General features: G+C 64.8%; 49 protein-coding genes and 6 pseudogenes (1 of these 55 running past the window's edge). 18 read left to right on the forward strand and 37 right to left on the reverse strand.

From position 1 onward, the window contains the following. Positions 1-88: pseudogene (locus tag A5784_RS38580) on the forward strand (AAA family ATPase); the annotation flags it as partial. A gap of 420 nt (positions 89-508) precedes the next feature. Here A5784_RS38580 and A5784_RS29615 read toward each other — a convergent pair. Then, positions 509-1942: an APC family permease gene (locus tag A5784_RS29615; protein ID WP_082945154.1), complete on the reverse strand. Its 1434-nt coding sequence runs from the start codon at positions 1940-1942 to the stop codon at positions 509-511. 462 nt (positions 1943-2404) lie between these two features. Between A5784_RS29615 and A5784_RS29620 the strand changes: the two genes are divergently transcribed. Beyond that, a complete protein-coding gene (locus A5784_RS29620; RefSeq protein ID WP_197514916.1) occupies positions 2405-3835 on the forward strand; it encodes an FAD-binding oxidoreductase in 1431 nt (476 codons plus the stop codon). A gap of 150 nt (positions 3836-3985) precedes the next feature. Here A5784_RS29620 and istB (A5784_RS29625) read toward each other — a convergent pair whose 3' ends face one another. Next, positions 3986-4789, reverse strand: coding sequence for an IS21-like element helper ATPase IstB (gene istB / locus A5784_RS29625; protein WP_064948438.1), 804 nt, complete (start codon positions 4787-4789; stop codon positions 3986-3988). Continuing rightward, entirely contained in the window at positions 4789-6030 is a 1242-nt protein-coding gene (istA, locus tag A5784_RS29630; RefSeq protein WP_064948439.1) for an IS21 family transposase, read from the reverse strand. The genes istB (A5784_RS29625) and istA overlap by 1 nt, the downstream gene beginning before the upstream one ends. A gap of 382 nt (positions 6031-6412) precedes the next feature. Here istA and A5784_RS37905 point away from each other — a divergent pair, with 382 nt between their 5' ends. From A5784_RS37905 to A5784_RS39415, 3 genes and pseudogenes are all read left to right on the forward strand, one after another. Then, the gene (locus A5784_RS37905) at positions 6413-6826 is read left to right on the forward strand and encodes a CoA-transferase (RefSeq protein WP_082945155.1); all 414 of its coding nucleotides are present in this window, start codon (positions 6413-6415) and stop codon (positions 6824-6826) included. Between the two features lie 47 nt (positions 6827-6873). Continuing rightward, a pseudogene (locus A5784_RS39990) lies at positions 6874-8101 on the forward strand (DDE-type integrase/transposase/recombinase). A gap of 526 nt (positions 8102-8627) precedes the next feature. Next, positions 8628-8849 carry a sugar phosphate isomerase family gene (locus A5784_RS39415; RefSeq protein ID WP_232006292.1) on the forward strand — a complete coding sequence of 74 codons (222 nt, stop codon included), beginning with the start codon at positions 8628-8630 and terminating at the stop codon, positions 8847-8849. Positions 8850-9349: 500 nt separating this feature from the next. Here A5784_RS39415 and A5784_RS29645 read toward each other — a convergent pair whose 3' ends face one another. Continuing rightward, complete coding sequence (locus tag A5784_RS29645) at positions 9350-10843, reverse strand: glutamine synthetase family protein (RefSeq protein ID WP_064948440.1); 1494 nt, start codon at positions 10841-10843, stop codon at positions 9350-9352. A 482-nt stretch (positions 10844-11325) separates the two neighbouring features. Here A5784_RS29645 and A5784_RS29650 point away from each other — a divergent pair, with 482 nt between their 5' ends. The 3 genes and pseudogenes from A5784_RS29650 to A5784_RS29660 form a co-directional block, all read left to right on the forward strand. Continuing rightward, positions 11326-11604 carry a hypothetical protein gene (locus A5784_RS29650; RefSeq protein ID WP_064948441.1) on the forward strand — a complete coding sequence of 93 codons (279 nt, stop codon included), beginning with the start codon at positions 11326-11328 and terminating at the stop codon, positions 11602-11604. Between the two features lie 157 nt (positions 11605-11761). Continuing rightward, the gene (locus A5784_RS29655; protein WP_064948442.1) at positions 11762-11953 is read left to right on the forward strand and encodes a hypothetical protein; all 192 of its coding nucleotides are present in this window, start codon (positions 11762-11764) and stop codon (positions 11951-11953) included. After that, positions 11953-12210 (forward strand): annotated as a pseudogene (locus A5784_RS29660) (ATP-binding protein); the annotation flags it as partial. The gene A5784_RS29655 and the pseudogene A5784_RS29660, both read left to right, overlap by 1 nt. Positions 12211-12668: 458 nt before the next feature. Here A5784_RS29660 and A5784_RS29665 read toward each other — a convergent pair. From A5784_RS29665 to A5784_RS29685, 5 genes are all read right to left on the reverse strand, one after another. After that, a complete protein-coding gene (locus A5784_RS29665) occupies positions 12669-13667 on the reverse strand; it encodes a glutamate synthase-related protein (RefSeq protein WP_156750850.1) in 999 nt (332 codons plus the stop codon). After that, positions 13660-14376: a GltB/FmdC/FwdC-like GXGXG domain-containing protein gene (locus tag A5784_RS29670; RefSeq protein WP_197514917.1), complete on the reverse strand. Its 717-nt coding sequence runs from the start codon at positions 14374-14376 to the stop codon at positions 13660-13662. The genes A5784_RS29665 and A5784_RS29670 overlap by 8 nt, the downstream gene beginning before the upstream one ends. After that, positions 14373-15257 carry a class II glutamine amidotransferase domain-containing protein gene (locus tag A5784_RS29675; RefSeq protein WP_232006293.1) on the reverse strand — a complete coding sequence of 295 codons (885 nt, stop codon included), beginning with the start codon at positions 15255-15257 and terminating at the stop codon, positions 14373-14375. Before A5784_RS29675 ends, A5784_RS29670 begins: the two co-directional genes overlap by 4 nt. Before the next feature lie 76 nt (positions 15258-15333). Continuing rightward, positions 15334-16569 (reverse strand): NAD(P)/FAD-dependent oxidoreductase, encoded by a 1236-nt coding sequence (locus tag A5784_RS29680; RefSeq protein WP_064948446.1) that lies wholly within the window; start codon positions 16567-16569, stop codon positions 15334-15336. A 3-nt stretch (positions 16570-16572) separates the two neighbouring features. Further along, on the reverse strand, positions 16573-16776 hold the full coding sequence (locus A5784_RS29685) for a ferredoxin (RefSeq protein WP_064948447.1): 204 nt from the start codon (positions 16774-16776) through the stop codon (positions 16573-16575). Positions 16777-16852: 76 nt separating this feature from the next. Between A5784_RS29685 and A5784_RS29690 the strand changes: the two genes are divergently transcribed. Continuing rightward, positions 16853-17515, forward strand: coding sequence for a GntR family transcriptional regulator (locus tag A5784_RS29690; RefSeq protein ID WP_064948448.1), 663 nt, complete (start codon positions 16853-16855; stop codon positions 17513-17515). A gap of 56 nt (positions 17516-17571) precedes the next feature. Here the strand turns inward: A5784_RS29690 and A5784_RS29695 are convergent, their stop codons facing one another. The 3 genes from A5784_RS29695 to A5784_RS29705 form a co-directional block, all read right to left on the reverse strand. Further along, positions 17572-17847, reverse strand: coding sequence for a hypothetical protein (locus A5784_RS29695; RefSeq protein WP_156750851.1), 276 nt, complete (start codon positions 17845-17847; stop codon positions 17572-17574). Positions 17848-18077: 230 nt separating this feature from the next. Then, on the reverse strand, positions 18078-18668 hold the full coding sequence (locus A5784_RS29700) for an aromatic-ring-hydroxylating dioxygenase subunit beta (protein ID WP_064948450.1): 591 nt from the start codon (positions 18666-18668) through the stop codon (positions 18078-18080). Continuing rightward, positions 18665-20008: an aromatic ring-hydroxylating oxygenase subunit alpha gene (locus tag A5784_RS29705; RefSeq protein ID WP_082945159.1), complete on the reverse strand. Its 1344-nt coding sequence runs from the start codon at positions 20006-20008 to the stop codon at positions 18665-18667. The genes A5784_RS29700 and A5784_RS29705 overlap by 4 nt, the downstream gene beginning before the upstream one ends. Before the next feature lie 279 nt (positions 20009-20287). On the opposite strand from A5784_RS29705, the gene A5784_RS29710 reads away from it, so the two are divergent. Beyond that, on the forward strand, positions 20288-20599 hold the full coding sequence (locus tag A5784_RS29710; RefSeq protein ID WP_502687549.1) for an oxidoreductase: 312 nt from the start codon (positions 20288-20290) through the stop codon (positions 20597-20599). 173 nt (positions 20600-20772) lie between these two features. Here A5784_RS29710 and A5784_RS29715 read toward each other — a convergent pair whose 3' ends face one another. The 18 genes and pseudogenes from A5784_RS29715 to A5784_RS29800 all read right to left on the reverse strand — a co-directional run. Next, entirely contained in the window at positions 20773-21630 is an 858-nt protein-coding gene (locus A5784_RS29715; protein WP_064948452.1) for a 3-hydroxyacyl-CoA dehydrogenase family protein, read from the reverse strand. After that, on the reverse strand, positions 21614-22384 hold the full coding sequence (locus tag A5784_RS29720; protein WP_064948453.1) for an enoyl-CoA hydratase/isomerase family protein: 771 nt from the start codon (positions 22382-22384) through the stop codon (positions 21614-21616). The genes A5784_RS29715 and A5784_RS29720 overlap by 17 nt, the downstream gene beginning before the upstream one ends. Continuing rightward, positions 22381-24318, reverse strand: coding sequence for a CocE/NonD family hydrolase (locus A5784_RS29725; protein WP_064948454.1), 1938 nt, complete (start codon positions 24316-24318; stop codon positions 22381-22383). Before A5784_RS29725 ends, A5784_RS29720 begins: the two co-directional genes overlap by 4 nt. Continuing rightward, positions 24319-25137 (reverse strand): ABC transporter ATP-binding protein, encoded by an 819-nt coding sequence (locus A5784_RS29730; protein WP_064948455.1) that lies wholly within the window; start codon positions 25135-25137, stop codon positions 24319-24321. Beyond that, the gene (locus A5784_RS29735; protein WP_064948456.1) at positions 25134-26180 is read right to left on the reverse strand and encodes an ABC transporter ATP-binding protein; all 1047 of its coding nucleotides are present in this window, start codon (positions 26178-26180) and stop codon (positions 25134-25136) included. The genes A5784_RS29730 and A5784_RS29735 overlap by 4 nt, the downstream gene beginning before the upstream one ends. Next, the gene (locus A5784_RS29740) at positions 26177-27097 is read right to left on the reverse strand and encodes an ABC transporter permease (protein ID WP_064948457.1); all 921 of its coding nucleotides are present in this window, start codon (positions 27095-27097) and stop codon (positions 26177-26179) included. The genes A5784_RS29735 and A5784_RS29740 overlap by 4 nt, the downstream gene beginning before the upstream one ends. Next, positions 27082-27984 carry an ABC transporter permease gene (locus tag A5784_RS29745; protein WP_064948458.1) on the reverse strand — a complete coding sequence of 301 codons (903 nt, stop codon included), beginning with the start codon at positions 27982-27984 and terminating at the stop codon, positions 27082-27084. Before A5784_RS29745 ends, A5784_RS29740 begins: the two co-directional genes overlap by 16 nt. A gap of 1 nt (position 27985) precedes the next feature. Next, positions 27986-29659 carry an ABC transporter substrate-binding protein gene (locus tag A5784_RS29750; protein WP_064948459.1) on the reverse strand — a complete coding sequence of 558 codons (1674 nt, stop codon included), beginning with the start codon at positions 29657-29659 and terminating at the stop codon, positions 27986-27988. Next, positions 29656-31086 carry an aldehyde dehydrogenase family protein gene (locus tag A5784_RS29755; RefSeq protein WP_064948594.1) on the reverse strand — a complete coding sequence of 477 codons (1431 nt, stop codon included), beginning with the start codon at positions 31084-31086 and terminating at the stop codon, positions 29656-29658. The genes A5784_RS29750 and A5784_RS29755 overlap by 4 nt, the downstream gene beginning before the upstream one ends. Before the next feature lie 5 nt (positions 31087-31091). Then, entirely contained in the window at positions 31092-32243 is a 1152-nt protein-coding gene (locus tag A5784_RS29760; RefSeq protein ID WP_064948595.1) for an aromatic ring-hydroxylating oxygenase subunit alpha, read from the reverse strand. 2 nt (positions 32244-32245) lie between these two features. Further along, on the reverse strand, positions 32246-33055 hold the full coding sequence (locus A5784_RS29765) for an SDR family oxidoreductase (RefSeq protein ID WP_064948460.1): 810 nt from the start codon (positions 33053-33055) through the stop codon (positions 32246-32248). Next, positions 33052-33906 carry an acyl-CoA dehydrogenase family protein gene (locus A5784_RS29770; protein WP_064948461.1) on the reverse strand — a complete coding sequence of 285 codons (855 nt, stop codon included), beginning with the start codon at positions 33904-33906 and terminating at the stop codon, positions 33052-33054. Before A5784_RS29770 ends, A5784_RS29765 begins: the two co-directional genes overlap by 4 nt. Further along, on the reverse strand, positions 33903-35141 hold the full coding sequence (locus tag A5784_RS29775) for a CaiB/BaiF CoA transferase family protein (RefSeq protein WP_064948596.1): 1239 nt from the start codon (positions 35139-35141) through the stop codon (positions 33903-33905). The genes A5784_RS29770 and A5784_RS29775 overlap by 4 nt, the downstream gene beginning before the upstream one ends. Then, on the reverse strand, positions 35138-36307 hold the full coding sequence (locus tag A5784_RS29780) for an acyl-CoA dehydrogenase family protein (RefSeq protein WP_232006294.1): 1170 nt from the start codon (positions 36305-36307) through the stop codon (positions 35138-35140). Before A5784_RS29780 ends, A5784_RS29775 begins: the two co-directional genes overlap by 4 nt. An 88-nt stretch (positions 36308-36395) precedes the next feature. Then, positions 36396-37337: a PDR/VanB family oxidoreductase gene (locus A5784_RS29785; RefSeq protein WP_064948462.1), complete on the reverse strand. Its 942-nt coding sequence runs from the start codon at positions 37335-37337 to the stop codon at positions 36396-36398. A gap of 121 nt (positions 37338-37458) precedes the next feature. Continuing rightward, positions 37459-38250, reverse strand: a complete 792-nt coding sequence (locus tag A5784_RS29790) for an IclR family transcriptional regulator (RefSeq protein ID WP_064948463.1) — start codon at positions 38248-38250, stop codon at positions 37459-37461. Between the two features lie 12 nt (positions 38251-38262). Next, complete coding sequence (locus tag A5784_RS29795) at positions 38263-38850, reverse strand: TetR/AcrR family transcriptional regulator (protein WP_156750852.1); 588 nt, start codon at positions 38848-38850, stop codon at positions 38263-38265. Positions 38851-38930: 80 nt separating this feature from the next. Then, a pseudogene (locus A5784_RS29800) lies at positions 38931-40466 on the reverse strand ((Fe-S)-binding protein); the annotation flags it as partial. Between A5784_RS29800 and A5784_RS29805 the strand changes: the two are divergent. Beyond that, on the forward strand, positions 40438-40704 hold the full coding sequence (locus A5784_RS29805) for an FCD domain-containing protein (protein WP_082945161.1): 267 nt from the start codon (positions 40438-40440) through the stop codon (positions 40702-40704). The pseudogene A5784_RS29800 and the gene A5784_RS29805 overlap by 29 nt on opposite strands. A gap of 59 nt (positions 40705-40763) precedes the next feature. On the opposite strand, the gene A5784_RS29810 is transcribed toward A5784_RS29805, so the two are convergent. Continuing rightward, on the reverse strand, positions 40764-41690 hold the full coding sequence (locus tag A5784_RS29810) for a LysR family transcriptional regulator (RefSeq protein ID WP_064948599.1): 927 nt from the start codon (positions 41688-41690) through the stop codon (positions 40764-40766). Positions 41691-41731: 41 nt separating this feature from the next. Here A5784_RS29810 and A5784_RS29815 point away from each other — a divergent pair, with 41 nt between their 5' ends. The 5 genes from A5784_RS29815 (at position 41732) to A5784_RS29835 (ending at position 48761) form a co-directional block, all read left to right on the forward strand. Beyond that, positions 41732-42889: a Glu/Leu/Phe/Val family dehydrogenase gene (locus tag A5784_RS29815; protein ID WP_064948465.1), complete on the forward strand. Its 1158-nt coding sequence runs from the start codon at positions 41732-41734 to the stop codon at positions 42887-42889. Next, positions 42886-44253 carry a 2-oxoadipate dioxygenase/decarboxylase gene (gene hglS, locus A5784_RS29820; RefSeq protein WP_064948466.1) on the forward strand — a complete coding sequence of 456 codons (1368 nt, stop codon included), beginning with the start codon at positions 42886-42888 and terminating at the stop codon, positions 44251-44253. Before A5784_RS29815 ends, hglS begins: the two co-directional genes overlap by 4 nt. Continuing rightward, positions 44243-45778 carry an L-piperidine-6-carboxylate dehydrogenase gene (gene amaB, locus A5784_RS29825; RefSeq protein WP_064948467.1) on the forward strand — a complete coding sequence of 512 codons (1536 nt, stop codon included), beginning with the start codon at positions 44243-44245 and terminating at the stop codon, positions 45776-45778. The genes hglS and amaB overlap by 11 nt, the downstream gene beginning before the upstream one ends. Further along, positions 45775-46938, forward strand: a complete 1164-nt coding sequence (locus A5784_RS29830) for an NAD(P)/FAD-dependent oxidoreductase (protein ID WP_064948468.1) — start codon at positions 45775-45777, stop codon at positions 46936-46938. Before amaB ends, A5784_RS29830 begins: the two co-directional genes overlap by 4 nt. Positions 46939-47351: 413 nt before the next feature. After that, entirely contained in the window at positions 47352-48761 is a 1410-nt protein-coding gene (locus A5784_RS29835) for a DHA2 family efflux MFS transporter permease subunit (RefSeq protein WP_064948469.1), read from the forward strand. 74 nt (positions 48762-48835) lie between these two features. On the opposite strand, the pseudogene istB (A5784_RS39995) reads toward A5784_RS29835, so the two are convergent. The 5 genes and pseudogenes from istB (A5784_RS39995) to A5784_RS29855 all read right to left on the reverse strand — a co-directional run bounded on the left by istB (A5784_RS39995) (position 48836) and on the right by A5784_RS29855 (position 52859). Beyond that, positions 48836-49632 (reverse strand): annotated as a pseudogene (gene istB / locus A5784_RS39995) (IS21-like element helper ATPase IstB). Positions 49633-49716: 84 nt separating this feature from the next. Beyond that, positions 49717-50055: pseudogene (locus A5784_RS40000) on the reverse strand (Mu transposase domain-containing protein); the annotation flags it as partial. After that, positions 49980-50324: a hypothetical protein gene (locus A5784_RS39420; RefSeq protein WP_232006296.1), complete on the reverse strand. Its 345-nt coding sequence runs from the start codon at positions 50322-50324 to the stop codon at positions 49980-49982. The pseudogene A5784_RS40000 and the gene A5784_RS39420, both read right to left, overlap by 76 nt. 712 nt (positions 50325-51036) lie before the next feature. Next, positions 51037-51705, reverse strand: a complete 669-nt coding sequence (locus A5784_RS29850; protein WP_064948600.1) for a response regulator — start codon at positions 51703-51705, stop codon at positions 51037-51039. Further along, entirely contained in the window at positions 51702-52859 is a 1158-nt protein-coding gene (locus tag A5784_RS29855; protein WP_064948470.1) for a sensor histidine kinase, read from the reverse strand. The genes A5784_RS29850 and A5784_RS29855 overlap by 4 nt, the downstream gene beginning before the upstream one ends. Positions 52860-52956: 97 nt before the next feature. Here A5784_RS29855 and A5784_RS29860 point away from each other — a divergent pair, with 97 nt between their 5' ends. Both A5784_RS29860 and A5784_RS29865 read left to right on the forward strand, forming a co-directional pair. Further along, positions 52957-53820 carry a sterol desaturase family protein gene (locus A5784_RS29860; protein ID WP_064948471.1) on the forward strand — a complete coding sequence of 288 codons (864 nt, stop codon included), beginning with the start codon at positions 52957-52959 and terminating at the stop codon, positions 53818-53820. 1113 nt (positions 53821-54933) lie between these two features. Continuing rightward, on the forward strand, positions 54934-56331 hold the full coding sequence (locus tag A5784_RS29865; protein WP_064948472.1) for an extracellular solute-binding protein: 1398 nt from the start codon (positions 54934-54936) through the stop codon (positions 56329-56331). 186 nt (positions 56332-56517) lie between these two features. Here the strand turns inward: A5784_RS29865 and A5784_RS29870 are convergent, their stop codons facing one another. Beyond that, positions 56518-57671, reverse strand: the 3' portion of a protein-coding gene (locus tag A5784_RS29870) for an FUSC family protein (protein ID WP_156750853.1). The gene runs 592 nt beyond the window's last position; 1154 of the gene's 1746 nt are visible here — the last part of the coding sequence; its start codon lies off the right edge, out of view; it ends in the stop codon at positions 56518-56520.

Genomic DNA, 57671 nt, shown 5'->3' on the forward strand with positions numbered 1-57671 from the left:
CAAAGGCGCCAGCTACCGCATCAAACACACCGCGATCGACACACTGCCCTCCGTGGAAGCCGATCGTCAGGCAGACTTAACCCGGTAACCCGCTCATTTTTCAACCGGAGCAGGCTGCTCAGGATTGAACCGGAGCCGACAGATACCTGCACGCAATCAAGACGCCATCAACAAGCATGCCCGACTGATTCTTGAATACCTATGCCTCGCAGAGCTATTCGCCGCCCCGTAACCATGAGAAGAGGAGGGTACGTTGGTGCTACGACGTTGGTGAGTGCTGAACCCGTTGCTGCGGCCCGAATTCTTACCGTCGTCAACGAGACGGCTGAAGGTCATGGAACTCAAGTCGCGAGCGGTCAGAGATGCATGCGAATCGGCAGCTGATGCCGACGTTGGGGAACGCTGCGCCTTAGTGTAGGGCGGCAGCCAGGCTGCTGATCAGGAGCGACGCGGCCGGAACCCCCGCCTCAGCGTCACCGCGTAACGAAATCGCCAAGGGTGCCCATCGTCAAACGTCCGCCTCAGTAGGCGTCTCATGTGGGGTTACTCGGTACCGTTCTTGACGACCACCGACGATCGCGCCTATCACGGCCGCGACGACGAGGACCAACGGCAACATGGCGATGAGACGCGATTCCGAACCGGTCAAGAGACCAAAGTTCACGACGATCAACACAGCGGCCGATCCTAGTGTGACCGTGGCGAGAATCGGAGCCACGGTCGAGGTCCAAAGTCCGACAAGACGTGGTCGCTTTCGCCAGAAGAAGGCCACTACCGAGACGGACACTGCCACTTCCAAGCACACGACGCCCAGGGCCGACAGACCCACGAATGTGGCTGCGAACTGGGTAAGCGGATCTGCGTGAAAGAGCGCGTAAATCAGCACGACGGCTACCGTCAACAGCACTTGTCCAAGGCCAGCGACGTACGGTGTCTTGAACCGCCCGTGAGTACGAGCTAACGATTCGGGTAAGAAGCCCGATCGAGCTAGTGCAAACTTGTACCGCGATGCCGAGCTGTGTGCCGCAACGAGGACGGCGAACATACTTGTGACGACCAGCAGGTCAAGGACGTGTACGGACCAATCCCCTAGCGAAGTGCGCGCCATCGTGAATACGAAGCCTCCCGGATCAGAGCGTGCCGCTGAGACCACGCCGTCTTCGCCGAAAGCCGCGACCGCCGACCAGCTCGATCCCGTATAGAGAACCGTCAGAATCAAGACGGCAATGTAGGTGGCGCGTCGAACCATCCGCTTGGCGTCGCGCGCTTCCTCGCCGAAGACCGCAGTCGCTTCCATTCCTAGGAATGCCGAGAACGCGAACGCGAGGCCCGTGCCCGGCGAGCCGGCGAAGACGTCCGACGGCCGGAAGGCATGCCAAGTGTAGGCATGGGGTCCCACATGCCATAACACTGCCAGGTTCAGCAAGACTAGGAATGCCGTCTCGACGCATAGCAGCAACATGAGCACTCGCACACTCGCTTCCACTCCGCGGAAGGCGAGCAGGCCCGCAGCTACGGTGCCGAGCACCGCGATGACCACCCAGTTCACGTCTAGGCCCGTTTCGGTCTTCACCGCTGCACTTGCGAAATACCCGAAGAATCCGGCAATCATGAGTGCCAACGCGTTATAGCTCACCAGAGCGACGTAGCCAGCGGCTACTCCAGCACGGCGCCCGAGGCCCTCCATGACGTAGGCGTAGAACGCGCCCGCGTTGGTGATGCGCTGGCTCATCGCGGTAAAGCCAACGGCAAAGAGGGCCAGCGAGCATGCTGCCAAGAGCCACGCGCCTGGTGCTCCCACTCCGTCGCCGAAGGCAACTGCCAAGGGAGCGTTACTCACTGTTGCCGCGAGCGGCGCCGCCATCGCGATGACCGCGAAGACCATCCCCGCTGTTCCAATCGCGCCAGATTTTAACGTGCCGGTCTGTTGGTTCCTAGCCATCGATGTCCCGACTCCTCTGTTGAACTCGCGATTGGTCTTCGTATTTCGGACACCGTATACCGACTACGAACCTCATACAAGAGGTCGGGGCCGGCTAGTCGCTTCAGTCAGCGGCGCCTGCCAGGGCCGTCCATCGCCGTTGACAACCCGGCCGCCAAACGCCCAGGGCGTCAAGACTCGAACGGTTTGACCGCCAAATGAACCTAGACAGTATTTCAAATTCGGTATACGGTACTCGGCAGCAGCTGCGTGGTACGGCCCCTACGGCACGTCGCCGTAGGGAGCGACGGTGTCGAGCACCGCCAGATCCGCCGCGGCCTAGCGAGCCCACATAGAAATCTAATTGCTCGATTGAAGGAGGACACAGGTGAAGATCTTTGTCATGACGAATAGCGGTACGCGAACACTCGCGCACCGAGCGCTTGCATGCCGTGCGTCTTCTTTCTTCGGAGCGCGTGCACGATGACCGATTCCCCCACGTCTTCAATTGACGCGTCTGCGGCCGGCGTCGCGTCCGAAGCGACAGATGTCATAGGTCGCGCTGTACGCCGCGGAGATGCGCTGTACGAGGCACGGCGAAGGGCACTGTCGTGGAACGAGCGGATCCCAGAGGACTTCCCCGATCTGATCGTGAGTGCCGCGAATCTCGAGGATGTACGCGATGCCGTTCGGCACGCCGGCATGCACGACATTCCCGTCGCAATCCGATCGGGTGGACACAGTTACGTTGCCAGTAGCGTCCGCGACCGCGCGCTGGTGATCGACGTTTCGGCCTTGGACACGATCACGATCGATGAGTCTCGGGCGACTGCCGTGGTGGGCCCCGGTGTGACGGGTCGCGACCTCGCCGCCAGGCTGGCCGAGCGAGGGTTTGCGTTTCCTATCGGACACTGTGGCGGCGTCGCGATGGGTGGCTATCTCCTCGGTGGCGGTCTCGGCTTCAACTTCAATGTCTGGGGACAGGCATGTTTCAGCGTAACTGGGCTTGACGTTGTTCTCGCCGACGGAGCACACCGTACCGTCGACGACGTCTCCGATCCGGACCTGATGTGGCTCGCGCGAGGCGTCGGCGCTGGCTTTCCCGGTGTCATCACCGGGTACCATCTTCAACTCCAGAACCTCCCGCACGGGGTTGCGGTCAGCACGTACGTATATCCCGCGCACCTTCGTAGTGAGATCACCGGATGGTTGACTGAGCTGTCCGCTAACCTTCGGCCCACCGTCGAGCTCACGACAACTCTGGCCGGCCGGTGCGTGGCTGAAGTCATTGGTTTCGACGCTCCGCCCGAGGACAATTTCGTCGTCGTGACCGCCGTTGCATTCGAGCAAAGCGAAGCCGACGCCGATGCAGCTCTCGATCCGCTGCGCCGGGGGCCCCACGTCAATCAGGCACTGATCAGCAACCATGCTGCGCCCTTTCGCTTTCAAGACCTGCCTCAACTATTCGATGCCTTCATGCCAGATGGCTTTCGCATGAAGGGCGACTCGTTCTGGCTGGACCTGTCCACGCACGAGGCGCTCGGAATCGTTGCCGATCACGCGACTAGAGGCCCGTCGCCGAAGTCGCAGATACTGGCGGTGACGCCTTCTCTGCGAACCGTCCCGCGTGACGCGGCTTTCTCCATGTGGCGCAAAACGTTCGTCCTTGTCTACTCACTGTGGCAGTCCGCAGATGCCGACCAGGAAAACTTGCAGTGGGTGAAAGAAACAGCCGATCTGCTGTCTGAGGTGACCGAAGGGTATTGGCTAGGTGAGACGGACCTCACCGCGGCGCCGACGCGACTTTCCAGGTCTTTCAGCGCTTCGAGCTGGACGAGAATTCAGGCGCTGCGCAAGAAGTTCGATCCCGAATCTAGGTTCGTCGGCTGGGTGACAGCCGGAACGGAGACGTAAATTGCTGTCCCCGGCGTTCCAGAACGGGCTGCTGCGCGGGTAGGCCGTGGTCGTCTCGCTCGCCTGACGCGTTGGATTTGTCGGCAGCAGCTGAAAATTGACCCCCTGGCGGCAGGTGAAAGTTGACCCCTGCCGGTTGGTGGTTGGTGATTATTCCTCGGTGGTGGTGGCCGCGGTAGGTGTGCGGCCGAGGTCTCGGTCTTTGAGTCGGTAGCTGTCTCCTTTCAGCGTGATGACTTCGGCGTGGTGAACGAGGCGGTCGATCATGGCTGCGGCCACGACGTCGTCGCCGAACACTTCACCCCAGCGGCCGAAGGCTTTGTTGGAAGTGACGATCAGGCTGGCGCGCTCGTAGCGGCTGGAGACCAGTTGGAAGAACAGGTTGGCGGCCTCGGGTTCGAACGGGATGTAGCCGACCTCGTCGACGACGATGAGCGGGTACCGGCCCAGTCGGGTCAATTCAGCGTGGATGCGCCCGCCCTGGTGTGCCTCGGCCAGTCGTGCCACCCATTCGGCGGCGGTGGCGAACAGGACGCGGTGACCGGCTTGGCAGGCCCGTATCGCCAGTCCAATCGCCAGATGGGTCTTGCCGGTGCCGGGCGGGCCGAGGAAGACGACGTTGTCGCGGGCAGTGACGAAGTCCAGGGTGCCCAGGTGGGCGATGGTGTCTCGTTTGAGTCCGCGGGCATGGTCGAAGTCGAACTCCTCCAACGATTTTCGAGCGGGGAACCGGGCCGATCGGATTCGTCCTTCGCCGCCGTGCGATTCGCGGGCGGAGACTTCACGTTGCAGGCAGGCGGCCAGGTATTCCTCGTGCGTCCAGTTCTCGGTCCGGGCCCGCTCGGCCAGTCGCGTGATCGAATCCCGCAGGGTTGGTGCCTTTAACGCCCGCGTTAGGTAGGCCAGGTGGGCGGTCACGTCCCGGCCGGGGCCGGCGTTTTTGGTAGTGGCCATCAGGCGGCCCCGCCATCGAGATCGACTCCGAACGCGGTGTCGTAGGACGATAGGTCACGCATCGGCACCTCTGATTCCACGAGCGGTGGTGGGATTTGGGTTCGTCTGTGCCGCAATGCCTTTGCCGCCTCCACGTGCCCGGGATCGGAGATCGTTTGGTGGGTGGCCCAGATGCGGGTGTGTTCTGCAACGGTCTGCCCATCGCAGAACGCCTGCACCCGATCGAGATTCGCCCGCACCAGCACCCGACGCCCCACCGCAGCAGGATGCACCGAGTAGTCGTTGCCATCCAGGCGGATGTAGTGATCGCGCGGCAACCGCAACGACGAGTGCCAGCCGGTGGCTGGGGCAACCGGCGGTAAGCCCAGCATGGCCGCTCGGTCAGCGTCGATCCGGTCGGTCGGTGCGCACCCCAGAGCGCGGCGGGTGCGGGTGTTGACCACAGCCAGCCAGTCGGCCATCTGGGTGTTGAAATCAGCCGGACAAGCGAAAGTCCGGCCGGGCAGAAACGAGCGCTCCAGATAGTCGTGAGAGCGCTCGATCAGGCCTTTGGCTTCCGGGTCGGCGGGCTTGCAGACAATGACCTTGGCGGCCAGTACCCCGCGGAACGCTTGGCATTCTTTGGTCAGCTCGACACGTCCGCCCCGCCACCGGCCGATCGCACCTTCGCCGTCCCAGACCAGCGCTCGCGGCACCGCGCCGAGTCGACAGAACAGCTCCCACCAGCCGGCGAACAGATCCTCACAACGCCGAGTCGGAATCAAGATCGCCATCAGCCATCTCGAGTACGCACTGATCATCGTCAACACCGGCAACCGGGTCGCGGTGCGGGTTTGGCCAAACCCCACCGGTATCGATACGTCCGGAAACCACAGATCGCACTGGGCGATCTCCCCGGCGGCATAGGCGGTCCGCGAGGCCGGATCCGGTGGCAGATACACCGGCCGCAACTCGGCCACCCGCGAAGATAAAACCCGGATAGACCGGGTCCAACCGATCCGCTCGGCGATCACCGTCGCCGGCATCCGCGGATAGGCCTGCAGCAATTCACGAATCCGCGGCTCGACCTCATCGACCACCGAACCCCGCAGCGGCCGTTCATACTTCGGCGGCGAATCAGAACTCAACGCCGCTTTGACGGTGTTCTTCGAGATACCCAGCACCCGCGCGATCGCCTTGATCGGCAACCCCTCAGCCCGGTGCAAACGACGAATCTCAGCCCAATCTTCCACAGACAACATTCCCTTCTGGCCCTCCTGGCTCGACTAGAGCCAGGCCACCGGACCAGGGGGTCAAAATTCAGTTGCCGCGCCGGGGTCAGAATTCACGTGCCGCTGACAGGATTGGTGAGGAAACAGGGACCCGCGATCGTTTGCGTTCGTGATGAACATCCTGTCTCTGCTCGCCGCAATTGGCGACTCTTGCGACCGTAGGGCCGACGACTACGTCGGCCCACGTAGCTAGCGTCGGAGTGTGCATCGCTCCTGCCTCGTCTACGCCGCCACCCGTACCCGTTCGTCCCGGCGTTGGCACAGCACGTCCCGACGATCTCGCTGCCTCAGCTCTGGCCTGTGTCCTCACGAACGCCCGCAATTTACAGCATGATTCAATCGGCGACGTCGCGTGCGGCTGAGCCAACCAGGCTGGCGAGGACAACCGCAAACGTCGTCTGCTCCTTTCCGCGCCAATCAGACTCGTGGGTTCGACGGGCCCTACCGTGCCGGCCAAGTCGACCTCGAAGTAATCCCGCAGGGCACGCTCGCCGAACGCATGCGCGCCGCCGGTGCGGGTATCGGCGGGTTCTACTGCCCCGCTGCCGTCGGCACACCCCTGGCGGAAAGGAAGGAGAGGAAGGGAAGGAGGAGCGCATCATCGACAGCCGCACGTATCTGCTGGAGTACCCGCTTCGCGGTGATGTCCCATTCGATCGGCGCCCACCGCGCCGATCGAAGTCGAATGGGAAACCTGGAGTATCGAAAGACTGCGCGAAACTTCGGACCGGTGATGGCCGCGTTGACTCGTCAGAAATGCGCGTGAATGGGTGATTCGTTGCCTCATTGAATATGCGCGCGTAGGCCCAGTGGATGGGGTTGTCGTTGGCTGAACGCAGAGCTGTGACGGAGACGACCGCAGTCCGGTACCGGTTGGCGAGCAAGGGTGAGAAGGGCCGGATCCTCGATGAGTTGTGCGCCATACCGGGTGGCGTCGCAATCATGCCCGCAAAGCACTCAACGCCGCGGTGCGGCCCAAGGCCGCGCCCCCGCGCAGTGCGCGGCCGGTGAAGTACGGACCCGAGGTCATCGCAGCACTGGTGGTGTGCTGGACGGTGCTGGGCATGCCCGCCGGTAAACGGCTGGCACCGATGCTCACCGAGTTGGTGGCCGTGCTGCGCCACTTCCGGGAGCTGGACATCGATGAGGGCACCGCCGAGTTGTTGGTGTCGATGTCGGCGGCGACCATCGACCGCCGCTTGGCCGGCGAGCGCGCCAAACTCCGGCCGCGCGGTCGGGTGGGGACGAAACCGGGATCGCTGCTCAAAAGTCAGATCCCGATACGGACCTGGGCCGAATGGGACGACGCGGTGCCCGGCTTCGTCGAGATCGACACGGTCTTCCACGACGGCGGCATCCGCGGTGGGGGCCACGCCTCGACCTTGACGGTCACCGACATCGCCACCGGCTGGACCGAGAACCGCTCAATGCCTGAGCGGACCGGCAAATGCGTGAAGGCCGCCCTGGACGACATCGCCCGCGCGATGCCCTTTCCGATCCTGGGGTGGACTGCGATAACGGATCAGAGTTCATCAACGACGACCGTTCACGTGGTGTGCGGACCGCAAGATCACCTTCACCCGATCGCGTCCGGGCAACAAAAACGACGGCTGTCACGTCGAGCAGAACAACTGGTCGGTGGTACGCATACTGGTCGGCTATTACCGCTACAACACCGCCGCAGAACTGTTGCTACTCAACGAGATCTGGCGGTTGCAATCCGCGTTGACCAACTTTTTCTACCCGCAGCAGAAGCTGGTGTCCAAGGTCCGCAAAGGGGCCAAGGTGTCGAAGAAGCACGACGAGGCCGCCACTCCGTTTCATCGCGCGATCGATCACGCTGACCGCCGAACGCATCGTGGCGATGACCCGCGCGTACTCCTTGATCAATCCCGCCGCCACCAGACGTCAGGTGCACGCCCTGACCGCGCAGCTGTTCACCCTCACCACCACCAAGGCCGGCGCGACCACCACCCAACCCCAGATCAACAAGCGCGCACGACTACGTGAGGCAACGAATCCCCCTACGCGCGCATCTTGAGATGAGGCAACAGGATGGCCACTGCTGGGACCACCACGATTGCCCAGGTGCGCGACGTCGTCGCAGGCGGTGCACCGGACCCCGAAATGGTTGTGACGCCGAGCATTTACGTCGACCGGGTGGTGCCCCTGCGACGACTCCGCCGACCAAGTTGGAGCTGGCAGCCCTACTGGCCGCCAACATTCCGCGCAGCTCGTTCGTCAACCCCGGCATCGGGTTGCCCACCAGTGCCGCCGATCACTTGCCAGATGGTTCCGGTGTGGTGCTGGCACACCGAGAACGGCATGCTGAATATGAGCCGGCGGTGAGGTCGACCCCCGACCCCACCGATGCCGGTAAGTTGCCCGTCAGGTGAACTGCCCGGGGCTGCGTACTGTTACCAGGCCCTTACCACGCCGACAGCTTCGCGATGATGGCGACCGCCACCTCGATGTCTGCGTCATGGGCGCCTTCCAGGTCTCTGCCACCGGCGATCTCGCGAACCTGGAGCACCGGCGCACCCGCGCCATCCCCGGTCGGCAGAGCAATGGACCTGGCGATCGGCGCCAAGCAGGTGTTCGTGATGATGAGCCTCTTCGACAGGGACGTCAACCCCAAACTCGTTCCCGTATGCGACTACCCACTCACCGACGTTGAGTGTGTCTCCGGCGTCTACACCAAACGCACCGTCTTCCACATTCACGCCGAGGGTTTGACGGTGTGCAGCACCTACGGCACATCACCCACACCGAACTCGCCGAGCGTCTGAACCTGCCGCCCGGAGTGACCTGATCAGTCCTGCGCGCGCTCCGACTGTAATTGGATCGGTGCAAAGTGGTCCGCACTCGGACCGTCCGACCGCACTCGACACGGGTAGTTGGCGTCGCCGAAATATGCTCGACGCCAGTAGAGGTCAAACATAGTTGGCTTGGTCAACTCGTTGCAGGTGTATCGGTCTGCGCGAGCCGCGGCCGGATGCGGGGTGAGGTTGCGTCTCGGAATTGATCAGACCACTGCTTCCCCACGGTCAGGCGCGTCATTTGGTTACGACGGTCAAAAACGTAGGCCAGAAGCACGATAGGGCTTATACGCGCTATCGCAACGCTTCCCCCGTTGTAAATGTGGTGTTGAATTCCTCGCGCCGGGTGCAGAAGCTGGCGTGGCGAACATCCTTTCACCGACCGCCTCCGCGCCGCCACAGTGGTGATGTGAACGAAACCTTCATCGGTACCCAATGCTGCGGTAGGGGGTGGCTACCTCTTCGCAGAGTCAGAACAGCTCGAAGTATTCCCGGTGTTCCCAGTCGGTCACTCCATTCACGTAGGAGGAGGCGTCCGGGTTTTCGGCGACCCATTTGTTGTAGCGGTCTACCTCGCTTTGTTTCACCCGGACGAACCAGTCAATGAAATCATCGCCGAATGCCTGGCGGAAGAAGGCGTCTCGGTGTAAGGCCTCCAGCGCTGAGTCGAGCGTTGTTGGCAGCTGGGCCACGTCGGCTTTGTAAGGGTCCTCACTCAGCGGACCCGGCTCAGTTCTCTTCAAGATGCCATCCAATCCAGATGCAGCTTGTGCGGCCAAGTACAAGTACGGGTTTGCGGCTGACTCGCCGACGCGATTCTCGACATGGGAAGCGGTGTCGCCGGGCGCGCTGATTACTCGAACCATCGCGGCTCGATTGTCGACGCCCCAGGTCAAGCGGTCAGGCGCCAAGGATTCGGCGCGGCGACGTCGATAGCCGTTGACCGTCTGAGTGGAGAACGCCGAGGCGGCGATGCCGTGCGCGAGCGTTCCGCCGACGTAGTGACGACCGATCTCCGAGAGCACCTCCCCCGCAGTGGGCACCATGAGGTTGAGTCCGGAGTCGATGTCGGAGATCGACGTGTGCAGGTGCCACCCGCTTGCGAAAAATCCTTCGATCGCGGGCGTACACATGAAGGACACGAGGTGGCCGTTGCGCTTGGCGATCTGCTTGGCCGCCATCTTGAACAGGCTGGCGCCGTCGGCGATCGCTAGCCCCTCGAGCACGTCGAAGGTCGTTTCGACTTGGCTGGGCGCCAATTCGTCGTCGAACGATCTCAAAGGCAGACCCATTGCCATCACGGCTGCACGGATCGGAGCGAGGATGTCGTCGATCTCGTCGAGATGGTCGACGAGATTGTGGCTGTAGCCGCGCGCCACGGGCGCGACGACGGGGGGATCCGCCGGCGTTCCGAGGCCCCCGAGGAAGGAACCTGCCGTCAGCCTTGCGTCGATGATTCGCGTTAGATAAAACTCCATCTCGATGCCACCGATGAGCTTGAAGCAGTGTTTAGACAGGTGGTCAAGGGTCTTGCGTAGGACGGTTCGAGGGGCGAGTGGGAACAGGGAGCCGTTGGTCATGTAGAGATCGGCGAACACGAGTGCGGTCTTCGGTGCCCACGGAAGCACCGTGAATGTGTGGGCATCGGGCACCATGGTGACGTTAGGGCTTCCACCGAGTCCCTCGAGCGCAAAGCCGCCGTCAGCGCTGAAGGGATCGAGCACGATCGTGCTTGCGGTGTCGAAGTAGAAAGGCGCCATTGTTATTTCGTTGCCCGATTCCAGGCTGGCGAAGTAGGCGTCCTTGGTCAGCGCTTTGCCGCGCAGCAGGCCGTACTGGTCGGGCCAGACGATGCGCACGATCTCTACACCGTGCTGGTCAGCTAGCTCTTTAGACTTTGCTGCGGCGTCGAGGTCGGCGGCGGTGTACAAGCCGTGACGCTCGATGAATTTGCTGGTCGTCATTCCCGGGATCCTCGTCTTCCGTAAACAGTTGCCTTCAACAAAGCACGTTGGGGTCCGATAGGACCAGCACCGCGCCGCCATTCCAAAACGCTTGCCGCGCAGAGCCGAAACCCTCGTGCGTAGGGGTCCGTACCGATCTCCGCATACGGTACGCCAAATACGGCGATGTGGCAAAAGTCACGGAGCGTGAAAAACGCTTTCCTGTGTCACAGAAGTGGGATCTGCGGTCCGCAGCGGACCACATTGCACGTCGACCGCTTGGCGAGACGGGGCTGGGTGGACGGGATTCGTTCAGCTCTCCTGACAGCGGCGGACATATTGACGTTTCGCCCCCAGGCCTTTACCGTATGCGAAACACGAAGTACGGGACGAGCACGCGGAATTGCCAAGGCGCGCAGGGCTCGGCCTTGTTGTAAAGGCTGGCTGAACCCCGCTGAGCAAAGTCTTCCCGTTCAGCGAAATCACAGGCGAAAGGGAGTCGAATGGCAGTGGTTGTCATCCTCAAATACTCTGGTGATCCTTCAGATATAGCGTGCGGCTACGCGCAGGAAATCGAGCATCCCATCGTGTCCGAGCAACCCGAGCGTCAGTCGCATATTTTCGCCCTCACCGACTCAGGCGCCGTTATCGTCGACGTGTGGCGCAGCAGAGAAGCGATGGAGACAATGATCTCTGATCCGGAGTTCATAGCTAACTACGAAAAAGCCGGTCTGTCGGCCCCGACCAACGTGGAAGTGTACGAACTCCAGAACACCCTCTGACATTTCGCCTAGTCTCCCCGTCACGCGCGCAACCCTCGCTTAACACTGCGCACAAGGCATTTGGAGAACACCATAATATCGTCGATGGCCGCACTCGGCGGCGGGATTGGGACGGCGTCCGTAACCCGACGCCGGATCAATTCGCGAAGACACTGGCATGGGGCAGCGATCTTGGCATGGGGCAGCGTCGTGGGGGTGGCGGCACAGCGACCCGGAGCATGTCGAGGCCGCCAAGGCGATGCGCCGCAACCGGTTCGACGTCCTGAGGGCCCCGAAGGACGTCGAGGTCGAGCAGCGCTGCCTGTCGGACTACGACGCTCTAGTCGATATCGATAGACCGGTGGCGTGATGGCCACCAAGTCCTCCACCGCCGCCGGCCGTGACGTGGCCGCGGAGTTGGCGTATCTGACCCGGGCGCTCAAAGTGCCCACGTTGCGTGGAGCCGTCGAGTGCCTCGCCGAACGAGCCTGAGCAGAGACCTAGAGCTATGAGGAGTTTTTGACGGCATGCCTGCAGCGCGAAGTGTCCGCCCGCGAATCCCACGGAGGAGAGGGACGCATCCGTAACGCTCGCTTTCCCTCTCGAAAGCCATTGGAAGAGTTCGACCTTCGATAGGAACGCGCTGAACGACATCCCGGATGCGCCGCAGTGCACGTGTGCTGACTACGAGCAATCACGTCGGCGGACGCCGCGCAGTGCGGCTGCCGATGACTGACAGATGAGTGACATACGCAGGAATCCAAGAAGTCGACCCCATGCATGTGAACGATCAAACAGCTCCACCCCGAATGATCTGGGCGGTGGACAGTTCGTGAATGAGTCCACCATCGTTGTCTCCGATTCCGGTGCGAGGTTTGCGCGAGAATGTCGGATGCTTTCGTTGGGCTATCCGATCTGTTCTCCGGTCACCGGGCGCCTAGACCCCGGGTGCCGAGCACAACGGTCTGATGGCATCGACCAATGTCGGCCTGTTCAGCGGAGGTCGAACCCCAACGACTCGGCCGGGGTCGTCATCGCCCCTCCGGGCCAGATGTTGCCTTCCGCCTCAGTAGACCCCGCCCGCCCTACATCGCTCCTGCAAGGTTGATCCGCGAAATTGCCGCCGCGTTCACGTCTAACGCGCGAAGGTCGTCCGGCTCGAGGTATTGGACTGCGGACTTACCGCATGCCATTGCCCACCGCTGCGCTTCGTTGGACAGTGATCGGAGACGACCCGCGACGAGGGTCACCCCGTCATCAGTTTCTAACGGAAGATCCAGAAGCGCAGATCCCACCGCTACACAATCGGCACCCAGGGCGAGCGCCTTGGCCACAGATGTGCCGGTTCGAATGCCGCCGGACGCAACCAGCGAAATCGAACCGGAGAGTCCGAGCTCGTCGAGCGCTCGTCGGGCGGAACCGATAGCGCTGATCAAGGGCTCGCCCGCTGCCAGCGGCAGCGACGATCCCATGATCGACACCTCGGCGTCCATCGCGTCGATTACGATGACGTCCGGCCGAGCATGGGCTGCGGCGCGAACGTCGAAATAGGTGCGCCCCGCACCGATCTTGACAAATATTGGCACACGGTGTCCGGTCACTTCACGCAGTTGCTCGATTTTGACCGGCAAGTCGTCGGCGCCAGTTATGTCGGGATGCTGAATGGGCTCGCCCATCGCCGTGCCAGAGTCAACTACCCCAATACCGCGGTACCTCCCGTGACCGAACACGATCTCGACGCCATCAGCCTGGGCGAGAATCTCGGGCGCCATACCTCGGCGCGACGGTGCTATCTGGACGACGAATCGTCCAGCCGCTCGTCTTTCCTCCGTCGTCACTCCGTCGTCTCCGGTGACGAAAGTGGTTCCAGCCAGTGCGCTTCCACCGGCCAGGGCGCGCTTGGCGGCAGAGGAAACGTCGGCAGAACGTAGCGAGCTGATGTACACCGGCATCGACAAGACAAGAGGCTCCATTGCTCGCCCCGACGCTCCGAGAACCGTCTCGGTGTGGCAAACCTGGCTCGTGTCCAAGGCCATCCGCGTCAGCGCGGCGGGTTGAAAAACGAGATCGTCGAAGCTAGCCACGTGCACTCGGTTCCGCGGTGTCGTCGTGGCCGGCCGACGACACGATCAACGTCCATTCGGCGAACGCCGCGGTGCCCGACACCTCGGTGCCGACGTGGCCCAGGATTCGTCGAAGGCGTTCTCGTTGAACAGCGGTCGGCGTCGCAGCGACCGCGTACGGCCCCAGGCTGACTACCGTCCCCCGTACCCATAGCTCAGCTGAGGGTTGCATGGCGGCCCCGGCCGACGGCCCCGCATTGCCCAACCCAACGAGGGTTCCGCCACGGGCCCACTGCGCGGCCTCGGTACCAAGGTGCCCTTCGACGACGATGGCGCCGCCGCTCATGACCGCGCCGGCTCGTGGGCCCGCTGAACCTCGAATGTGCAGGACGCCGCCGCTCATCGCGGCGCCAGCCGCGGCCGCCGCACTGCCGTCGACTCGCACGAATCCCTCGGCCATACCCTCAGCAACACCCCACCCCGCGCTGCCGTGTACATGCACCACAGCACCGGTGTTCTGTGCCCCACAGAACGCACCAACGCTTCCGAAAATTGAAATCGAGCCCTGCCGACCCGGTGCGACAGCCAGATTGTGCCGCGCCTCAGGTCGGTCGACGGCTATGCGACCACCTTCGGCCGCCGCGTTGCGAATGCCGCCGTTGATATGACGGATGTCGAGGAACTTATTGCAGTCCAGCCTCGAGAGCGCACTGGAAACCTCAGTCGTCATGACACACAGCTCGTCTCCGAAGCCGCCGGAACGGGCCATGCGGTGACCGCATCGGGCTGGTCATGGAACACAGTTGCGTTGTCCTCGCTGACCACCACGACCGCGCGATGCTCGCTGGCCATCAACATTGCATCTGTCGAGACACGCGAAACCAGGGGCTTTTCAGCGCGATTGTCCGACGCTACGGCGACGATTTGTGGGTCGGCAACCACGATGGCGTAAGCACCGTCGATCCGGTCCGTCGTGTGCTTCAGTGCGACGGGAAGCGTCGAACCGGACGTGCGACAACCGGCCACAAGCGCGGCAATCACTTCGGTGTCGTTGTCGGTCGTGAGCCGGTAGCCGTGACGGCTGAGATCGCGTCCCAGCCTCCTGTAGTTCGTCAGCTGTCCGTTGTGGATGACCGCCGTATCGAGGATTGGTCGAACCCAGAATGGATGGGCCGACAGGGTGGAGATGGCCGATTCCGATGCCATTCGAGTGTGCGCAATTCCGTGTGTTCCCACAAATTCGGCCAGCGAATGTCGTTCGACGACTTCTCCCACGGCGCCAACGTCCTTGACGATCTCCAGCGACGTCCCGACAGATTGCAAAGTGAAGCCGTCGATCTGTTCGCAAGAGTCGAACCATTCGCGTGGCCGCGTAATCGGCGTGACCTCGAATCTCAGCAGAGCACCCCCGCTGCTGGACGTAGTGTGCGACGGGTCGGCAATGAAGTTGCCACCTGCGTCTCGCAAACGATCGGCGATTGCCTCGACGGAGGCGTGCACCGCGTCCTGAGATGACTGATGCCCTCGTACAATCCACCGGTTCGGGCGGGGAACGCCAAAGAGGGCGAACCCCGCTGAATCCACTCCGCGATGGCTCTGCGCAGCCAGCATCGTCGCGAGCTCAGCACCTATTCGCCTTGGGCGGCGATGGGCGCATACCGCCAATCCGCACACGTTGACCTGCTTCCTACCGCGCGCGCGCAGTCGTGGGCACGTCAGTGGCTCCAGCGGCTGCCCCATAGCTTCCAAAGCTGCGCGGTAACGGCTCAAGCCGCATGATGGCCATCCGCAGCGCGGCGAGCGGCTTGGGCCGATTGAAAGCCACTGCGCCCATTAGTCGGTCGCGACGAAGGTAGGCAACGACGAACGATCCGCTATTCAACGAGCCAACGACGACACGCTGTTCAGCGCCTAATCTTGGCAGACCCACGGATTGAATCTTGGTGTCGTACTGATCCGACCAGAGCGACGGCACTGTGAGATAGGGGGACGCGGTTTCGCCGTGAAGCAGGGAACGAGCTGCTGCCACTGCGGACTCTGCGGCCTGCGTCCAGTGCTCTACGCGCATCTTTTCGCCATCGAAGACGCCATTGGGCCAGCGGACGACATCGCCGACAGCGACGACCGAGTCTGCGCCGGCCGCTCGCAGCCGGCAGTCGCATAACACGCCGTCCTCAACGTCGAGGCCGGATCCTGCTAACCACTGGGTTGCCGGCTGCGCGCCTGTGCTCACGACGACGGTGTCCGCCGGTATGACGGTACCGTCAGACGTTTTGACACCGGTGACGTAGTCCTTACCTTTTAGGGCGTCAACGCATGTGTTGGGCACGAACTTCACGCCGTGCTCCTTGTGCATGGTTGCGCAAAGTGCACCGACTTCTCCCCCCAGCACCGACTGCAGCGGCTGCGTTCCACGGTGCACCACGGTGACATCAACCCCCAATTGACGTGCGGCTGCTGCGACTTCGCAACCTATGAAGCCGGCACCCACGATGACCAGTCGGTGACCCGGTTGCAGTCGCGTCGCGAGCTCCGCGCTGTGCGATAGTTCGCGGACGTGAAAGACCCCCGCCATGTACCGGGCAAATCCCGGCCTTCGTGCCTTCAGACCACACGCAATGACCAGACCGTCGAAGCCTACGGACGTCTCATCACCGATATGTACACAGCGCTGCGAAAGATCCAGCGCCGTTGCCGGCTGCCCAAGAATCCACTCCGCGCCGAGCTCCGTCCCACCGGGCAAGAACAGGTCCTGCGGTGTCGACGTACCGAGCAACGCCCCCTTGGACAGGGGCGGACGGTCGTACGGGAGATGATGCTCGGCGCCGACCAGCGTCAAGGTTCCGTCGAACCCCTCTGCGCGCAGCGCCTGTGCTGTACGCAGGCCCGATAGAGACGCGCCGACGATGACGATGCGCCGCATCGGCTAACCGTCGATCGCGATAGCGCTGACAGGGCACAGTCGGATGGCGTTCTCGACTGCGCCTCGCGATGCCTCGGAAGCTCGCTCTTCGTACAGCAACTCGCCCAGATCGTCGAAGGAGAACACCTCCGGGGCGGCGAAGACGCATTGCCCGTGACTGTCACACAGTGCGCGATCCACTACGACCGAAAAGCCATTGTCACCCATGTCGCATACCGTACACGGAATGCGACCACGACGCAAGGCTTCGCCGTATACCGCATCCGGGGTATGGTGCTGGTTTGTGCAGCGAATTGAGTGGGATCCAGGCCAACTCGTCAACGACGTTTACGAGCAGATTGTTGGCGAGCTGCTTTCGGGACGGCTTGCCCCCGGCGACCGACTGGTGCTGGACAAACTGGCCGAGCAGCTCGGCGTGAGCCGCACACCGGTACGTGATGCCTTACAGCGCCTGCTCGCCGAGGGGATCGTCGAACCCAGCGGCCGCAGAGGGTACGTCGTGCGCAATCTGTCCACGACCGACATCGCTAATAACTACGAGGCTCGGCTGGCGATCGAGGCCTATGCCGCCGAGCGCATCGCCGAACTCGGGGATGGTGCATTGGATGGCATCCGTCGGGCGTTGGCGGAGGCCAGTGCCCTCATGCCCCTGGATGATGCGCAATCGTCTTTCCAAGCAAACCGTATGATTCACCGCGCCATCGTGCAAGCCATTGGTAACACCTTGATGCTCACATGCTTTGACTTGATTTGGGGCCAAGCCATGTCAGGCCACATCTACCACGACTTCTTCGCCGCGGGGGGGTACGACAGTTTCATCGAAGACCACGAACAGCTGCTCGAAGTATTCGCGCAAGGCGACCCACACTTGGCGCGCGAAGCCATGCGCGCTCACATCATGAACGGCCGAGATCGAACACCCGCGGGCGGCCCAGTTGCCCGCTGAGAGCAATGCCGTCCCGGGGCACCCCGCCAGTTGTTACTCGACGTGCTAGACCGGGCCTACTTCACGGGACCAGATGCCGCCCACGGTCGCCAACTGTCCACCAGGCTGGACGCCCGAAGAATCTCGGCCCAATCATCCCGGTCGATCTGCAGCCACCGTGGATCGGTGCGGTTGTCGTAAACAGCCTGATCCCACACCGTGGCACCGACCACGGCATCGAGCAACCGCGACCGTCTCGCAAGCTGTCTACGCAACGACGTCACCTCTGCCCGCAAAGCCTCGGCGACCTGACGATCGCAGTCGCGTTGGCTCGTCGACATGGGAGTGTTCAAGGCGATATCCAATCATCTGACGGTCCACTGCACGCGGCCGTGAAACAGTCTGCGAGAAGCTAGTTCGTTAGGCAACCCGGGGATTGACATTGACGCAGCCGCGCCTGACGGTGGCTGTAATTGGGAGGCGCGTCCGGCGCCGGGCGTGTTTTCCTCTGAGCTAGCGGCGAAGACAACGGCGCGGAGCGCGCAGACGTCGACTTAATTCCAACACCGTAGCCATCGGCCGATCAGAGAATGATGGAGCTGCCGTGATGCGACAGGTCGGAATCCACCAAGTTGACCTGCTTGCTGACGATCTTCAAACCCCCTTCGCCGCTACGTACACGGTGGATGCAGTACCCGGCGTAATTGTCGCGGTGTCCACCACGCACCTCGGCAATGTTCACCACAGACCGTATGAGGTAGTCGCCGTCATCGGCGTCAATGACCTCTATGTTGGAGATGGAACGCACTGTGCGCGACCGCGGTATCTGACTCCAGATGAAAGCGTTACGCAACCAAATGATGCGGTCCTCGAGTCGGCGTCGGTCGTCGAAGGCGATGGTCACCTCGCGGTCGGGCTGACCGCCGCCGGGGGTGGCGGGCACCCAGTAGACTAGCTCGGGTACGAACATGTCGAGCCACTCCTCGAACTTGCCCTCGTCGAGCAGTCGAGCTTCGCGGTAAAGCAACGCTTCGCATCCACGCTGAACGAGCCGGTCGGGCCGGGTCACCGGCAGGTCCCATTGGTGCGCGTCTCGGACGATGCGCGCATAGAGCTCCGGGTTGATGTAGCGCGAAACAGCTGCCGGGTCGTCGCCGGCGGGGGTAACGGTCACTGAACAACTCCCCCGGATTCGACGTCCGACGACATGAGAGTGGCCCAGTAATTCCAGTACCCTCGCGCCGGAAGCTCGTCGGTGACTGGCCCGGTTACGACACCTCGCTCATCGTGCTGCTGACGGTCGGGCACGCCGAATCCGCGGTTGATCATTACCCAACGCACCTCCGGAACCGATAAACCCCGTTGGCACTCGTTAAAATTGGCAAGGTCGTCGGGCTCGCCGAATGAAAGAAAATCCTCCTGGTGGCGCATCCGCATCGTCGTCAACGCATCCGATACCTCAGCTGAAGACGTCGCATACCAACGTAATTCAGTGCGATCGACGGCAATCGGTTCCAGTACTTGAATCTGGCTTCCGATGAACAGCAGGTTAGGAAAGATCGTCAGGTTCATCTGTGCACCGACGGTGAGGTCCAGTCGCGCTTCAGCATCCTCTGATCCCTCGGCTCGAATGAGGGCTTCGTAGGTTTCACGGCCGGGCGCTGGTCGCTGACGTTCCCATAGGGATCCGGTACCGCTGTAGGCCGGTCGCTGATCGACGAAGATGTGCCCGTTTCCGAGATACTGAGCGTACAGCGGCCCCTCGTCGGGGCTCTCCGCAAAATAGCCCATGTCCTTTCCGTCGCCGTGGCGGGATGCCATCTGCAGCAGTGACCTGTGGGAGAACGCAGGATGATAGCCGTCAGCCGAATTATCAAGTGCCAGTTTCCAATTGGCCCGGGCCGTCAAGCGGTTGGCACCGTGTCTTGCCACCAGCCGCCCACCAGGAAACCGGTTGATCCATGCGTCGATGAGTTCCGCGGCGGGTCCGAGGTAGTCGCTCAGTGCTTGGACTCCGTGGTTCAGACTTGCGAAGATGAAACCCCGATAAGTGTCCACCTTTGCCCGTTGAAGCGGAAAGTCAGCCGCAGCGAAGTCCTCGCCGTAGCCCGCGGGCCACGGCACACCTGTGAGGTCTCCATTGCTGGCGTACGCCCACCCGTGGTACGGGCAGGTGAACCGCTTTGTTCGGCCACTGTCCACGCGGCAAACGGTCGCACCCCTGTGCCGGCATCGGTTCACCAACACGTGCGGTTCGCCCGCCGAATCCCGTGTCAGGATAAGCGGGCGTCCGCCCACCGTTCGTGTCACGAAGTCGTGCGGAAGTGGAATCTCGCTGGCGTGGCCAACGTAAACCCACACTCTGCCGAATATGTTGCGCATCTCGGCGGCGAAAACGTCCGCGTCGGTGTACGCCAGGCGATCCACGCGGTCCTCGAGCACCAGATGGCCGTAACCCCCTTCCGGTTTGGCAGCGTCACCCTCGGTAACAAGGTCAGGGACTTCGGTAGACATAGCAACCTCCTCTGCGTGCACCGTATACGAAACACGGGATGCAATCAATCTAAACCTCGGAAAAGTCTTTGCGTCATCCGTCGATGACCTCTGAGCCGACCGCGTCGGCGCTATGCGATAAGACCGCAGCGAGCCCTGGCTGGCCGCTGAACCATCCCGACCGTTCTGCAGAACCCAAGGTTGTCAACGCCCTGGCCGGTCCATGCCACCGATGTGACCACAGTGCACGACCCTAAAGTGATTGAGTCACATGGGTAAACGCCAACGCGATTGCGTTGGATGCGGCGCCCCGGTTGCCGTGAACCTGTCGACACTCCGCCTGCTGTCCGATTCAGGACTTGTTACCGGCGATACAGCCTCTACCACGAAGAGAAAGCCATAGGTGGGATCTCACTGACCATGATGTGCGGCTCGGCGGTGGTCGCCCCGAACAGCCCGGCGGCCTTCGGCAATCTGCACCTCTACAAGGATGAGATCGTGCCGTGGCTACGCGAATTGGCCTACGGGGTGCACGAGCACGGCGCAGCCGTCATGTGCCAGGTCACCCACCTCGGCCGTCGCACGTTTCACGAACACCTGTCCGGTCGTTGAGGATTGGCATTCGGCTGGCCGACGAGACGTCATGGGCAAGCCGACGCTTGAAGTACCGCACGTCGTTGGCTAGGCCCATCGCTTGATCAACAGGAACGATACGCTCACCGACCTGGGCTCCCATTGGCTACGCAACACTCCCTGCCGTGGACGGGTACTGCAACTCTGCCACCTCAATCTTCGCAATACGTGTAAAACCCGCGGCCGGCTTTGCGTCCGGTGTGCCCTCGACTCACGAGTTCGCGCAGGATCGCCGGTGGCTCGAACCGTTCGCCCAGGGTGCGGGCCAGGTGCTCGGCGATGCCCAGGCGGACGTCCAGCCCGACGATATCGGTGAGCGCCAGCGGCCCGACCGGATGTTTGTAGCCGAGCCTCATGGCCGTGTCGATATCGGCCGCTGAGCCGACACCCTCCTCGACCATGCGCATGGCCTCCAGCGCGATGGCCACACCGAGCCGGGAGGTCGCGAAGCCCGGCGAATCCTGCACTGTCACTGCCTGCTTGCCCAGGGCGGCGACCCAGCCGACCGCCTCGGCGGCCAGACCCCGATCCGTCCGGCAGCCGACCACGATCTCGACCAGTTCACTGGCCGGCACCGGGTTGAAGAAGTGCAACCCCAGGAAGCGCCCGGGGTCGGTGAGCACCCCCGCCAGCGTGTCGATCGACAGCGATGAGGTATTGGACGCCAGCACGCAGTCACGCGGCACCGCCGCCTGCACGGTCGCCAGTACATCGGCCTTGAGTTCGGCGATCTCGGGGACCGCCTCGATCACCAGTTGCCGGTCCGCGAAGGCATCGATCGTGGTGACGACCGAAACGCGTTGCAGCACAACATCGACCGGTTCGGCGAGGGCGCCGCGATCGGCCGCGGTGTGCACCGATTCCACGATTCGCGCATGGGCGGCGCGCGCGCCGTCGACATCCGTCTCGCGGACCACCACATCACAACCGCTCAGCAGGAAGGCATGCGCGATGCCGGCTCCCATGCGGCCGCCTCCCACCACACCGACGCGATCAGGAAGGACGGGCATGGCTCTTCTTCTCCAGGAAATCTGTCATCCGCCGGTGCTTCTCCGCGCTCTCGAACAGCACCGCCTGGGCCATGTTGTCGGCCACCGGATGCGCCGACTCGGGCATCTGCATCAACGCCTTGGTGAGCCGGACGGCCGCCGGGGCGCCCTCGGCGATGCGCTCGGACAGCCGCAGCGCGCACGCCACCAGGCCGTCCGCCGCGACGATCTCCGTGATCAACCCTGCCGCAAGCGATTCCTGCGCGTCCAGGATGCGGCCGGCCAGCAGCACCTGTTTGGCGATCGGTTCACCGATCAGGGCGGCCAGCCGCCAGCTTCCCCCCGCCGCGGCAGCGATCCCCAAGCCCACTTCAGGATTGCCGAACCGCGCCGCCGGGGTGCCGATGCGGAAGTCGGCGGCATACGCCAACTCCGCCCCGCCGCCGAGCGCCCAGCCGTCCACGGCGGCGATCACCGGCATGGGCAGGTGCGCGATCCGGCGGAACAGGAAGGAGTTGATGCCCGCGAGTGCGTCGCCGCTGCGCCGCAGTCGCATCTCGTTGAGATCCGCGCCCGCGGCGAATACGCCGCCTGAACCGGAGAGCACCAGGGTGGCAGGTCGTGCTTCCAGCTGTTCGCAGACGCGGTGCAGTTCTGCGGCCATCCTGGCGTCGATGCAGTTGCGCTTCTGTGGACGCGACAGCTCGACGTGTACGCCGTGACCGTGGTCGGTGAGGTTGAGGGTGGTGAAGGGGGCGGTCTGTGTGTCGGTCATCCCAGATCTCGTTCGATGGTTTTGTGCCAATGCTTCTCGGTGACCAATCGATCACCTTCGAAAGCCTCGACGTGCACGTGCAAATGCAGATGGGTGGCATCCAGCCGCAGGGCCAGCGTGGACTGAGTGCCGGTCGCAGCCTCAGGAAACTCCACGTCGAACCGGGCGAGCGCGTCGACCCGCTGTGCGAAGCTGCGGGTGTCCACCTCGACGGCGCCGGCATAGTGTTCAGCGCAGCCGAATCCTTTGCTGCTCATCCATTTTCCGCCGTGTTCGATGCGGCAGGTGGTCGTGCGGGCCAGCACGTCACGTTCGATGGCCCAAGTGACGCCGTCGCCGGTCGGCAGTTCCGCGGGGACGACGTGCGCCAGTTGTGGTTCGTCCAGGCTCTCCAGTTCGGGTAGTACCGACAGCATCAATCGCGAAGCCGCCCTGTCGATCTCCAGGGTGACGGGTTCGGGAGGCAGCGCCGCATTGGGCCAATCCGCTCCGGATACCGCCAGCCTTAGCACGTGGCCCGGATCCAGGCTCCACGCCGTCGCTTCCAGTTCCACGTCGACGTCCACCCACTCGCCCGGCACCAACGGCACCGGGGGGCCGCCGTGTCCGCCACGGTGGGTCAGGTTGAGGAAGCCACGAGTAATCAGCGCTGTCGTTCCGTCGGGAAAGACGTCGCACAGTTTCGCCGACACCGAGGCCACCGGACGGTCGGCACGCACCCGCAACCGCAACACCGAGTGACCGTACAGATGCAGCTCTCCAGTGGCGAGGTCCCACGTCAGCGAGCCCGCGTTGTCATAACGCTGATCGGTGGGCTGGCCCCACGGCAGCGCTCCGGCGCAGCTGTTCCAGGCGGCAGTGCCGATATCACCGATCACCGTGTGTGACACCACCCCAGCGCCGAGGTCGACGTCGAGGGAAGTGCAGTCGGCGAGCGGGAAACCCGGATGGGCGCGCCATGTTCCGCGGATCTGCGCGAGGTCGGGTTCGGGACGGGTGCTGCGCCGGTGGAACACCGCAACGGGCGGTTCCCGGTCGATACCGTTGTCGTCTCCACGCAGCCACCGGCCGAACCACCGTGCCATCTCTGCGGTGAGGTCGACCCACGGGCCAGGTAGCGACTTCTCGGTGCCCATATGGCTCCACGGCCCGATCAGCAGCCGCCAGGGCGTTCCGACCTCCTCCAGCGCTGCGGCGGTGCGGAAGGTGTTGTTGCGGTAGCCATCCGCCCATCCGGCGACGATCATCGTGGGGCAGGTGATGCGGCTGTAGTCGGGACGTAATGATCCCTGCAGCCAGTAGTCGTCCCGGTATTGGTGCTCCCGCCAGGTGAACAGCCACGGTTCGTTGGTCTCTACGCGATGGCGCCATTCCTGCCGCCAGTCCCCCGGCCATAACGAGGGCACCGGCGGCATGGCGTTCATCGCGATCATGAACGAGGGGTAGTCGACCAGATCCAGCAGCCGCAACGTGCCGCCGATGTTGTGGATATCGTCGGTGTATCGGTCATCCGATGAGTACACCGGCACGATCGCCTTGAGCGCGGGCGGCCGCGTCGCCGCAAGCTGCAGCGAATTGAACCCGCTGTATGACCATCCGAACATGCCAACGGCGCCGTTGGACCACAGCTGGCCGGCAAGCCAGGCAATGACGGTGTTCAGATCCTCCAGTTCCTGCGCCGGATATTCGTCGACCGCCGCACCGCCGGACGACCCCGTGCCGCGGACGTCGACGCGGCAGACCGCAAAACCGTATTCGATGGCGAGTCGCTCGTAGTGATCGCGCTCGAGCATGTCGTCTTTGCGGTACGGCAATGCCTCGAGTAGGGCCGGCACCGGTTCGTCGGTGACGGGGCGGTAAAGCGTGGCGGCCAGTGTGATGCCGTCGGACATCGGAAGGGCGATATCTTCGCGGCTGAGGCGGTAATCCGTCATCTAGGCGGGGACCTCGACGTGGCGCGCTCTGGCGAGTGGACCGGACAGTTTGCGGGTATGGGGCGACGATCCGAGCACGGCAGACAACAGTTTCTGGGTGTACGGGTGGGTGGGCCGGGTGGTGACCTCGGCCGCGGATCCCGCCTCCACGACCTTGCCGCGGCACATGACCGCGACCCGGTCGCTGATGCGTCGGACCACGTCGATGTCATGAGTGATGAACAGATACGCCAGCCCGCGCTCCCGTTGCAAGGTCAGCAGGAGGTTGAGGATCTGCGCCTGCACCGAGACGTCGAGTGCCGATGTCGGTTCATCGCACACGATCAGCTCAGGCTCACACGCCAACGCACGGGCGATGGCGATCCGCTGGCGCTGGCCGCCTGAGAACCCCGTGATCCGGGAGTTCAGGTCGATGTCCTTCATCCCGCACAGATCGAGCAGTTCGCGCACCTTGTCGCGGCCGCCGTTGCGGTAACGCCGTTGCGCCCGTAGCGGTTCGGCGACGACCTCGCCCACGGTGAACCTGGTGTCCAGCGAGTCGTAGGGGTCCTGGAGCACCACCCCTACAGAGCGTTGCAACGCCCGGGCGGCCCGGCCTCGCCGTGGCCGCGGCCGGCCACCGAACAGCACGCTGCCGGAGTCGGGTTTCTCCAGACCCGTCACGATCCGCGCCAGGGTGGACTTGCCAGAGCCGGATTCGCCGACCAGGCTGGTGGTTTGGCCGCGTTGCACGGCCAGAGACACCTCCTCGAGAACGGTGATACCTCCGAATCGTTTGGATACCGACCGGATCTCGACGATCGGCAGGGTGTCGCTCACTGTGTCACCTCGGTTTCGAGTTCGAGCGGATGGTGGCACGCGGTCCAGTGCCCGGGCGTCAACTCGGCAGAGCGGGGTATCTCGGTGCGGCACTGATCGTCGGCGGCGTGGCAGCGCGGCGCGAACGGACATCCCGCGGTCCCCGCCCGGGAGGCGGGATTGCCCGGTATCGAGCTGAAGGGTTCTTTCAGGCCTGCGCTACGGCCACTCGCGAAGCACTCAAGCAGTTTCTGCGTATAGGGATTGCGCGGATCGTCGAAAAGCGAGTAGGCGTCGCTGATCTCCAGCAGTTGCCCGCCGTAGAGGACGGCCACCGAGTCGGCCATCTCCGCGACCACCGACATGTCGTGGGTGATCCACAGGCAGGTCAACCCATTGCGTTCCTGCAGATCGACGATCAATGCCAGGATGTCGGCCTGCACGGTCACGTCTAGCGCGGTCGTCGGCTCATCGGCGATCAGCAGCGCAGGTTCGAAGGCCAGCGCCATCGCGATCATCACCCGCTGCCGCATTCCGCCGGATAGCTGGTACGGGTACATCTGCGCCACCCGCTCGGGATCGTGGATATTGACCTGTTCCAGCGCGGCGATCGCCTTCTGCCTTGCAGCCCTGCGGGATTCGCCGCCGCGCACGGTGAAGATCTCGCCCACCTGCCTGCCGATCCGCACGACCGGGTTCAGCGCCGCTAGCGCGTCCTGGGCCAGGTAGGCGACGGTGCGGCCGCGCATCCCGCGCAGGTCGGCACCCTGTAACCCGAGCACGTCCACCTCACCCACGCTGATCACGCCCGAGTCGACGGTCGCCTCCCTCGGCAGTAGCCGGCTGGCCGCCAGTGCGATGGTGGATTTGCCCGAGCCCGACTCCCCCACCAGGGCCAGGGTGGTGCCCGCGGCGATGTCGAAGCTCACGTCGCGCACCGCCCGGTGGTTGCCGTACGACACCGACAGATTGCGGACCATCACATCCGATCCCAATGCCCGTGCCGGCTTTTCCGGTCCGGATGTGATCGCTGATCCTTCGACGTTCACGGTCGCACTGTTCATAGCACTCCTACCTTTGCCCGTGGGTCGATCAGCGCCCGCACGATGTCCGCGCACAGATTGCCGAGCACCACCACGACCGCCGCCACGATGACGGTGCCCATCAACACCGGCCGATCGACATCGGCGAACGCCTGGACCTGCAGGGCACCGATGCCGGGCCAGCCGAAGATCGCTTCTACGAACACCACTCCGGAGAACATGATCGCGATGTCCATCCCAAGCATGGTGACCGACGGGGGCAACGCATTGCGCAGCACGTGCCGAAGCACGATGTAGCGTTGCGGAAGGCCTTTGGCCACAGCTGTTCTGGTGTAGGACGCAGCGAGCGCATCCTTCATGCCATCGCGTACCAGGTTGGCGTAGTAGGGAGCACCGAGCACACCCAATGTCACCGCAGGCAACGCCAGATGCGACCACCCGGTGCCGCCGTCGACCGGGAAGACGGGGAACAGATAGCCGAACGTGAGCAGCAGCAGGTAACCGAGCGCAAAGGCGGGGATCGACAGCAGCGCCACGTTGATCGCGGCCAGCGCCCAGCTCCTGTTCTGCCGCAACGCTTCCCATAGCCCCAGGCTCGCGCCGAGGACGATCTCGATCATCAGGGCCGCGAGCGCGAGCATCGCCGTCGCGGGCAGGCGCTCCAGGATGAGGTCGGCGACCGGTCGGTTGCGCGTATAGGACTCGCCGAGATCACCCTGCAGCACCGATGTGAAGTAGTTCCACAATTGTGTCGGCAGCGGATCGTTCAGGTGCAGCCGGTCCCGGATGCCGGCCAGCAATTCGGGGGTCGCCTTGGGGCCGGCGATGGACCGCGCCGGGTCACCCGGCATCAGGTACTGGATGACGAAGGTCAACAGGATGACCAGCGCGATGGTCAGGATGCCGTAGAGCACCCGCTGGGTCAGATATCGAGCCATGAGTGCCGCTCCGAAAGTGAGTTGCGCCGGTTGATGCCCTCGGCGATAAGCACGAAGGACAGCACGGTGAGGATCGTGAGGGTCAGGGGCACCAGCAACAGATGCGGTGCGTAATCGATGGCGGCCGAGCCGCTTTGCAGCAGATTGCCGAGCTCGGGTTGGGGCGGCTGGATGCCGGCCCCCAAATACGACAGGCCCGCGCCGATGATCACCACGGCAGCGCCGTTGAGTGCCGCGATGTTCAGCAGCACCGTCGAGATGTGCGGCAGCACATGCCGGCGCAGGATGGTGAAGCGGTTGACCCCGTGCACCGCGGCCGCCTCTACGAAGCCGCGATTCCTCAGCCGCAGCACCTCGCCGTACACCAGGCGGGCGGTCCATGCCCAGTACAGGGCGGTGACCACCACCACGATGCCCCACATGCCGCGGCCCACGATGCTGGCCAGGGCAAGTCCGGACAACACGATCGGGATGGACAGGAAGACGTCGACGATACGCATCAGGGCCTGTTCGACGAACGACCCGAAGAAGCCGGCGAGCAATCCCACCACCGTGCCAAGCAGCACGGAGGTGACGTTGGCGACGACGGCGATGATCAAGGTGGCGCGCAGGCCGGCCGCGCTGCGCGCCAGCATGTCCCGCCCCAGTGAATCGGTCCCGAGGAAGTGGCCTGGACTGAACGGACCCAGCGGTGAGCCGAGATCCGTCAGGCCGCCCTTGTGCATCGTGTAGGGCGAGCCGAAAAGCGGCACGGCCAGGGCGAACACCACCAGTACGGCCAGCAGACCTACGCCGAGGTAGAGCACCCTGCTGCGTCGGACGGCCCTGGCCGGCTCATCGACGACGCCGCTTTCCTCCCGCACCGCGGCGGCAATCAATGTGCTCATCTCACACCCACATTCGGTCGTAGTAGCTGCCGGTCTCGCACCGGAGGTGGTAGTTCTGCACCCGCGGCGATCGCATCGACACGAAGTTGAGGCTGCCGGTGAACACCCCTGGTGCGTCGTGGGCGACGATGGCCTCGGCGTCGGCGAGGTGAAGGTTGCTTTCCTCGACGGTGAGGCTGCCCTGTGAACGCGCGACCAGCTCGTCGACCTGCGGGCTGGAGTATTTCTGGTAGTTAGACGAGCCCGCCGTGGTGAAGTTGCCGCCCAACAGATCCAGACCGGTGGGTTGCACCTGGAAGTAGTTGCGGCCGAACACATCCGCCTCACCGTTCTCGACGGCCGTCCAGAACGCGGCGTTACTCAGGGTAGTGACTCGTAGGTCCACCCCGATCGGCGCCCACTGCTGCTGAAGCACCTGGCTCGCATTGATCCAGTAGTCGTCCTCGTTGCAATAGAAGCTCAGGTTTAACGACCCGACACCTGCTTCACGCATCAGGGCTTTGGCCCGCTCCTGATCGAAGCTGTACGGGGTGACCGTGCGGTGGTAGTCCGGTTCCCGTTCCGGGATCACCGCACCCCAGGAGATCTGCAGCCCCCTGGAGAATTTGGCCAGCTGATCGCGGTCGGTCGCCCAGTTGAGAGCCTGGCGCACGCGGGGATCGGCGAGCTTGGCCGAGGCCATGTTGATGGCAACCCAGGCGGCTCCCAGGGTGGGAATCGGAACGGTGTACCGCTCGCGCAGTTCGGTGTTGCCCTGCACCCGAGCCGCGATGCTCGGCGTGAGGCCCTCGCCGAGGATGTCCACGTCGCCGTGCCGCAACTGCAGGAACTGCAAGGCCGGCTCGATGCCCCAGCGGTAGGTTACCCGGTCCAGGAACGGCAGGCCGGGCCATGGGAAGTGCGGATTGCGCTCGAACACCGACCGCTGGTTGGTGGTGTCGTAGTCGGTGATCTTGAAGGGCCCGTTGCCCACCGGGGTGCGGCCGAAGCGTTCACCCAGCCGCTCGACCTCCTCCTTGGGCAGTGCCGCGGCGTACGGCTGGGTCAGTTGACCGAGGAAGGTGATATCGGGTGTGTTGAGTTCGACGCTCAGGGTGTGATCGTCGAGCGCGGTGACACCGGTCAGTTCGGTGCCGGTGCCGGCGGTGATCGCGTCGGCACCCTTGATGGATGCGAAATACGGTGCGGCCCAGGACTCTGTGGCGGGATCGAGCACCCGGCGCCAGGCGTAGATGTAGTCGTCGGCGACGATCGGTCTGCCGTTGTGGAACCTGAAATCCGGCCGCAGCCTGATCAGGTATCGCGTTCCGTCTGCGGAGATCTCGGGCATGGCAGCGGCAGCCGCCGGTGCCGCCCCGCCGCCCTGGCCCGCGAACCGGTAGAGGGGCAGGTACAGCAGGCTGGTCAGCGCTTCCCACGAGTGCAGGTCGTATCCGATGGCTGCGTCATACGAATTGCCCTCGGCCGTCCAGGCAGTCACCACAGATCCGCCGGGCCTGCCCTGTTCTACACTGCCGGGACCCGGCGGTGCCGCCGCGAGGCCGGACGGCGGCCCCTCCATCTGCGTTGCGGTCACCCCGGGGCGGCCACATGCCGAGCCCAGCAGCACGGCCAACGTGCCCACCCCGCCGACGCCCAGGAATCGTCGGCGGCTCACTGCGTCGAAACCGCTCATGAGGCCGCACCTCCGGGCATCAGCACGCTCTTGATTTCCAGATATTCCCGCAGGCCGGCGACACCGAGCTCGCGGCCGTTGCCCGACTGCTTATACCCACCGGTTGGGGCGAGCACGTCGAAGGGTGCCCCGTTGATCACCACCCGACCCGTCTTCAGCCGGGCGGCTATGCTGAGCGCCCGGTTCCGATCGGCTCCCCACACGGCGCCGCTGAGCCCGTAGATGGAGTCGTTGGCGATGCGCACGGCGTCGTCGTCGTCCTCATAGCCGATCAGCAGGGCGACCGGGCCGAAGATCTCGTCGCGCTCGATGGTCATTCCCGGCCGCACGTCGGCGAACAAGGTTGGCAGGACCCAGTTCCCGCCCCGGAGATGTTCGGGCACCTGATCATCGGCCGGCAGTCCGCCGACCACCAGCCGAGCGCCCTCGGTGACCGCGGCGGCCAGGAATCCCCTGACGGATTCGTACTGTGCCCGGTTGGCGATGGGGCCGATGTGCGCACCGGGCAGGCGCGGATCGCCGATCTGCCAACTCCTGGTGATCTCGGCCGCGATATCGACCGCCTCGTCATATCGGCTGCGCGGCAACAGTATCCGGGCGCACGCGGTGCACGTCTGGCCCGAGTTGAAGTACACGTTCGTCAGCGCGCCCGTCAGCGCCTCCCTGAGATCGACACCGTCGTCGAGGATGATGGCGGCGGATTTGCCGCCCAGTTCCAATCCGACGCGCTTGATGGTGTCCGCGGCGGCCGCGCCCACCCGGCGCCCCGCTGCGGTGGACCCGGTGAAAGACACCGCCGCGATACCGGGATGGCGTGAGATGGCCTCCCCCACAACGACTCCGTCGCCACATACCAGGTTGACGATCGCGACGGGGGCACCCATCTCGGCGGCTACCTCGCGGATCAGGTCGGTCAGTAGAACGGCGTCCAGCGGGGCTTCCAGGCTGGGTTTGAATACCACCGTGCAGCCGGCGGCCAGAGCGGCGGCGATCTTGACCGCGGCCAGGTACAGCGGGTAGTTCCATGGGGTGATGGCGCCGACTACCCCGATGGGTTCATAGCGGATCATTCCACTGGCCAGCGGTTCCTCCCAGGGAAATTCACGCGCGATGCCGGCGTAGGAGGCGAACACGTCCACCGCCAGTTGAGTGTGCACGTCACGGGCGTTGTCGACCGGTGCACCCATCTCGGCAGTGATGACCGCGGCGAAATCCTGCAGCCGGTCGGCGATTCGCCTCGACACCTCATCGAGCAGGTGAGCCCGGAACTCGGCGGTGGTCTCGGCCCACCACGCCGCCGCAGCGGTCGCCAGCTCGACGGCACGGTCGACGTCGTCGGCCCCGCCCGCCCGCACGTGGCCGGCCACCGCTCCGGTGGCCGGGTTGATTACGGCAACGTCTTGCCCGCGCACCAGTTCCACGGTCATGGCCGTCACGCCTTCGGGGCCGGGGTCCGCCCGGTCAGCTTGTCCAGCAGCCACGCCTGGTAACCGGCGATCAGCTTCTCGGATTCCAGCATGATGCGGCCCTGTTGCACTGCGCCCGAACGGATTCCATTCTGGACCGACTCGACGAGCACAGTGTCCTCGGCACCCACCGCGTTGTCGAAGACCATCATGTCGTCGATCCATTCCTGGGTGACATCGGGGCCGAAGTAGTAATCGAGGAAGCCGTGGCTGTTATCCGGCCCCATCGGTACGACCGGGCCGATGGACAGGTTCGGCAGTCCTGGGTTGATGTTGACTTTCATGTTCGGGAACAGTGCGAAGTACCGCCCCTCGGGTACGGCACCGTCCCGCCCGGTGTAGCCGAGCTCCGGCGCAGCCCCTGGATTCGGCTGCCGGAGCGGCCCGTTCTGCCACGCGTGGTTCGAGCCGAGCACCAATCGGTAGGACGCCATATCGGTGTCCAGGACGTGGCTGAAGCCCGGATGGGCGGTGGGACAGTGGTAGCACTCCAGGTAGTTCTCGATCGCGACCTTCCAGTTGCATCGCAGGTCGTAGCTGACCCTGAAGTGGAAGCGCAGGTTCTCGACATCGATGCCGGCGCCCGCGGTGAGGGCCGGCACATCAGCCAGCTGGGTTTCCAGCGGTTGAGCATCCGGATCGAGGTTGCCGAATAGGAACGGGCCCCACTTCGCGGCCGAGGCCCGACGCAGTCCGAGTTCGGACTGCGGGAATCCGGTTTCCGATCTCGACCGCGGCGCGCCCTTGAGGCTGCCGTCCAGACCGTATGTCCATGCGTGGTAGTGGCATTGCAGAGTGCGGCGCTGTCCACACTCTTCGAGGACCACCTTCGCGGCTCGGTGCCTGCAGACGTTGTGGAAAGCACTGAGGAAACCGTCCCGGTCCCGCACGACGACGATCGGACGGCCCGCGATCTCGGCCGTGATGAACTGTCCGGGCTCGGTCACGTCGGCGGCCCGGCCGATGTACTGCCAGGTGCTGGAGTAGATCAGATCCAGCTCGGCGGCCATCACCGCAGGATCGGTGTACCAGGACAGCGGCAGGGTCTTGCCCTGTTCAAGATCGTGGCCGATGCGCGCCGCGTCCTCGGGGGTCAGCGCAAAAGTGTTGCCGTTCATGTTCATTCTCCCTTTCCGGGTGTTACCGGGATCGGCGGTCGAGATGGTTGCTCCGCTGTGCCCGCATGCATCGACACACCGACCGAGCGGCCACCGTCGGCGGCGAACACCGCGCCGGTGACGTAGCGCGCGTGTTCACTGAGTAGGAATGCCGCGACATCGGCGATCTCCTGTGTGCTGCCGAACCGCCCGAGGGGGATCAGGTCGAGCATGCGCTCCGCCGCGCCCGGGCCGGACAGGATTCCAGCAACCGCGTTGTCGGTGGGCACGAACCCGGGAGCCAGCGCGTTGACGCGGATATCGTGCGGCCCCCACTCCCGCGCCACCGATTTGGTGAAGGCGATCATCCCGCCTTTGGCGGCAGCGGAATGGGCGACCAGGGGCGCACCGGTCCACCCGTAGCTGGCGACGATGTTCAGGATCACTCCCGGCTTTCCGTCCCGGATCAGCCGTCTCGCCAGGGCCTGTGAGGCGTTGAACGTGCCGTACAGCGAGATCTCGACGACGGACCGGAACGCGTGATAGCTCATGTCGACCGTGCGCGCCGCGAAGTTGCCCGCGGCATTGTTGACAAGACCGTCCACGCTGGGCAGCGAGTCGACCAGTCCGGCGACCACGTGGTGATCGCGCACGTCGGCTGCGAAAGTCGAGACGGTCCCTGGGCCGTCCGACAGTCCGCTGGCGGCGGCGCCGAGCTTGTCCGGATTCCGGGACACCAGCACAGCATGGTCACCGTCAGCCACCAGCCGTGCCGCAATGCCATAGCCGATGCCGGTCGCACCTCCGGTCACGATGATGGTTCGGCCGGTCATGCGTCGACGCGCGTCAGCGCCGTGACCATGGCCGGGGTCCACGCACGCAGTGCATCGACGCGGCGGGAATACCGTTGCAGCGGATACTCCAGGGTGAACCCGAGACCGCCGAGGATCTGGTGGCATGCCCGCACCACCCCGAACGCGGTGACCGGCGCCTGCTGCAGCACGTACGGGTCGGCGCCGCGATGGGCGGCCATCTGCAAGCCTTCGCTTGCCGTAGCGCAGTCGGCGATCTTCTTGGCGACGGCATCTATATCGGTCAGCGGTCTACCGAACGCGATGCGCTGCCCCGCGTGCCCACCGGCCAGTTCGAGCGCGCCCGCGCACAATCCGGCCAGATAACCAGTCATCGCGGCCGTCCATGCATCCACCGCCCGGTCGTCGGGCGTGGCGCCGGGGACGGTTGTGCCGACCGCGACCATCGCGATGGCCTGGGCGTCGACATACCGCACCGGATCCACTGCGGTGACCTCGGCCAGTACCGCGCCTGTTGCACCGCACAGCCACACCTGCTGGCCCGCCTCCGCATATCGGGCGAGTGCCGGCCCGTCGGTCACCTCCGGGCTCAGGGCGACAGGGTGTCCGAGGAGTCGGTCGACGACGTCCAGCGGTGCCAACGCACGACCGAGTTCGACCGCGGCGGCACCAAGGAACTGCGGGCCGACCGGTTCGGCCGCCACTTCGAACCAACCGGCTTCGGACAAAAGGCTGTGCAACGGGCTGTTCCGGTCGTCGCAGATCGCGGTCGGTCGCCAGGCGTCCGGGGTCGGCACCGATTCGCAGATCCGGCGGACGGTGTCGGAAAAGTCGCGGATGTCGGATTGCGGTGGGCTCACAGTTGCGGTCATCGACCTATTCCTTCGGCGTCTTGGGATTGGCTGAGTTCGGCTTGGATCACGTCGGTGTGGGCGCCGAGGGCGGGCGCGGGATCGGCATGAGGCTCGGCCGAGCCGTCGATCTTGAACAGGGTGCCGAGCACGCTGACGCGCCCGATACCGGGTTGATCGATGGTTTGCACGAGCCCATTGGCCTGCACTTGATCGGCGTGATGGGCGGCACCGATCTCGCGCACCGGGCCGGCGGGGATGCCCCGGTCACCGAAGCGCTCCAGCCAGTGTGCGACCGTGTGCTGTGCGATGGCCGAAGCGAAGTGGTCTTTGAGCTTGCTGCGTGCGGTGTACTCGTCGTCGTCGGCCGGCACCGCCTGTGGATTGGCCGCCCACGGGTCCTGCACGCCAAGCAGGTCTTGCACCCTCAACCGCTGGGCCAGATTGAGACAGGCCAGCGCCACGAACCCGTCAGCCGCGCGATAACACCGATAGTACGGCTCAAGTTCATCGGATTCGGCTGCCGCCGTGGCGATCTCGCTCAACCGACGGTCGTCGCAGAAGGTTCGGGGATTGGCAGGGGTTTCTGCGGCCAGTGCTACGAACCGTTGCACCTGCACGGCCAGCGATGCCCCCAGCAGCGACACCTCGATCCCGCGGGCGGCGGTGCCGTCACCCGAACGGCGAAAGCGGTCGGTCAACCCGAGTAGCGCCGCTGAGAAAGTGAGCAGGCCGGCGGTCAGGTCGGCCATTGCGATCCCGCCCGATCGCCTGGGCACATCGTCGCCCGGACGGGCGTCGGCCAGCAGCAGACCGGATGCGGCCTGCGCGATCAAGTCGTAGCCCAAGGTGACCGCCTCGGGACCGTCGCTACCGAACGCCGAGACGCAACACCACACCGCGTGCGGGTTGACCGCGGTGACGCTGTCGCGGTCGAGCCCGAAGGCACGTGCCCGGGCCATCGGCATGTTGTGCACGACGACATCGGCGGTCCTGATCAGGGCATTGCTGAACTGTTGTCCTGCTTCGGTTTTCAAGTCCGCGACCACGGACTTTTTGTTGCGGTTCAGCGACACGAACCACTTGCCACCGTCAGGCGTCAGCGGTTCGTAATGCCGCCACGCATCACCCTGCGGTGGTTCGACTTTGATAACTTCGGCACCCAGGTCGGCCAGCAGCATGGCCGCGAATGGTCCGGCCACATACTGGGCGTAATCCAGGACACGGATGCCCTCCAGCGGCATTCGGTTGGTCATGACCACGAGCCGATCCGCCGCCGCGAAATGTTCTTGCGCTGGATGTCCGAAACCCCGCCGGCAATCGTTGTTGCCACAGCGGCGCGGGCGAACGCGGCCAGCTTGCCGTCGAGGACTGCTCCAGGACCATTCTCGATGAGGGCGCGCGGACCGATCAGCTCAACGGCGGTGGCGGCGAGTTCCTGCATCAGCAGCGCAATAGACAGCTTCGCCATCGACGATTCAGCGCTGGCATCCATCCCCTGGGCGAGGCGCTGCGTGGCACGCCTGCCGTGTTCGCGGGCGATGTGCACGTCGCCGCGAATCCGGCGCATCGTGCGCCGTCCGGCTGCGCCGGTGACCAGCGGATCGAGTTCGTCGAGCAGGCGCAGCATGACCCCAACCTTCTCGCTGGTTACGCGCTCGTAGTCCAGCGTGCCCATCAGGATCTGCCAGCCGCCGTCGATCTCACCGACAACCTGGTCGACCGGCACCGCGACATCGGTGAGGGTGAGCTCGCCGATGGTGCCGCCCCCCAGCGTCTGATGCACGTCGATCACGATGCCGGGGGTGGTGATGTCGGCCAGTAGCACCGACAGTCCGCGGTGGCGGGATTCGGTGCTGCCGGTGCGCACCGCGAGGTACACCCAGTCGGCGTGTTCGGCGCTCGAGGTCCAGATCTTGCGGCCGTTGACAATGAACCGGTCGCCGTCCCGCCGTGCGGTGGTGCGCAGAGAACCCAGATCCGTTCCGGCCTCTGGTTCGGAGAAGCCCTGGCAGAAGATCAGTTCGCCGGCTGCGATCCGGGGGATGAACGCCGCGCACATCTCCGCAGTCGCGTACTGCAGCAACGCGTTTCCAATGGTCTTGACGGAGAGTAGGTAGCTGGACATCGGCAGCCACCGGTAGCCCATCTCTTCTTCGGCGGCAAAGGTGACCATGGGATCGAACCCGCCGCCGCCTAAATGCCGGGGCCAGTGCAGTCCGATCAGCCCGGCCTTGCCATACGCGGCGTAGGCCTGTCGCGAGTCGGCGTCCGATGGTGAGCCCTGGGTGGGCGGGACTCCGCATCCGAGGATCGCGAACTCTTCGGCCAGCAGGGCGAGATCCTGGGCGGTCTGTTCGGTGACGGTTTCGGCGGTGGCGGTCATGGGGTGCTGGGCTCCGATGAGGATCGTGACTTTCACTGATTGAAAGTCAACTTTTACTTGATGAATCTTATGAAGGCGTCGGTCGAAATGTCAATGAAATTGGGAACTTTTACTGACTCGAGAATCAGATGTCGAGCACCAGACGCGGCGAACGGGACCGCCCGACGCAGATCATCATCACGTCGTTGGCGGCCCTCTCCTGCGGGCTGAGGATGTCGTCGGCATGCTGCGGCTCACCGGCGATGACTCTGGTTTCGCAAGTGCCGCAATACCCTTCGCGGCATGCCCAGGGTTGGCCGGGCACCACCTGCAGTACCTTGTCCAGGATCGACGATCCTTCGTCGACGGTCACGGTCACCCCGGCCTTGGCCAGCTCGACCTCGAACGTCGCCCGCCCGCCCGCGTCTGTCACACCGGCGGCCGGACCGAACCGCTCGACATGCAGACCGCCTACGTGGCCATTGGCTTCGACGGCGGCGGCGACCGCCGCCAGCAGCGACTCGGGGCCACAGCAGTACACGAGCGTGCCGGCCGGACACCCGGCCAGCTCGGCGGTGATATCCATCCGTCCGGCCTCATCCTCGGGCACCAGCACGGCCGCCGGTCCGTACTCGCAGATCTCATCGCGATACGCCATCGAAGATCGGGTACGTCCGCCATAGACGACACGAAATGCCTTGCGCGCCTTCGCCACGGACCGGACCATCGGCAGTATCGGCGTGATCCCGATACCGCCGGCCACGAAGAGGAAGCGCTTGGCGTCCACCAATGGGAAGTGATTCCGCGGTGGGCTGACCTGCAGTACCGTACCCTCCCGCACATCGCGGTGAAACTCGGTGGAACCGCCCCGGCCCGCCGGCTGTTCCAGGACCGCAACGGTGTAGCCGGTGCGATCTTCGAAATCACCACACAGTGAGTAGTGCCGGATTGATCCGGACGGCAGAGTGAACTCCAGGTGCGCGCCGGGCGTCCATGGTTCCAGCAGTTTGCCGTCCGGGCGCTGGAGTCGGAACGAGCGAACGCCGTCGGCCTCTTGCCGGACGCCGCTCACGACCAGCGTGTTCACCGCAGTCGATCCCGGCAGGTTCCGAAGAGTGAAACGAACTTCCGCATGGCGAGCACCCTACGGACGCGGTCGCGGCCGCGTCAAGACGTTACTGACTTCATAATCAGTAGGTACTGATCAATTAGTCAGTAAGAGTGCTTTCCAGAGAACCGATTTCGGTTGCGATTCCCAGCAGCAACGCGGTCGTAGTCGCGCGGAACTCGGGAGTTGCCCGGCTGACTGGCAGCGAGACGTTGATGGCTCGCAGCGACCCGTCGGGGCGCGCCGGCAGACCGACCGCCAGCGACGTCAGCCCGATTTCGAACTCCTCGTCGGAGACCGCTATCCCATCGTGCCTGACCATCTGCAGCCGCTTCTTGAGTTCCGACCAGTTGGCCGCGGTGTGCGGGGTCGTCTGGTCGTAGGGTCCATGCCCGAGCCGCGCGATCACATCGTCGTCATCAAGCTGTGCCAGCAGCGCCTTCCCCAGCGCCGTGTTGTGCGCACTCAGGCGCAGACCCACCGTCACCTGCGGGGTCAGGATGCGGCCACCGGGGACACCGTCGAGATAGACGACAGATGAGCCAAGCAGGGTGGCGAGATTGCATGTCTCGCCGGTGCTTTCGGATAGTTCCTGAAGCTTTCGGCGGATGACGGCGGACGGGTCGTTGCGCGCGATCAAGGGACCGGCCAACCGCAACACTGCTGCACCCAACCGGTAATTGCGGCCACCGGCGACGGGTTCCAGGAACTCGTGGCTGACCAGGGTGCGGACCAACCGGTGAATTGTCGGCATCGGCAGGCCGCAGCGGGCGGCCAGGTCGCTCTGGCTGAGCTCGGCCTCGGCGCCGGAGAACTGCTCGAGGATCTCCAGGCCGCGACTGAGGGTGCGAACCGCGGCGGCGCCGGTGTCCGGCGCATCTGCTGCTGGCATGGGCCAAAGCTACTATGTGGGCCGGAGCTCGAATTCGAGCACCTCGTCGATCCATTTCTTGCGTTCGGTGGCGCTCGGCCCGCCGCCTCGCACCACGGCCTGCACGGCGAGGCCGTCGAGCAACGCGGTGATCCGTGCCGTGGATACCTCGGGAGCCCGGCAGTCGAACTCCCCCGCGTCATTGCCTTCGACGATCAGGTCGCAGACCGCCGACCGCCACGCATTATCGATATCGCGCATCGCCTGCACTAGGCCCGGGTCACGCAGCGCCGCTGCCCACCCGTCGATCCACAACCGCCAGCCGGGCGCTCCGCCGGCCGGACTGTAGAGCTTGATCACCGCGCGCAACCGCACGAAGGCCGACGTCTTCCTGGCGACGATCTTGGCGAGGTCGTCGAGGTCGCGTTGCATCGCACGGGGAAACGCCTCGGCGAGCAGCGCCTCTTTGGTCTCGAAGTGGTAGAAGATCAGCCCGGTGCTGACACCCATCGCCGCGGCTACGTCGGCGACTCGGGTCGCTGCGATACCGCGCTGCGCGATCTGCTCGACCATCGTGTCGATGATCTCTTCCCGCCTGACCAGAACCCGTTTGCGCGCCACGGCGCTAACAGTAACCTCTCAGGCTCCGCTTTCAGGTGACCACTGCCGGTGTGCGCGTGCACTTCGGACTGACCATCCGGTCAGCAGGGACCCGCGATCCGGTCGGCGAGAAGCTGAGCCAGGTGGCTGCCGTGGCGATCGGTCAGGTCGTCGAGTTGGGTACGGCAGGAAAATCCGTCGGCCAGGATGACCGCCCCCGGGGGCGCCGTTCGCACAGCCGGTAACAACTGCTGTTCGGCGACGGCCACCGAGACCTCGTAGTGGCCCTTCTCGATCCCGAAGTTGCCTGCAAGGCCGCAACATCCGCCTAAATGCATCAGCTCGGCACCCGCGGCTCGGAGCAGCTGCGCGTCCGTGCTCCAGCCCATCACCGAGTGATGGTGACAGTGTGGTTGCGCAACCACGGTGGTGCCCGTCAATGACGGCGGTTGCCAACCGCGTTCGGTCAACAGCTCGGCTAGCGTCCGGGCGGCGGTCGCCACGGCATCGGCACGAGGGCCACCGACCAGTTCGGTCGCTTCCGAACGCAGCACCGCCGTGCACGATGGTTCCATGCCGAGGACGGGGATGCCTCGATCTGCGCTCGGGGCAAGGACTTCCAGTGTGTGGCCCAGGATGCGCCGTGCAGCTGTGAGCTGGCCGGTCGAGATCCAGGTCAGCGCGCAGCATTGTTGTCGTTCGGTGAGCCGCGGGTGTAACCCGGCGGCCTGCAGCACCCGGACCGTGGCGATGCCGATCTCGGGCGAGAAGTAGTTGGTGAACGTGTCGACGAAGAGCAGGACATCGTCTGCGCTTTCCTGCGTGGCTGGGACGTTGCGTCGGAACCAAGACCGGAACGTCTCGCCGGTGAACCGTGGGATGGACCGGCGGTGATCCACCCCCGCCGCGGCCAAGGCGGCGCGGCCGACACCGGGCAGCGCGACGGCCGCATTGACCAGCGACGGTGCAGCGGCTGCCGCCCGCGCCCAGCGCGGCAGCCAGCCCAGGGAATAGTGCGATGCCGGCCGGAGCCGGTGCCGATAGCTCTGGTGTAGCACCTCGGACTTGTAGGCGGCCATGTCCACCCCGGTCGGGCAGTCCGATGCACAGCCCTTGCAGGATAGGCAAAGGTCAAGGGCCTCATGCACTTCCGGTGACCGCCAGCCGCCGCGCACGTCGGTACCGTTGATCATCTCCTGCAGCACCCGGGCGCGACCACGGGTGGAGTCTTTCTCCTCTCGGGTGGCCTGATACGACGGGCACATCACCCCGCCGATTCCCGTGTTGTCCGCGCGGCATTTGCCCACCCCGGTGCACCGGTGTACCGCCTGGGTGAAATCGCCGCCGTCGTGCCGGTACGCCAGCCCGAGACCACGCTGCAGAGCCGGTGCAGCGGGGACGCGCAGATCGGCATCGAGCGGCGATGGATCTACCGCAACACCCGGGTTGAGCAGGTTGTCTGGGTCGAACGCATGCTTGACAGCGCCGAGTAGGGCCAACGCGTCGGGTGAGTACATCAGCGGCAGCAATTCTCCGCGCGCCCGCCCGTCCCCGTGCTCCCCCGAGAGCGAACCGCCGTAGCGGGCAACCAGAGCGGCGGCGGCGAACATGAAGTCGCGGAATACCCCGGTGCCACCGGTGCTCGGCGCCACCACCGAACGCACCCTCTTCGAGATCGACGCCGAACATCAGCCGATCGTCGCCGCCATCATCGCCAACCAGCCTGCCGCGGCCGTCGACGCGATGCGGCGGCACCTGACCTCCACCGGCCGCCTGCTGGTCACCCAGGCAGTCCACGATCAGGGCTCCGCCTTGGACCCCGAGGCGATCTGGGCGCACGCCGTCGGCGGGCACGCCGACAGTTTCTTGGCCTGAGCATCACCAACGCGCGGCCTCAGGCCCTTCTGTTCGGGCCCACCAATCGGGCAGGGTGATCATCGACCGGCAACCCACACATGCCGGCCCAGATCGGCGGCACGCACGCTGGCCCTGAACGATCTGACCACCTCGGGGATCAACGGGTTCGACGCATCGCGGCGAAACACCAGCGACACCTCCCGTTGCGCCCACTTCGACTGCACCGAAAGCACATTCACTCGATCATGCGACACCACCCCGAACGCCGGAACGATGGCGACGCCCAGGCCCGCCGCCACGAATTCGGTGACCAGGTCGTAATACTCGGTACGCAGCGCGACGGTCGGCACGAAGCCGAGCTCCGCGCAGATTCGGTAGGTGGTGGCCTCGCCCGCGGTTCCCGATCCACTGGTGATCCAGTCGGTCTCGGCGAGTTCGGCCCCAATCGTCGCGGTGCTGCCGACCCCAACGCCCGGCGGACTGAGCAGCACAAGAGCTTCAGTCAGCAGCACCTCCCGGTCCAGCCCGTCCGGCCAGGTTCGGGTAATCGCCGCGTACTCGTAGCCGAAAACGACATCCAGTTCCCCGGATTCGACCATGGCGATCGTCTCGGACGGTTCCGCGATGCGAAGGCTCACCTCGACCGAAGGATGCGTGCGGCGCAGATCGGACAGCGCCGCGGGCAGGATCCGCGCACCGGCGGTCGGGAAACAACCAACCTTCACCCGCCCGGCCCGCCCGGCTGCGATGGACCTGGCGTCGGCATCGAGTTCGGCCAGATCCACCAGCACCCGGCGAGCCCGGTCGGCGAGCAGCCGCGCCGGCGCGGTGATCTGCACGCCACGGGGCCCGCGCTCGAACAACGTCAGACCAGTCGTCCGTTCCAGGGCCTCCATCTGCTGGGACACCGCCGACGCGGTGTAGCCGAGTTCGCGGGCCGCCGACGCAAACGAACCCGTGGCGACCACCGCCTGCAAGGTCTGCAGGTGGACGGGATTGAGCACCCGACCATTGAACACCCAAGCCATCACCGAGGAGCACAGCGATGATGGATTTGCTTACCCAGATTGACGAATGGGGACCGGAGAAGATCGTTGTGGTCTCCGATTCCAGGACAGGCATGAAGGGTGTACTTGTCATCGACAACACCGCCCGCGGGATGGGTAAGGGCGGTACCCGGATGGGCCCTGGGGTGTCGGTGTCCGAGATCGCCCGCCTCGCGCGGGTGATGACGTGGAAATGGGCCGGCGTGGACATGTTCTTCGGCGGGGCCAAAGCCGGCATCGTCGGCGATCCGGCCGCACCGACAAAAGAGGAGTTCCTGCGGGCGTTCGCCCGCAAGCTCAGCAACGAGGTGCCGCGCGAGTACGTGCTGGGCCTCGATATGGGGCTCAACGAATACGACGCCGCCATCCTCGCCGATGAACTCGGCGACCGCGGAGCCGCCGTCGGCAGCCCGCACGAACTCGGCGGGGTGCCATATGACCAACTCGGCGTCACCGGCTACGGCGTGGCCGAGTCCGCCCACGTCGCCGCGACGCGCCTGGGCCTGGACCTGGCCGGCGCCAGAGTCGCCGTGCAAGGGTTCGGCGCCGTCGGCCGGGCCGCCGCCCGCCGCTTCGCTGAGTACGGTGCCGTCATTGTCGCTGTGTCGACTTCCGTTGGCGCTCTCCATGATCCCCGCGGCCTGGACCTCGCAGAGCTCGAACGCCTGTCGGCCAGCTACGACGATGACGCAGTCAACCACTACCGCGGCTGCACGGTGCTGCCGGTGGGAGCCGAGCTCGCAGTGGACTGTGACGTCCTGGTACCCGCGGCCCGCCAGGACGTCATCGACGCCAGGGTGGCAGGTGAGGTCAAGGCCAAGCTCGTGGTCGAAGGAGCCAACTTGCCTGCGACCGCGGAAGCGCTGCAAATCCTGGCCGAACGTAAGATCCTCGTGGTACCCGATTTCGTCGCCAACGCGGGCGGAATCATCGCCGCCGGAGTGGCGATGGACGCCCGCTACTCACCGTTCCGACCCGATCCCGACGCCATTCTCCCCTTGGTGGCCAAGCGGATTCGCACCACTACAACCGAAGTTCTCGACGCTGCGGATGGCACCGCACGGCTGCCGCACGACGCGGCCCGAACGATCGCCCAGGCGCGCGTACGGGCCGCGATGCGAGCACGCGGCCAGATCAACGGAAAGGCCGTCCGATGACCGAGTTCCAGCCGACGGCACAACTGCGCGCCCGGTTCGCCGCGGCGCTGTCCCACATGTATGGGCGCGAAGTACCCGCCTACACCACGCTGGTGGAGGTGGCGAACGAGATCAACACCGAACTAGGCGGAGATGCCCGGGTGACCGCCGAACGGCACGGCGCCATCCGGGTCGGGACGCCACGCGAACTGCACCAGGTCGGCCGGATCTTCGCCGGCTTCGGGATGTATCCGGTCGGCTTCTACGATCTGCGCGACACCGGTGCGGTGCCGGTACCGGTGGTGTCGACCGCTTTTCGACCGATCGATGAAGATGAGCTGCAACGCAACCCTTTCCGCGTGTTCACCTCGATGCTGGCCGTTGACGACGACCGGTTCTTCTCACCAGATCTGCGCAGCAGGCTGCGCAACTTCCTCGATGGCAGAACCTTGTTTGGCACCGAACTGCTGCAACTGGCCGACCGCGCCGCCGAAAACCGCGGATTGGCCGCCCCGGACGCCGACCGGTTCGTCCAACTCGCCACCGCCGCGTTCGAACTGTCCACCGAACCCACCGACCGGGCCTGGTACCAGGAGCTGGCCGAGATATCGCCGGTCGCAGCCGATATCGGCGGTGTCACCCGGACCCATATCAACCATCTGACGCCCCGGGTGCTCGACATCGATGAACTGTATCGACGACTGCAGGCGCGAGGGTTGCAGCTCATCGACAAGATCCAGGGGCCGCCGCGCTGGAACGGTCCCGATGTCCTGTTGCGACAGACGTCATTTCGGGCGCTCGACGAGCCGCGCCTATTCCTGGAGGCCGACGGCACCGTGGCCCCGGGAACCACCCGCGTTCGATTCGGCGAAGTGGAACAGCGCGGGGTCGCGCTGACCGCGCGGGGACGCGGCCGCTACGACGAGTTGATGCACCGGACGGACGCCGCAGCGGCGACCGGCCTGTCCTGGCAGGACGCCGGGAGGCAGGTCTGGGAAAGCTCGGACTTCCCCACCGATCACGACGGGATGCGCCGCGCCGGGCTGGCGTTCTACCGCTACCGCCGCACCGCCGCCACACTGCCACCGGCTCACAACCTCGACCGGCTGATCGAATCCGGTGCCGTCACCGCCACGCCGATCGTGTACGAGGACTTCCTGCCGCGCAGCGCCGCGGGCATATTCCAGTCCAACCTCAGCGCCGAAGGCAGCATGCACGGTGACCGCGTCGCAGCCCGTTACGACATCGACTGGCTGGCATCCACATTGGAACGCACGGTGCACATACCTGAGAACCTCTATGCCACCCAAAGCGAACGGTCACTACGTCACCTCGGCCTAGACCCGACCGCCACTTCACCCCTGGAGAACAGCCATGCCCTGTGATGATTTCCCCGCCCCCAACGAACTCGCCGCACAAGCCGCTGCCGTACTGTCTCGGCTGGGGTTACGCCTGGGCCAGCCCGGCCGCGGTGAGGTGATCTCAGGCAGCCCCATCGACGGCACCCAGTTGGCCGTTCTTCCCGCTGCGACAGCTGCCGAGACCGAGGCCGTGGTAACCCTGGCCGCCGAGACGTTCCGGTACTGGCGAACGGTGCCCGCACCGCGGCGCGGTGACGTGGTACGCCGGCTCGGCCAGCTGCTCGGTGAGCACAAGTCCGATCTCGCCGCGCTGGTGACCCTTGAGGCGGGAAAGATCGAATCCGAAGCGCTCGGCGAGGTCCAGGAGATGATCGACATCTGTGATTTCGCCGTCGGGTTGTCGCGGCAGCTGTACGGCAAGACGATGCCATCGGAGCGTCCCCTGCACCGGCTCAGCGAAACCTGGCATCCGCTCGGCGTGGTGGCGGTGATCTCCGCCTTCAACTTCCCGGTGGCGGTGTGGGCATGGAACACCGCGGTGGCATTGGTCGCCGGGGACACGGTGGTCTGGAAGCCCTCGGAGATCACGCCATTGACGGCAGCCGCGTGCACCGCCCTGCTCGACCGCGCGATCCAGGACACCGGTGCGCCAGCGGGTATCCACCAGCTTGTGCAGGGCGGCCGCGAAGTGGGCGGCGTCCTCGTCGACGATCCTCGGGTAGCCCTGGTCAGCGCCACCGGGTCGGTGCGCATGGGCCGCGAGATCGGGCCGAAGGTGGCTGCCCGCTTCGGTCGCAGCCTGCTTGAACTCGGCGGCAACAACGCCGTTATCGTCACTGCCTCGGCCGACCTGGATCTGGCGGTACGCGGCATCGTCTTCGCCGCCGCCGGTACCGCCGGGCAGCGCTGCACCAGCCTGCGCCGGCTGATCGCGCATCGATCGGTGGCCGACGAGATCACCGCTCGCATCGCCGACGCGTACCGCCGTCTACCGATCGGCAGCCCACTGCAGCCCACCACGCTGGTCGGACCACTGATCCACGAGGGCGCGTTCCGCGCCTTCGAGGACGCGTTGGCGAAGGCCCAAGCCGACGGCGGCACCATCGTCGCCGGCGGCCATCGGGTTCTCACCGACCGTGCACCACACGCCTACTACGTCGAGCCCACCATCGTGACCATGCCCCACCAGGGCTCCGTCGTACACGACGAGACCTTCGCACCTATCCTCTACGCGCTGACCTACGACGAATTCGAAGCCGCCATAGAGCTCAATAATGCAGTGCCACAAGGTCTTTCGTCGGCTATCTTCACCACCGATCAGCGCGAGGCGGAGCTGTTCGTGTCGGCGTCCGGATCCGACTGCGGCATCGCCAACGTCAACATCGGCACATCCGGCGCCGAGATCGGCGGGGCGTTCGGCGGTGAGAAGGAGACCGGCGGCGGCCGCGAGTCGGGCTCGGACTCATGGAAGGCGTACATGCGCCGCGCGACCAACACGGTGAACTACTCAACAGATCTGCCGCTGGCGCAGGGCGTGGTGTTCTCATGACGGTCACCGGCGTCGCCTGGGACGATGACCCCACCGTCGCGGCGTGGCCCGGCCTGCCTGTGCTGAACGGCGACCTTACCGCCGACGTGTGCGTGGTCGGCCTCGGGGGCTCTGGGCTAGCGGCGATCAGCGAACTGGTGGAGCGCGGACTGTCGGTCGTCGGCCTCGACGCGAGCCGAGTGGGCGCGGGTGCGGCGGGCCGCAACGGCGGTTTCCTACTGGCTGGCCCGTCGGCGTTCCTGCACCGCGCCGTGCAGCGGTGGGGGTCGTCGTCGATCGCGCTGTACCGAGACACACTCGACGCGTTGGATCGACTCGAGGAACAGCTAGGCCCTGAGGTGATCCGCAGGACGGGATCGCTGCGCCTTGCAGGACTGCCCGGCGATCCGGTGGACGAGGCCGAACAGGCCGACCGAGACCAGGACCTGGCCGACTGCGCCGAACTGTCCGCCGCGCTGCGGGACATCAATGTGGCCGTCGAGAACTATGACGGCCCATTAGGGCGGGGACTGTTCCTGCCCGACGACGCGGCGATGAACCCCGCACGGCGTGCGCTGGGCCTAGCCCGGCGAGTCCGCTCGCACGCCGCGCTTTTCGAGCACTCCCCTGCCGTGTCTATCGCTGGCCGCACCGTGCACACCCCCAGCGGAACCATCAGTGCCGGGACTGTCCTGGTCGCCGTCGACGGCGGACTCGAAGTAGCACTGCCCGCGTTACGTGGACGGGTCCGGACCGCCCGCTTGCAGATGCTCGGCACCGGCCCGGCCGGACCGGGGCGCCTGCCCTGCCCGGTGTACTGCCGCTGGGGATACGACTACGCCCAGCAAGACGATGCTGGGAGGCTGTATGTGGGCGGTGGTCGGGACAAATTCGTCGACACGGAGTGGACCACCGATACCGCTCCCACGCCGGATGTGCAGAGCTACATCGAGACGGTGGCCCACCGGATGGCGGGCGGCCCGGTCACCGTCACCCGCAGGTGGGCAGCCTCGGTGTCCTACACGACAGACGGGCGCCCGCTGTGCACGACGGTCGACCCCGGGGTCATCGCATACGGCGGCTACAACGGCACCGGCAACTTAGTCGGGCCGGTCGCGGCACAAGCCGCGGTCGCGCTCGCACTCGACGGCACACCCGTGCCCGACTATCTGTGCGGTTGAGCCGACACCCGCACCGACTACCGTCGGCCATGGCAGACGAGGGTACTCGTCGTGTCCCTCTCCTGAGTTTCGTCAAGTCTTTTGGCTCCATTGATCGGCACGGATTTTGGCCCCAGTGCTTGTGGTTGAGGGCTGGCGCGTAGGGGTTCTCGGCTGGTTCCTCCGGTTGGAGGATGTGCTTCATCCTGAAGATGGTCTGGTTGACCGATGATGGCGCGAATTTGGAAAGTTCGGTAGTGTGCGAGCGAATCGGTGCATGTCGTTGTGGCATGCCGTCTTTTGTGTGTGAAGGAGAGGTTCGGTGCGAGTCAGCGCAAGCGTGACGGTTGCCCCTGCGGGGGCTTCGTACGCTGCTGCGACGCGCCGTGTTCTTCACCGCGCTCGGGCGGCCTGTAACAAGGACATCCAACGAAATGAGTTCTACCAACACTGATGTGAGGGTGCCGCGCGAGCGCGGCACGCAGGCAGCGTTATATGCGCTATGTGTCAGTTTCTTCATGATCGGGCTGGACGCCACGGTCGTTAACGTCGCTATTCCGGCGATGCAATCGTCGCTGGACGCGACTTTGAACGACATGGTGTGGGTCAACAGTGCCTACGCGCTGTGTTATGCGGTGCCGCTGATCCTGGCCGGACGCCTCGGTGATCAATTCGGGCCCAAGCCGGTGTTTATGGTCGGGTTGGCTGGATTCACACTGGCCTCACTGGCGTGTGCGATGGCGCCCACTGCTGGGGTGGTGATCGCCGCACGGGCCATCCAGGGTGTGGCCGCGGCATTGATTGCCCCGCAGACGATGAGTCTGATCGTGCACCTGTTCCCGGTCGAGCGCCGCGGCGCCGCACTGGGGATCTGGGGCGCAGTCGGTGGGGCGGCGATGGCCGCCGGCCCGCTGGTCGCCGGGCTGATGATCGCCACCGCTGGGTGGAAAGCGATCTTTTTGATCAACATTCCCATCGGGATCGGCGGGTTCATCGCCGCGGTGCGGCTGGTTCCTGATCACCGACCCCACCGCCAGCATCGGCTCGATCTACTCGGTGTGGTGCTCAGTGGGGCCGGAGTGTTCGCGGTGGTGTTCGCTATTCAAAGCGGCGAGCAATACCGGTGGGGCCCGATCGCCGGGCCGATCTCGATCGGCTCAGTGGCGGTGTTCGGCGTGCTGTGCCTGGCCGCGTTCGTGGCCTGGCAGCACCGCAACCCAGCCGAGCCGCTGCTGCCGTTGCGGTTGTTCGCCAACCACAACTTCTCGGCCGCGAGCACTGCGGGCCTGGCGATGGGCGCGGCCATGGGTGGGCTGTTTTTGCCGATCATGGTGTATCTGCAAACCACGCTAGGATATTCGGCGCTGGCCGCCGGGGCGTTGACGGTGCCGATGTTCGTGCTGTCGTCGTGGTGTGCCCGGGTAGCCGGGCGAGCCTCGGATCGGCTCAATCCCGCGCGGCTGGCCGGATTAGGGTTCGTCGCGTTGACACTGAGCATCGCCGTGCTGGCGTTGCTGTTGGGTCCTGGTGTGTCGTTCTGGCTGCTGCTGGGCCCGTTTCTGGTCGCCGGTGTGGGCATCGGCGCTGTGTCGGCACCGTTGGCCGGGATCGCCACCCGCAACCTGCCCACCGATCTGGTGGGCGCCGCCTCGGGGGTGTTTAACACCACCCGACAGGTCGGCGGGGCGATCGGCAGCGCCGCTACCGGGCTGCTCCTGCAGGCCGCCCTGGGCCCGGACACCACCACAGCTACCCAGGCTGCGCTCGGATTTCCGATCGTCATGCTGATCGTGGGTATCGGATGCTGCGCCCTGGTGCCCATCCCTGCATCACGCGCCGCGTGACACATGGTGGCCGGTTGATCGTTTCGCCAACGCCTGGCGGCGGTCAACCGGCCCGCTTGCACCGTGTCGAACTCTTAGAAGTGCGCAGTTGGTAGGAGTCGGTAGGAGTCGGTGCCGGTTTCGAGGATGTGGGCGTTGAAGGTGATGCGATCGACGATCGCGGCGACCAGTAGCGGGTCGGGAAACACCGAGCCCCATTCACTGAACGTCAGGTTGCTGGCCAGCGCGATGCTGGCACGCTCTTCACGTTCGGTGATGATTTGGAACAGTAATTCGGCTCCGCGGGAGTCGATTTGGACGTACCGACTTCATCCAGACACAGCAGATCCAGACGCCCGTAGCGGGCCACCACACGCGACAGAACACGGTCGTCGGCGGCTTCGACGAGTTCATTGACCAACTGCACGGTGGTGACATAGCGGACCTTGCGGGGCCCTGTTCGCAAGCGACCAGCCCCAAACCAATCAGCAGATGCGTTTTCCCGGTGCCGCTATCGCCGAGTGCCCCACGACCGGCTCGCCGGCACCCAGATAGGCACCCGAGGCCAGGGTGGCTAATTGGGCGGCTTCGATGGTGGGGCATCGCGCCGACGTTGAACTCCGAAAGCCGTTTGACGCGAGGAACTTTCGCCTCACTGATCCGTCGGGGGCGGCGCCGCTCGGTGCGGTCATCACTTCGGCGGCCAGCAGTTCAGCCAGGAATGCCAGATAGGACTAGCGTTCGCGGGCGGCGATCTCGTCCAGCCGGGTGGCCTCAGCCCGGATGGTCGGTAACCGTGTTCGCGCGCGGCCGCACCGATCGCGGCTTGAGCGGCTTGGTCACTATGAGTGCTCATGGCCTCAACCCGCGCTTCCGGTGAGCAACTCGTCATAAACCCCGAGGTCGGGTGCGGGCCGGTCACCTCAGCATGGCGCTCCGGCGCACGGTCATGACGAGCCACCAGCCGTGCGGCGTCGAACACTTGCACCGTGGTGGCGCTCATCCGCACCGCCAACCGCCGCCCGGCATATCGTTCGGGGACCGAGTAGTAGCACTGGCGCACCGTGACCCGGGCCCGCAGATCACCCCGACACCGCAAGCCTAAGGCGGGGTCGAAGGGATCCTCCGCAAGTGGCTGCAGTGCAGGTAATTCGGCGGCGAACGCTTCGGCCACCGTGTGTGGTCGGCCGGTGATCACCCGGGCGTCATCAAGCAGATTCCCGGCGGCGATATGACGATTCAATTCTGCCAGCGACGCCACGGCGGGAACCGGCACCAGATGGCGGCGCCGAAACCGGCTGATCTCGCCCTCCACCCCGCCCTTTTCATGATCGCCGTCCTTGCCGGGGCGGCAGAAAACGAGTCGAAACCGTAGTGGCTGCGCAGCGCGATGAAGCGATCGGACTCAGTGCGGTTACGGCCCTTGAGGACCTTCATCACCGCCGGTTTGAGGTTGTCGTACCGGATCCGGTGCGGCGCACCACCGAAATGGGCGAACGCCAGCACATGGCCCTGCAGAAACGCCTCCTGGCCCTGGGTGGTGAACGCAACGTGAAACGCCCGACCCGAGCGCGACAGCCGCATCACGAACATCCAACACTTGACCAGCCCGGCGCCGATGCGGGCCCAGAACTCGGCGAAATCACCTCGGCCTCAGCGCCCGGTTCATGGATCTGGGGCACCGATACCTCAACAGTTCTGAGCCCGAGCTCATTTCGTCGTCGAGCCACATAACGTGACACCGTCACCTCCGAGCAGGTCGCATCGTGCTCGACCACCAGGCGCTGCCAGATCCGTCGCGCGGTATGACGCTGCTTCCTCGGAACTTGCTGATCAGCCAGCCGTCGATGATGCCGGCGTAGGCGTCGATGGCCGGTCTGCACCGAGGCGGGTACTGCTTGCGCGGCGGCGGCACCGCTGAGGCCAACGCTTGGCGCGCCGTACGCCAGATGCACCCGATGCCGATCAGCCAATTCCCGAATCGATAACTTCTCCAGACTCCACATGCCATATTGCTCAACGACAACCGGCTACTCTCGCACCCGTCATCGACGGACCGCTCGGTGACGCAGACCAGACGCCGTAGCGCAGTAGCTGGGCAGGGTGATGCGGCGTTCGTGCTTAGCTCCGGAACTTGCGACTCATGGCCCGATCGTGGAGCTGCGATCTGGCATTTCGACGCCGTTGGCTCTTTCGCCCAGCGCGGCTTCGAGGACCCTGGCCTCGCTATCGGACACGACGGTGCCCGGTCCTATAGACGAATTGTTTATGTTGGCTATGGGCGGTCTTCGCCGTATCACGCATCGCCAGGCGGTCTTTCGGTTAATCCGTGCCGGTGCGCGTACACGACGGCATGTACCCGGTCGCGCACTCCGAGTTTGGCCAGGATCCGCGATACATGGGTCTTGACGGTCTCCTCACCAACGAACAATGAGGCGGCGATCTCGGCATTGCTCTTGGCATCGGCCATAAGCAGCAGCACCTCACGTTCGCGCGGGGTGAGGGTCGATACCTCCGGGGGCACGGGTGTCGGAGCCAGACTCCTGGCGAGCCGAGTGGCCAGTCGACGCGTCATGGCTGGGTCGATCACGGCGTCGCCGCGGGCAACGATCCGGATCGCTGCGACGAGTTCCTCCGCCGGTGAGGTTTTGAGCAGAAAGCCGGACGCCCCGGCTTGCAAGGCACTGGCGAGGACCGTCTCGCTGTCGTAGGTCGTCAGCATCAGGATGCGGGTCTCAACGGCCTCGACTATCGGCCGGATGGCCGCAACCCCGTCCAGTTTCGGCATCCGGACGTCCAGTATCGCGACGTCGGGCCGAACCCGCAGGCACTCCTCGACCGCGGCGCGCCCGTCACCTACCTCGGCCACACACGAGATGCCGGGTGTCGCGTCCAGGACCGCGCGCAGGCCGGTACGGAACATGGCGTGGTCGTCGGCCACCAATGTACGGATAGGTGCTGTCATGATGGCGGTATTGGGATCGAGACCTTCGTGCGCCACAGCGACCCGTCGTCGCTGCCGTCACGCACGGTTCCACCGAACAGTTCGGCGCGGCGCCGGATGCCGGAGCGGCCGCGGCCCGTTGACTCGGGCGAGGTCCCTTGGGCACCAATAGGGTTACTGGCTTCGATGATCACCTCATGGTTCGTGCAGCGCACCTGCAGCCGGGCCGTCCCCGCGCCGTGGCGCAGTGCATTGGTCAGTAGTTCCTGCACGATGCGGTACACGGTGACATCGAGCGACGGCGAAAGGCCGGGCGCCGCATCGGGAAGCGTGACGTCCGCCGACAGTCCGGCGGCACGGACGGTGTCGGCGAGGTGAGAAACGTTGGCCAAGCCGGGTTGTCGCTCGCCGGCACCGTCGGCGCCGTGGAGAAGGTCGAGTTGGCGCCGCAGGTCCATCATGGCCGAGCGGCTGGCTGATTCGACCGCCCCCAGTGACTGGGCCACTGTGTCGGGGTCGTTGCCTAGCGCCAGCCGGGCCGCGCCGGCATGGATACCTACGGCACTCACGTGATGGGCGATCACGTCATGCAGGTCGCGGGCGATGGCCTCCCGTTCGTCGGCCAGGGCACGCTCCATAGCCGCCTGCTGACGTTGTTGCTGCCGCTCCAGCTGATCGACATAGGCTCTGCCCGCCGCCGTGTAACGGCCCACCAACCACGGCACGACGGCGTTGGAGATGGCGATCAGCAGCACCTCCCGCCATGTCCGGGCGGCACCGTTGATCATCGCCGCACCCGACACCGCCGCCGCCAATACCGGGACGACGAACACGGCTACGCGAATGGGCAGCCACGCCCCCACCCGGTAGCCGGCAACCAGGATGCCGACATCACCGATCCCTGCCGCCAGGCCGTGCCGGCTGAGCAACCAACATACCGACAATCTGGTCACCGCTTGACCGACCGCGACGACGACGGTCAAGCGGGTAGGTAACGCCAAAGCGAGGTCGGCCGCGACTAGCAGAGCAGCCATGCCACAGGCCTCTGGCAGGGCGATCTGGAAAATCCCGGATGAGGCGAAGATGCCGACGTCCACCGTGGCCGCCAAGAGCGCGATCACTAGCGACTGACGGGCCAATGACCGCCGCGCATCACTGAGCTCGCCGTCGGCCATGGCAGACGAGGGTACTCGCCGTGTCCCTCTCCCGGGGGAGATGGAATCGCTGCGTCGGGCGATGTTTCGGCCGTGCACAATCCATACCGTTCACGCCATGGACATCACGATCACGATGCTGCTGTGGACTGCCCCCGCGTTCTTGGTGCTCTCGTTCGTCGAGTGGCTCGACGAACGACGCGACCCACAGTACAAACAGAAGTTCTCGGCACGCGACTACGCCGGCAACTGGGCCACCTACGCCCTCAACGCAGCCTTCAAGTTCGCCGGTCAGTACCTGCTGCCGTTCTCAACCATCATCGTCGCGGCATCGCTGACCCCGCTGCGGCTGTCGCCTCGGCATTGGTGGGTCTGGGTCGCCTGCTTAATCGTCACAGACTTCTGCTACTACTGGGCACACCGCGCCGATCACCGGGTGCGGCTGTTGTGGGCGGCACACAGCGTGCACCACTCCAGCAGGTTCTTCAACCTCTCGACCAACCTGCGGCTGCCGTGGTTTCACCCGGTGTCGTACACGTTGCGCAGCCTGGCGTGGTTGCCCGCCGCACTGCTCGGGTTCCCGGTATGGATGATCTTCCTGCTCAATACCGCGGGACTGCTGTTTCAGATCCCCTGCCACACCGAACGTATCGGCAAGTTGTGGCCCGCTTGGGAATTCGTGTTCAACACACCGTCGCACCACCGGGTCCACCACGGCTCGAACAAGCCGTACATCGACAAGAACTACGGCGGCGTGTTCATCCTGTGGGACCGCATGTTCGGCACCTACGCCGAGGAAGTCGAACCAGTGCGCTACGGGCTGCTGCACGACCTCGCCTCGCAGAACCCGATCAAGTACAACTACCTCGAGACAGTAGCCATGGTGCGCGACATCGCCCATGCCAAGACATGGCGCGGCCGACTGGGCTACATCTTCGGACCACCAGGGTGGACCGAGAACGCCGCACTAGCCACACACTGAAAGCGATTCGACGATGCGAATCTCGTTACACACGCTCTTCACTCAGAAGCTCGTCCGTACGACTCAGCGACGATTTCACGCCGACCACTGAAGTCAGCACCGAATCGGTAAGTTGCAGCACCTCGATGGCGCAACGGAAAAGCGTAACGTGCGCGCCTCATCCAAGACTGCGGATGACGACAGTAATCCGTCGTTCATACGCTCGTCCAGCAACGACTTCCGGTACAGATTACAGATCCGAGGCGGAGAAAGTGAGGTTTACGAGTCCGTCAAAGTACCGTGAAAAGTCCGCAGTCGCTAAATAATTGATGTACGCAGATGTCGCTGCAGCAGCGAATAAGTACAGTCTGACCATCACCGGCACAACTCGTTTGTGCACCTCTCTTCACACATATTCGTGACGAAATGACACTTATGGCGAAAGGAACAATTTATGCGACGCACAATGACCATTCTGGCCTTCATATGTGTCGGCAGTATGGCGGCGGCTTCGGCTGTTATTGGAATCGGCAACGCCCAAGCTGCCCCCAGCTTCTGGCTCGCGGAGGAACCGGTTGCCGCACAAGCAGATGAATGCGCCACTATCACAACCAGACTCGACGGTACACGCGCCGACGATGCGGCTGCGGGAGCTGGCTCATGGAACCGGAGCGGGTCACTGGGCCGCTGCAATCGGTATAACCCAGCATCCTCGGAAGCCGCTCATGTCGACTCACTGCCCGCAACTCAACCGACGATCGCAGTGTTCGGCGTTGCGCCAGAAGCGACTCCGGACTGCCCAACGGTGTCCGCGACCTCAGACGGGGCTGCGCCCACGCTGCCCAGCGGGCTGCCTCAAAATTCTCTCCGCGTGTACGAACCCGTACACGGTGACACCGCGACGACTTTTGGAACAAACATCGCCTTCACACCGCGAGAACCTGTCCACCCCAACACTCAAGGCGATCGTGGCGAACCGCCGCTAGGGCCGGCCATTACGATCCCCCTGGGTGAAGATTCCATTGCGCCGCCCCTTCCGCCTTGGTCACTACAGGCAAACAAGACGACATGGACAGCTGATAAGTGACTGGGCGAGATTGCTGGTCACGCCACGGCTCCGACGGTAGACCGTACTTGCGCACACTACAGCTCTGCGCTGCTGCATCCGCCGCGCTCACGGCTGCATCGGTGGTCGCGGCGTGTGGTGCCGAGGACGGCGGGACCGTCATCAACTACTACACCCCGGCAAACCATATGGCGACATTCGCCGCCGTCGCGAAACAGTGCAACGAGCAACTCGGCCACCGGTTCACCATCAAGCAGATCTCGTTGCCCAGGGGCGCCGACGATCAACGTTTACAGCTGGCGCGCCGCCTCGTCGGCAACGACAAATCGCTCGACGTGATGGCACTAGACGTTGCGTGGACCGCCGAATTCGCCGAAGCCGGTTGGGCGTTGCCGTTATCGGACGATCCGGGGGGCAAGGCCGAGAACGATGCCACCGAAAACACCCTGCCGGGCCCTCTGGCCACCGCCCGCTGGCAGAACACCCTGTACGCGGCACCAATCACCACCAACACGCAATTGCTTTGGTACCGTGCGGATTTGATTAAAAAACCACCGTCGACCTGGGATGGCATGGTGGCCGAGGCCACCCGCCTTCGCAACGAGGGTGGGCCCAGCTGGATCGCCGTTCAGGCCAGGCAGTACGAAGGTCTGGTCGTCTGGTTCAACACGTTGCTGCAGAGCGCCGGCGGGCAGGTGCTCTCCGAAGACGGCAAGACCGTCACCCTCACCGATACCCCAGAGCACCGGGCCGCCACGGTGAAGGCGCTGTCCATCATCAAATCGGTAGCCACCGCGCCCGGTGCGGATCCGTCGATCACCCAGACCGATGAGGGTACCGCCCGCCTGGCTCTCGAACAGGCCAAAGCCGCAATGGAGGTCAACTGGCCGTTCGTACTGCCGTCCATGCTGGAGAACGCTATCAAGGGCGGGGTGAGCTTCCTACCGCTAGACAAGGATCCGACGCTCAGGGGCGCCATCAACGACGTCGGCACCTTCTCTCCATCGGATGAGCAGTTCAACATCGCCTACAACGCGACCAGGAAGGTGCTCGGCTTCGCGCCGTACCCCGCGGTGAATCCCGGCAGGCAGGCGCGGGTGACGCTGGGCGGTCTGAATCTCGCAGTCGGCCGCAACACCCAGCACAGGGCCGAGGCGTTCGAAGCCATCCGGTGCCTGCGCAGTGTGGACAACCAGCGCTACACCTCGGTGGTGGGCGGGCTGCCGGCGGTGCGCACCTCGCTATACGACGATCCACGGTTCCAGGCGAAGTATCCGCAGCACGACATCATCCGCCAGCAGCTCACCAACGCGGCCGTGCGACCCGTGACACCGGTGTACCAGGCGGTATCGACCCGCATCTCGGCCGCGCTGGCCCCGATCAACGCGATCGACCCGGAACGGACCGCCGACGAGCTGACCTATCAGGTGCAGCAGGCGCTCGACGGGAAGGGGCTCATCCCGTAACCCACCACGAGCGATCGCGATAGGACGGGCGAAACACCGCTACTCCCTGCTCAATGATCAAGCGGATCTCAGCCGCGGGCGGGCCTCGCACGGCCAAGCCTGCCCGTTGCGGAGTAAGCGGGGGTGCACGCCCACCCGTCGCACCGCATCATCGTCCCGATTTCTCGGGCAGCTCGCAGGCGGTAGTCACGAGTCGGTACGCGAGCTGCGCAGGTGGGCAGATTGTTGCCGCAGGTCCTCCAGTGCTGTTCGGGTGTATGCGCACTCAACAGCCGTGTCGCTGCCAGCATCGGCACGGGAGCCAATCGCGGTAATTGTGTCGACGAGGTCTTCCAGGCGGCCGGCCAGTGGCAGCACTCGCAGCGCTGCGCCGCTGACGGGGGGTGGTTCGGTGACTGCCAATTCGGCGGCAGCCCGCACCTGGTGCGCCAGGCGGTAAGCGTCATCGCGGCGGGCCTGCCAATGCACCCTCCGGCTCGGAGGTTTGGTGGCTTCGTCGAGATAGTGTGCTGCCGCGTCGAGCGCCACATCCAGACGCGCTGTGGCCGGTAGCCGGCGTGCGCCCGGCCACAGCAGATACCCGAAGACGAGCGCCAGCGTCGCCCCCAGGAGCGTATCGGCGACGCGGACGATGGGCATTGTCATGGCGGCGTGGCCGAGGGAAGCGCTCAACAAAGTCGACGTGGTCACGCCGGTGACGTAGAAGGCGTACAGCCTCGGGGCCGTCAGCACGGCGAGTGCCAACCCGGACGCGGCTGCCACCGCGACCACCAAGGCCGGTAGCTGCGCCCAAAGGACCAACGCGGCAAGCACCGCGCCGACGACGGTTCCACCTACCCGGTTCACCGAACGCATGAATACAGACGCGTACTCGGGACGCACCACGACCGCGGCAGTGAGAGGCAGCCACAGAGCATGATCTCCCGGTCGCTTGAGCAGTACCGCCACCCCGGTGGCTACGGCAAGACACAGACCGATCCGCGCGCCATTGGCCATGGCGGTACGGGTGCTGAGAAATCGCAGCACCGAAGCCAGCCGTCGCGGGGGTGATGCCGGCGGTCTCGACGGTTGCGGACTGAGTGCGTCGGCTAGGGCGTACAGGTGCGGATCGCCGTGGCGGGAAACGTCGACACCATCGAAGTTCACTCGCACCGGCTGTCCGCGCCGCGTCTGCTCTGCGGCGTCGCGGATCGCGTGGATGACTTCCGGTGCGACTTCGCGGCCTTCAGCGTAGAGGCCCGCGGCAGCGAATGCCGTCAGTTCGGCGGCGGGGAAGTGGCCGACGGTGCGGGCGGTGGCCGACGCAGCCGCGAGTCGCGTTCGGGCCCGGCGAGCGTCGT

Origin of the sequence: Mycobacterium sp. 852013-50091_SCH5140682 (assembly GCF_001665685.1) — a bacterium.
Lineage (GTDB): Bacteria > Actinomycetota > Actinomycetes > Mycobacteriales > Mycobacteriaceae > Mycobacterium.

What these genes read in the sequence shown, in the direction of transcription:
- A5784_RS29740 (WP_064948457.1), bottom strand. Translation starts at nt 27,097, where the DNA reads ATGGCTCGATATCTGACCCAGCGGGTGCTCTACGGCATCCTGACCATC.
- A5784_RS29680 (WP_064948446.1), bottom strand. Translation starts at nt 16,569, where the DNA reads ATGCGGCGCATCGTCATCGTCGGCGCGTCTCTATCGGGCCTGCGTACA.
- A5784_RS29745 (WP_064948458.1), bottom strand. Translation starts at nt 27,984, where the DNA reads ATGAGCACATTGATTGCCGCCGCGGTGCGGGAGGAAAGCGGCGTCGTC.
- A5784_RS29685 (WP_064948447.1), bottom strand. Translation starts at nt 16,776, where the DNA reads ATGGGTGACAATGGCTTTTCGGTCGTAGTGGATCGCGCACTGTGTGAC.
- A5784_RS29790 (WP_064948463.1), bottom strand. Translation starts at nt 38,250, where the DNA reads ATGCCAGCAGCAGATGCGCCGGACACCGGCGCCGCCGCGGTTCGCACC.
- A5784_RS29835 (WP_064948469.1), top strand. Translation starts at nt 47,352, where the DNA reads ATGAGTTCTACCAACACTGATGTGAGGGTGCCGCGCGAGCGCGGCACG.
- A5784_RS29650 (WP_064948441.1), top strand. Translation starts at nt 11,326, where the DNA reads ATGGCAGTGGTTGTCATCCTCAAATACTCTGGTGATCCTTCAGATATA.
- A5784_RS29710 (WP_502687549.1), top strand. Translation starts at nt 20,288, where the DNA reads ATGCGGCGCCCCGGTTGCCGTGAACCTGTCGACACTCCGCCTGCTGTC.
- istB (WP_064948438.1), bottom strand. Translation starts at nt 4,789, where the DNA reads ATGGCCACTACCAAAAACGCCGGCCCCGGCCGGGACGTGACCGCCCAC.
- A5784_RS29765 (WP_064948460.1), bottom strand. Translation starts at nt 33,055, where the DNA reads ATGACCGGCCGAACCATCATCGTGACCGGAGGTGCGACCGGCATCGGC.
- A5784_RS29715 (WP_064948452.1), bottom strand. Translation starts at nt 21,630, where the DNA reads ATGCCCGTCCTTCCTGATCGCGTCGGTGTGGTGGGAGGCGGCCGCATG.
- A5784_RS29815 (WP_064948465.1), top strand. Translation starts at nt 41,732, where the DNA reads ATGATGGATTTGCTTACCCAGATTGACGAATGGGGACCGGAGAAGATC.
- A5784_RS29670 (WP_197514917.1), bottom strand. Translation starts at nt 14,376, where the DNA reads ATGACGACTGAGGTTTCCAGTGCGCTCTCGAGGCTGGACTGCAATAAG.
- A5784_RS29770 (WP_064948461.1), bottom strand. Translation starts at nt 33,906, where the DNA reads ATGACCGCAACTGTGAGCCCACCGCAATCCGACATCCGCGACTTTTCC.
- A5784_RS29735 (WP_064948456.1), bottom strand. Translation starts at nt 26,180, where the DNA reads ATGAACAGTGCGACCGTGAACGTCGAAGGATCAGCGATCACATCCGGA.
- A5784_RS29705 (WP_082945159.1), bottom strand. Translation starts at nt 20,008, where the DNA reads ATGTCTACCGAAGTCCCTGACCTTGTTACCGAGGGTGACGCTGCCAAA.
- amaB (WP_064948467.1), top strand. Translation starts at nt 44,243, where the DNA reads ATGCCCTGTGATGATTTCCCCGCCCCCAACGAACTCGCCGCACAAGCC.
- A5784_RS29645 (WP_064948440.1), bottom strand. Translation starts at nt 10,843, where the DNA reads ATGACGACCAGCAAATTCATCGAGCGTCACGGCTTGTACACCGCCGCC.
- A5784_RS39420 (WP_232006296.1), bottom strand. Translation starts at nt 50,324, where the DNA reads ATGCGGCTGTCGCGCTCGGGTCGGGCGTTTCACGTTGCGTTCACCACC.
- A5784_RS29775 (WP_064948596.1), bottom strand. Translation starts at nt 35,141, where the DNA reads ATGACCAACCGAATGCCGCTGGAGGGCATCCGTGTCCTGGATTACGCC.
- hglS (WP_064948466.1), top strand. Translation starts at nt 42,886, where the DNA reads ATGACCGAGTTCCAGCCGACGGCACAACTGCGCGCCCGGTTCGCCGCG.
- A5784_RS29620 (WP_197514916.1), top strand. Translation starts at nt 2,405, where the DNA reads ATGACCGATTCCCCCACGTCTTCAATTGACGCGTCTGCGGCCGGCGTC.
- A5784_RS29855 (WP_064948470.1), bottom strand. Translation starts at nt 52,859, where the DNA reads ATGGCCGACGGCGAGCTCAGTGATGCGCGGCGGTCATTGGCCCGTCAG.
- A5784_RS39415 (WP_232006292.1), top strand. Translation starts at nt 8,628, where the DNA reads ATGGACCTGGCGATCGGCGCCAAGCAGGTGTTCGTGATGATGAGCCTC.
- A5784_RS29615 (WP_082945154.1), bottom strand. Translation starts at nt 1,942, where the DNA reads ATGGCTAGGAACCAACAGACCGGCACGTTAAAATCTGGCGCGATTGGA.
- A5784_RS29725 (WP_064948454.1), bottom strand. Translation starts at nt 24,318, where the DNA reads ATGACGGATTACCGCCTCAGCCGCGAAGATATCGCCCTTCCGATGTCC.
- A5784_RS29860 (WP_064948471.1), top strand. Translation starts at nt 52,957, where the DNA reads ATGGACATCACGATCACGATGCTGCTGTGGACTGCCCCCGCGTTCTTG.
- A5784_RS29850 (WP_064948600.1), bottom strand. Translation starts at nt 51,705, where the DNA reads ATGACAGCACCTATCCGTACATTGGTGGCCGACGACCACGCCATGTTC.
- A5784_RS29760 (WP_064948595.1), bottom strand. Translation starts at nt 32,243, where the DNA reads ATGAACGGCAACACTTTTGCGCTGACCCCCGAGGACGCGGCGCGCATC.
- A5784_RS29655 (WP_064948442.1), top strand. Translation starts at nt 11,762, where the DNA reads ATGGGGCAGCGATCTTGGCATGGGGCAGCGTCGTGGGGGTGGCGGCAC.
- A5784_RS29805 (WP_082945161.1), top strand. Translation starts at nt 40,438, where the DNA reads ATGAAGTCGCGGAATACCCCGGTGCCACCGGTGCTCGGCGCCACCACC.
- A5784_RS29755 (WP_064948594.1), bottom strand. Translation starts at nt 31,086, where the DNA reads ATGACCGTGGAACTGGTGCGCGGGCAAGACGTTGCCGTAATCAACCCG.
- istA (WP_064948439.1), bottom strand. Translation starts at nt 6,030, where the DNA reads ATGTTGTCTGTGGAAGATTGGGCTGAGATTCGTCGTTTGCACCGGGCT.
- A5784_RS29750 (WP_064948459.1), bottom strand. Translation starts at nt 29,659, where the DNA reads ATGAGCGGTTTCGACGCAGTGAGCCGCCGACGATTCCTGGGCGTCGGC.
- A5784_RS29830 (WP_064948468.1), top strand. Translation starts at nt 45,775, where the DNA reads ATGACGGTCACCGGCGTCGCCTGGGACGATGACCCCACCGTCGCGGCG.
- A5784_RS29675 (WP_232006293.1), bottom strand. Translation starts at nt 15,257, where the DNA reads ATGCTGGCTGCGCAGAGCCATCGCGGAGTGGATTCAGCGGGGTTCGCC.
- A5784_RS29720 (WP_064948453.1), bottom strand. Translation starts at nt 22,384, where the DNA reads ATGACCGACACACAGACCGCCCCCTTCACCACCCTCAACCTCACCGAC.